Annotated in this window: 48 protein-coding genes and 2 tRNA genes (1 of these 50 only partly in view); 27 read left to right on the forward strand and 23 right to left on the reverse strand. The window is 65.1% G+C overall.

Going from position 1 to position 57,405, the window contains the following annotated elements; translation table 11 throughout:
- Positions 1-138 precede the first annotated feature (138 nt).
- The 4 genes from NX782_RS23590 to ispB all read right to left on the reverse strand — a co-directional run bounded on the left by NX782_RS23590 (position 139) and on the right by ispB (position 2,747).
- Positions 139-1,179 carry an IS110 family RNA-guided transposase gene (locus tag NX782_RS23590; RefSeq protein ID WP_258847944.1) on the reverse strand — a complete coding sequence of 347 codons (1,041 nt, stop codon included), beginning with the start codon at positions 1,177-1,179 and terminating at the stop codon, positions 139-141.
- Between the two features lie 339 nt (positions 1,180-1,518).
- A tRNA-Pro gene (locus NX782_RS23595) sits at positions 1,519-1,595 on the reverse strand.
- 34 nt (positions 1,596-1,629) lie between these two features.
- A tRNA-Pro gene (locus NX782_RS23600) sits at positions 1,630-1,706 on the reverse strand.
- Positions 1,707-1,757: 51 nt separating this feature from the next.
- On the reverse strand, positions 1,758-2,747 hold the full coding sequence (ispB, locus tag NX782_RS23605) for an octaprenyl diphosphate synthase (RefSeq protein WP_258847946.1): 990 nt from the start codon (positions 2,745-2,747) through the stop codon (positions 1,758-1,760).
- A 211-nt stretch (positions 2,748-2,958) separates the two neighbouring features.
- On the opposite strand from ispB, the gene rplU reads away from it, so the two are divergent.
- The 5 genes from rplU (at position 2,959) to proB (ending at position 6,399) form a co-directional block, all read left to right on the forward strand.
- Entirely contained in the window at positions 2,959-3,270 is a 312-nt protein-coding gene (gene rplU / locus NX782_RS23610) for a 50S ribosomal protein L21 (RefSeq protein WP_036230184.1), read from the forward strand.
- A 40-nt stretch (positions 3,271-3,310) separates the two neighbouring features.
- On the forward strand, positions 3,311-3,583 hold the full coding sequence (gene rpmA / locus NX782_RS23615) for a 50S ribosomal protein L27 (protein WP_258847947.1): 273 nt from the start codon (positions 3,311-3,313) through the stop codon (positions 3,581-3,583).
- A 173-nt stretch (positions 3,584-3,756) separates the two neighbouring features.
- Complete coding sequence (gene cgtA / locus NX782_RS23620) at positions 3,757-4,869, forward strand: Obg family GTPase CgtA (protein ID WP_258847948.1); 1,113 nt, start codon at positions 3,757-3,759, stop codon at positions 4,867-4,869.
- Position 4,870: 1 nt separating this feature from the next.
- The gene (locus NX782_RS23625; RefSeq protein WP_258847949.1) at positions 4,871-5,281 is read left to right on the forward strand and encodes a hypothetical protein; all 411 of its coding nucleotides are present in this window, start codon (positions 4,871-4,873) and stop codon (positions 5,279-5,281) included.
- Entirely contained in the window at positions 5,278-6,399 is a 1,122-nt protein-coding gene (gene proB / locus NX782_RS23630; protein WP_258847950.1) for a glutamate 5-kinase, read from the forward strand. Before NX782_RS23625 ends, proB begins: the two co-directional genes overlap by 4 nt.
- A 26-nt stretch (positions 6,400-6,425) precedes the next feature.
- Here the strand turns inward: proB and NX782_RS23635 are convergent, their stop codons facing one another.
- Complete coding sequence (locus tag NX782_RS23635; RefSeq protein WP_258847951.1) at positions 6,426-6,905, reverse strand: hypothetical protein; 480 nt, start codon at positions 6,903-6,905, stop codon at positions 6,426-6,428.
- 198 nt (positions 6,906-7,103) lie between these two features.
- Between NX782_RS23635 and NX782_RS23640 the strand changes: the two genes are divergently transcribed.
- Genes NX782_RS23640 through NX782_RS23655 form a run of 4 tightly spaced genes read left to right on the forward strand, consistent with a single transcriptional unit; the run spans position 7,104 to position 10,010 of the window.
- The gene (locus tag NX782_RS23640) at positions 7,104-7,787 is read left to right on the forward strand and encodes a MotA/TolQ/ExbB proton channel family protein (protein WP_258847952.1); all 684 of its coding nucleotides are present in this window, start codon (positions 7,104-7,106) and stop codon (positions 7,785-7,787) included.
- Positions 7,777-8,202 carry an ExbD/TolR family protein gene (locus NX782_RS23645; RefSeq protein WP_258847953.1) on the forward strand — a complete coding sequence of 142 codons (426 nt, stop codon included), beginning with the start codon at positions 7,777-7,779 and terminating at the stop codon, positions 8,200-8,202. The genes NX782_RS23640 and NX782_RS23645 overlap by 11 nt, the downstream gene beginning before the upstream one ends.
- Positions 8,202-9,623 carry a hypothetical protein gene (locus tag NX782_RS23650; protein WP_258847954.1) on the forward strand — a complete coding sequence of 474 codons (1,422 nt, stop codon included), beginning with the start codon at positions 8,202-8,204 and terminating at the stop codon, positions 9,621-9,623. The genes NX782_RS23645 and NX782_RS23650 overlap by 1 nt, the downstream gene beginning before the upstream one ends.
- A gap of 9 nt (positions 9,624-9,632) precedes the next feature.
- Complete coding sequence (locus NX782_RS23655; RefSeq protein ID WP_258847955.1) at positions 9,633-10,010, forward strand: nuclear transport factor 2 family protein; 378 nt, start codon at positions 9,633-9,635, stop codon at positions 10,008-10,010.
- Here NX782_RS23655 and nth read toward each other — a convergent pair.
- Together nth and rsxB are read right to left on the reverse strand one after the other, a co-directional pair.
- Entirely contained in the window at positions 9,991-10,668 is a 678-nt protein-coding gene (gene nth, locus NX782_RS23660; RefSeq protein WP_258847956.1) for an endonuclease III, read from the reverse strand. The genes NX782_RS23655 and nth overlap by 20 nt on opposite strands.
- Positions 10,665-11,348, reverse strand: a complete 684-nt coding sequence (gene rsxB / locus NX782_RS23665; protein WP_258847957.1) for an electron transport complex subunit RsxB — start codon at positions 11,346-11,348, stop codon at positions 10,665-10,667. The genes nth and rsxB overlap by 4 nt, the downstream gene beginning before the upstream one ends.
- Positions 11,349-11,541: 193 nt before the next feature.
- On the opposite strand from rsxB, the gene NX782_RS23670 reads away from it, so the two are divergent.
- Complete coding sequence (locus NX782_RS23670) at positions 11,542-11,982, forward strand: RcnB family protein (RefSeq protein WP_258847958.1); 441 nt, start codon at positions 11,542-11,544, stop codon at positions 11,980-11,982.
- Between the two features lie 245 nt (positions 11,983-12,227).
- On the opposite strand, the gene NX782_RS23675 is transcribed toward NX782_RS23670, so the two are convergent.
- The 4 genes from NX782_RS23675 to NX782_RS23690 all read right to left on the reverse strand — a co-directional run bounded on the left by NX782_RS23675 (position 12,228) and on the right by NX782_RS23690 (position 17,072).
- On the reverse strand, positions 12,228-13,463 hold the full coding sequence (locus NX782_RS23675) for a polyhydroxyalkanoate depolymerase (protein WP_258847959.1): 1,236 nt from the start codon (positions 13,461-13,463) through the stop codon (positions 12,228-12,230).
- Between the two features lie 230 nt (positions 13,464-13,693).
- On the reverse strand, positions 13,694-14,785 hold the full coding sequence (locus NX782_RS23680; RefSeq protein ID WP_258847960.1) for an NAD(P)/FAD-dependent oxidoreductase: 1,092 nt from the start codon (positions 14,783-14,785) through the stop codon (positions 13,694-13,696).
- Positions 14,786-14,928: 143 nt separating this feature from the next.
- Positions 14,929-15,252 carry a ferredoxin FdxA gene (gene fdxA, locus NX782_RS23685; RefSeq protein ID WP_258847961.1) on the reverse strand — a complete coding sequence of 108 codons (324 nt, stop codon included), beginning with the start codon at positions 15,250-15,252 and terminating at the stop codon, positions 14,929-14,931.
- A 257-nt stretch (positions 15,253-15,509) separates the two neighbouring features.
- Positions 15,510-17,072, reverse strand: a complete 1,563-nt coding sequence (locus tag NX782_RS23690) for a gluzincin family metallopeptidase (RefSeq protein ID WP_258847962.1) — start codon at positions 17,070-17,072, stop codon at positions 15,510-15,512.
- A 172-nt stretch (positions 17,073-17,244) separates the two neighbouring features.
- Here NX782_RS23690 and NX782_RS23695 point away from each other — a divergent pair, with 172 nt between their 5' ends.
- Positions 17,245-17,520, forward strand: coding sequence for a polyhydroxyalkanoic acid system family protein (locus tag NX782_RS23695; RefSeq protein WP_258847964.1), 276 nt, complete (start codon positions 17,245-17,247; stop codon positions 17,518-17,520).
- Between the two features lie 3 nt (positions 17,521-17,523).
- Here NX782_RS23695 and NX782_RS23700 read toward each other — a convergent pair whose 3' ends face one another.
- Positions 17,524-17,781 (reverse strand): acyl-CoA-binding protein, encoded by a 258-nt coding sequence (locus tag NX782_RS23700; protein ID WP_258847965.1) that lies wholly within the window; start codon positions 17,779-17,781, stop codon positions 17,524-17,526.
- A 155-nt stretch (positions 17,782-17,936) separates the two neighbouring features.
- Complete coding sequence (locus NX782_RS23705) at positions 17,937-18,293, reverse strand: FKBP-type peptidyl-prolyl cis-trans isomerase (protein WP_258847966.1); 357 nt, start codon at positions 18,291-18,293, stop codon at positions 17,937-17,939.
- A 199-nt stretch (positions 18,294-18,492) separates the two neighbouring features.
- Here NX782_RS23705 and NX782_RS23710 point away from each other — a divergent pair, with 199 nt between their 5' ends.
- Genes NX782_RS23710 through NX782_RS23725 form a run of 4 tightly spaced genes read left to right on the forward strand, consistent with a single transcriptional unit; the run spans position 18,493 to position 22,089 of the window.
- Positions 18,493-19,464, forward strand: a complete 972-nt coding sequence (locus tag NX782_RS23710; protein WP_258847967.1) for a YncE family protein — start codon at positions 18,493-18,495, stop codon at positions 19,462-19,464.
- On the forward strand, positions 19,464-20,267 hold the full coding sequence (locus NX782_RS23715) for a polysaccharide deacetylase family protein (protein ID WP_258847968.1): 804 nt from the start codon (positions 19,464-19,466) through the stop codon (positions 20,265-20,267). Before NX782_RS23710 ends, NX782_RS23715 begins: the two co-directional genes overlap by 1 nt.
- Complete coding sequence (locus tag NX782_RS23720) at positions 20,264-21,265, forward strand: sterol desaturase family protein (protein ID WP_258847969.1); 1,002 nt, start codon at positions 20,264-20,266, stop codon at positions 21,263-21,265. The genes NX782_RS23715 and NX782_RS23720 overlap by 4 nt, the downstream gene beginning before the upstream one ends.
- Complete coding sequence (locus tag NX782_RS23725) at positions 21,265-22,089, forward strand: EI24 domain-containing protein (protein WP_258847970.1); 825 nt, start codon at positions 21,265-21,267, stop codon at positions 22,087-22,089. The genes NX782_RS23720 and NX782_RS23725 overlap by 1 nt, the downstream gene beginning before the upstream one ends.
- On the opposite strand, the gene NX782_RS23730 is transcribed toward NX782_RS23725, so the two are convergent.
- A complete protein-coding gene (locus NX782_RS23730) occupies positions 22,073-23,269 on the reverse strand; it encodes a WD40/YVTN/BNR-like repeat-containing protein (RefSeq protein WP_258847971.1) in 1,197 nt (398 codons plus the stop codon). The genes NX782_RS23725 and NX782_RS23730 overlap by 17 nt on opposite strands.
- 178 nt (positions 23,270-23,447) lie before the next feature.
- Between NX782_RS23730 and NX782_RS23735 the strand changes: the two genes are divergently transcribed.
- From NX782_RS23735 to NX782_RS23745, 3 genes are all read left to right on the forward strand, one after another.
- Complete coding sequence (locus NX782_RS23735; protein ID WP_258847972.1) at positions 23,448-24,254, forward strand: competence/damage-inducible protein A; 807 nt, start codon at positions 23,448-23,450, stop codon at positions 24,252-24,254.
- A gap of 450 nt (positions 24,255-24,704) precedes the next feature.
- The gene (locus tag NX782_RS23740) at positions 24,705-28,187 is read left to right on the forward strand and encodes a transglycosylase domain-containing protein (protein WP_258847989.1); all 3,483 of its coding nucleotides are present in this window, start codon (positions 24,705-24,707) and stop codon (positions 28,185-28,187) included.
- 28 nt (positions 28,188-28,215) lie between these two features.
- Positions 28,216-29,562, forward strand: coding sequence for a TAXI family TRAP transporter solute-binding subunit (locus tag NX782_RS23745; RefSeq protein WP_258847973.1), 1,347 nt, complete (start codon positions 28,216-28,218; stop codon positions 29,560-29,562).
- A 91-nt stretch (positions 29,563-29,653) separates the two neighbouring features.
- On the opposite strand, the gene NX782_RS23750 is transcribed toward NX782_RS23745, so the two are convergent.
- From NX782_RS23750 to NX782_RS23765, 4 genes are all read right to left on the reverse strand, one after another.
- On the reverse strand, positions 29,654-30,733 hold the full coding sequence (locus tag NX782_RS23750) for an NHL repeat-containing protein (protein WP_258847974.1): 1,080 nt from the start codon (positions 30,731-30,733) through the stop codon (positions 29,654-29,656).
- A gap of 55 nt (positions 30,734-30,788) precedes the next feature.
- Positions 30,789-31,946: an NHL repeat-containing protein gene (locus NX782_RS23755; RefSeq protein WP_258847975.1), complete on the reverse strand. Its 1,158-nt coding sequence runs from the start codon at positions 31,944-31,946 to the stop codon at positions 30,789-30,791.
- Between the two features lie 76 nt (positions 31,947-32,022).
- On the reverse strand, positions 32,023-33,057 hold the full coding sequence (locus NX782_RS23760) for an NHL repeat-containing protein (RefSeq protein ID WP_258847976.1): 1,035 nt from the start codon (positions 33,055-33,057) through the stop codon (positions 32,023-32,025).
- A 4-nt stretch (positions 33,058-33,061) separates the two neighbouring features.
- Positions 33,062-33,520 (reverse strand): rhodanese-like domain-containing protein, encoded by a 459-nt coding sequence (locus tag NX782_RS23765; protein WP_258847977.1) that lies wholly within the window; start codon positions 33,518-33,520, stop codon positions 33,062-33,064.
- Between the two features lie 265 nt (positions 33,521-33,785).
- Here NX782_RS23765 and glnA point away from each other — a divergent pair, with 265 nt between their 5' ends.
- The 5 genes from glnA (at position 33,786) to corA (ending at position 39,659) form a co-directional block, all read left to right on the forward strand.
- Positions 33,786-35,201, forward strand: coding sequence for a type I glutamate--ammonia ligase (glnA, locus tag NX782_RS23770; protein WP_258847978.1), 1,416 nt, complete (start codon positions 33,786-33,788; stop codon positions 35,199-35,201).
- Positions 35,202-35,337: 136 nt separating this feature from the next.
- Positions 35,338-35,856: a DUF4124 domain-containing protein gene (locus tag NX782_RS23775; protein ID WP_258847979.1), complete on the forward strand. Its 519-nt coding sequence runs from the start codon at positions 35,338-35,340 to the stop codon at positions 35,854-35,856.
- A gap of 19 nt (positions 35,857-35,875) precedes the next feature.
- Positions 35,876-36,958, forward strand: coding sequence for a nitrogen regulation protein NR(II) (glnL, locus tag NX782_RS23780; protein ID WP_258847990.1), 1,083 nt, complete (start codon positions 35,876-35,878; stop codon positions 36,956-36,958).
- A 63-nt stretch (positions 36,959-37,021) separates the two neighbouring features.
- Entirely contained in the window at positions 37,022-38,539 is a 1,518-nt protein-coding gene (ntrC, locus tag NX782_RS23785) for a nitrogen regulation protein NR(I) (protein ID WP_308633103.1), read from the forward strand.
- Between the two features lie 154 nt (positions 38,540-38,693).
- Positions 38,694-39,659 carry a magnesium/cobalt transporter CorA gene (corA, locus tag NX782_RS23790; RefSeq protein ID WP_258847980.1) on the forward strand — a complete coding sequence of 322 codons (966 nt, stop codon included), beginning with the start codon at positions 38,694-38,696 and terminating at the stop codon, positions 39,657-39,659.
- A 26-nt stretch (positions 39,660-39,685) separates the two neighbouring features.
- Here the strand turns inward: corA and NX782_RS23795 are convergent, their stop codons facing one another.
- The 4 genes from NX782_RS23795 to NX782_RS23810 all read right to left on the reverse strand — a co-directional run bounded on the left by NX782_RS23795 (position 39,686) and on the right by NX782_RS23810 (position 46,163).
- Positions 39,686-40,693, reverse strand: a complete 1,008-nt coding sequence (locus tag NX782_RS23795) for an acetamidase/formamidase family protein (RefSeq protein ID WP_258847981.1) — start codon at positions 40,691-40,693, stop codon at positions 39,686-39,688.
- Positions 40,694-40,801: 108 nt separating this feature from the next.
- Entirely contained in the window at positions 40,802-43,489 is a 2,688-nt protein-coding gene (locus NX782_RS23800; RefSeq protein WP_258847982.1) for a TonB-dependent receptor, read from the reverse strand.
- Positions 43,490-43,685: 196 nt separating this feature from the next.
- Entirely contained in the window at positions 43,686-44,543 is an 858-nt protein-coding gene (locus NX782_RS23805; protein WP_258847983.1) for an EamA family transporter, read from the reverse strand.
- A 3-nt stretch (positions 44,544-44,546) separates the two neighbouring features.
- A complete protein-coding gene (locus NX782_RS23810; protein ID WP_258847984.1) occupies positions 44,547-46,163 on the reverse strand; it encodes an NAD(P)/FAD-dependent oxidoreductase in 1,617 nt (538 codons plus the stop codon).
- Positions 46,164-46,737: 574 nt separating this feature from the next.
- On the opposite strand from NX782_RS23810, the gene NX782_RS23815 reads away from it, so the two are divergent.
- The gene (locus NX782_RS23815; RefSeq protein ID WP_258847985.1) at positions 46,738-49,794 is read left to right on the forward strand and encodes a TonB-dependent receptor; all 3,057 of its coding nucleotides are present in this window, start codon (positions 46,738-46,740) and stop codon (positions 49,792-49,794) included.
- 622 nt (positions 49,795-50,416) lie between these two features.
- A complete protein-coding gene (locus NX782_RS23820; protein WP_258847986.1) occupies positions 50,417-53,566 on the forward strand; it encodes a TonB-dependent receptor in 3,150 nt (1,049 codons plus the stop codon).
- Positions 53,567-53,641: 75 nt separating this feature from the next.
- On the opposite strand, the gene NX782_RS23825 is transcribed toward NX782_RS23820, so the two are convergent.
- Positions 53,642-54,385, reverse strand: coding sequence for a 16S rRNA (uracil(1498)-N(3))-methyltransferase (locus NX782_RS23825; protein WP_258847987.1), 744 nt, complete (start codon positions 54,383-54,385; stop codon positions 53,642-53,644).
- Between the two features lie 135 nt (positions 54,386-54,520).
- Between NX782_RS23825 and tkt the strand changes: the two genes are divergently transcribed.
- Both tkt and gap read left to right on the forward strand, forming a co-directional pair.
- Positions 54,521-56,518, forward strand: a complete 1,998-nt coding sequence (gene tkt, locus NX782_RS23830; protein ID WP_370661834.1) for a transketolase — start codon at positions 54,521-54,523, stop codon at positions 56,516-56,518.
- A gap of 41 nt (positions 56,519-56,559) precedes the next feature.
- Positions 56,560-57,405, forward strand: the 5' portion of a protein-coding gene (gap, locus tag NX782_RS23835; RefSeq protein ID WP_258847988.1) for a type I glyceraldehyde-3-phosphate dehydrogenase. 168 nt of this gene lie beyond the right edge of the window; only the first 846 of its 1,014 coding nucleotides appear in the window; it begins with the start codon at positions 56,560-56,562; the stop codon falls past the right edge of the window.

Raw genomic sequence — 57,405 nt, forward strand, 5'->3', positions numbered from 1 at the left:
TGCTCCTTGTTGCACGCAGGGTTTGCCGGTCACGGTCTGACCTGTCTTGCCATCACATCTTGATCGCCTGAGCAATCGTTGGAAGGATGCTTGCCAATCCTCCTTGAAGTCGGTTGAGAAGTAACTTGGCCGTGCGGATTACGTGCCTGCCCCAGCGGAGACGTAATCCGCACGGAACCGTCTTTCGTCATGCATGAGAAGTGCCCATACCCGGCGCGCGTTCTTGTTGGCCAGCGCAACAGCCGCGATATTCTTGTGTCGCCGCGACAGCAAGTGCCCGAGCCAACTGGTGGCAGTTTCGACCTTGTGTTCGGCGTGTCGAAGCACAGCACGCGCACCATGGATCAGCAGCGCGCGCAGGTAACCGTCGCCTCGTTTGCTGATGCCCAGTAAAACCTGCTTGCCACCGCTGGAGTGCTGCCTGGGCACCAATCCTATCCACGCAGCCAACTGCCGGCCATTCTTGAAGCAGCGCGCATCGCCAATCGAAGCGACCAGTGCGCTTGCGGTAATCGGACCAATTCCTGGTATCTCGGCCAGTCGGCGGCTGGCTTCATTTTGCGCGTGCCAGAGTTGGATTTCTTTCTCCAAATCCTGAACCTGGCGGTCCAACTCCTTCAGATTCTCGGCAAGCCGCTGCAGCAGACTACAGAAACTGCCGGGTAACTGTCCGGCCGACTCATCAGACAGCGATGCCAACCTGGGACCGAGATTGCAAAGTCCCTTTGGAATGACGATCCCGAATTCAGCCAGCAGGCCACGGATCTGATTGGCCTGGGCGGTCCTCGCCTTGACGAATCCCTGTCGTGCGCGGTGGATCGCCAGCAATGCCTGCTGGTGCTCTGTCTTGATCGCCACGAAACGCATATTGGGCCGGGTGACCGCTTCACAGATGGCTTCGGCGTCGGCCGCGTCGTTCTTGTTTGTCTTCACGTAGGGCTTCACGAACTGCGGCGCCATCAGCTTCACGGTATGTCCCATTTCGCTTAGCTTGCGCGCCCAGTAATGGGCGCTTCCGCAGGCTTCCATGCCAATCAGGCAGGGCTCGAGGTTCACGAAAAACGTCAGCAGCTCCGCACGCCTGAGCTGCCTGCGCAGGCAGGGCTTGCCATGAAGATCGACGCCATGTACCTGAAACACCGCCTTTGCCAGATCAATGCCGCATGCACTCAGCTTCATCTCGGACGCTCCTTTCTAGTCGTGGACAACTTACACATCCACTTTGGCACCTAAATGCCGTGTTAGGAAGGATGCGTCCATTCCATTAAAGCCCCCTCGACTCGAAAAAGCTGTTCAGCTTCGCGGCGGGCACTCGTCAAGTGCTTTGACTATCCCTGTACGACCGTAATGGCGCTGCAAGACCAATAGGGATTTTGCGGTGAATCGAATACCGGCTACCGCGTTTGATGAGGTGGCGACACACAGCATGCTCCTCAGCTGGTGCAACACTGACGCGCGAGATTGGTGCTGTAGATCTTTGATGTCAAAGGGGGATCGTTGAGAATCAACGAGAGGAGTTGGTCGGGGTGAGAGGATTCGAACCTCCGGCCTCTACGTCCCGAACGTAGCGCTCTACCGGGCTAAGCTACACCCCGACTGGTATTGATAACTGCTGAGGGAGAAAACTGATGGTCGGGGTGAGAGGATTCGAACCTCCGGCCTCTACGTCCCGAACGTAGCGCTCTACCGGGCTAAGCTACACCCCGACTGGTTTGAGACCCGTTGCCGAATCTCGGGAAGGCATTACTATAGTTGCCTCAATGGTTCCTGTCAACTGCGAAGCTGCACAGCTGCAGCAGGCTTTGCTTGTATTCGCTCTCGGGCAGGTCGGCGATCGCATCGGCGGCGCGCTGGGCGGCGGCTTCGGCTTCGCGGCGCGTATAGTCGAGCGCGCCGCTGGTGGTGACGGCCGACAGCACGGCGTCGAAATGGGTTTCGTCGCCCTGTTCGATGCAGGTGCGGATCAGTTCGCGCTGTTCGGCGCTGCCGTTTTCCATCACGTAGATCAGGGGCAGGGTAGGCTTGCCTTCGCGCAGGTCGTCGCCGACATTCTTGCCGATCTCGCTGGCGTCGCCGGCGTAGTCGAGCACGTCGTCGATCAGCTGGAATGCGGTGCCCAGCGAACGGCCGTATTCGCCGGCCGCTTCGATCTGGGCGTCGTTGGCGCCGGCTACCAGCGCGCCGAGCTGGGCGGCGGCTTCGAACAGTTTGGCGGTCTTCGAGCGGATCACGGTCAGGTAGCTTTCCTGGGTGACGTCCGGATCGTGCATGTTCAGCAGCTGCAGGACTTCGCCCTCGGCGATGACGGTGGTGGCGCGCGACAGGATTTCCATCACGCGCATTTCGTCCAGGCTGGTCATCATCTCGAAGGCGCGCGAGTACAGGTAGTCGCCGACCAGCACCGAGGCGGCGTTGCCGAACATCGCGTTGGCGGTCTGGCGGCCGCGGCGCATCGAGGATTCGTCGACCACATCGTCGTGCAGCAGGGTGGCGGTGTGGATGAATTCGACGACGGCGGCCAGTTCGTGGTGGCCGGCGCCCTTGTAGCCGTAGGCGTTCGCCAGCAGCAGCACCAGCACCGGACGGATCCGCTTGCCGCCGGCGCTGATGATGTATTCGGCGATCTGGTTCACCAGCGCGACGTCGGATTGCAGCCGCTGTCGGATCACGCCGTTGACGGCCTCCATGTCGGCGGCGATCGTACGGGTGATGGGGTTCTGTTGTGCGGTGTTGGTGGCGGCGGACAAGGCGGACCTGCTGACGTTGAGTGCGATGTGGATGTGTTAAGTGGCGCGATTATACGATAAGCAAGCAAAGCCCGCGCTTTTTCACAACAGCCGCGCCAGCGCTTTGACGCCCTGCGCCAAATTATGTATAATCCTCTGTTCCCTGAATCCAGAGCACGCAGTACGCCGGGTTCGAGCGGAATTTTCTTAACAATCAATGAGGTTTCAAATCATGTACGCGGTCATAAAAACCGGTGGCAAGCAATACAAAGTTGTCGCTGGCGAAAAACTCAAAGTAGAACAGATACCGGCAGACATTGGTTCCGAACTCACTATCGATCAGGTTCTCGCCGTTGGCGAGGGCGAGAGCATCAAGTTTGGTGCTCCGCTGGTGGAAGGTGCTTCGGTTCGCGTGACTGTTGTTTCGCACGGTCGTCACGACAAAGTGCGTATCTTCAAGATGCGTCGTCGTAAGCACTACCAGAAGCGTCAGGGCCATCGCCAGAACTACACCGAAATCCAAGTGGTTGCGATCAACGGCTAATCGCCGCGCGTCCATTCTTTAGTCAGCAAGGAGCATCTAAATGGCACACAAAAAAGGCGGCGGTACTACCCGCAACGGCCGTGACTCAGAAAGCAAACGCCTTGGCGTGAAAGTCTACGGCGGCCAGTCGATCAACGCAGGCGGCATCATCGTGCGTCAGCGCGGCACCACCGTGCGTCCGGGCACCAACGTCGGCATGGGCAAGGATCACACCCTGTTCGCGCTGGTCGACGGTTCGGTCAAGTTCGTCAAGCAAGGCGTCGGTTCGAAGCAGTACGTGACCGTCGTTGCTGCTGAAGCAGTCGCTGCTTAATTATCTGCAGTGCAGTGGAACCTCGCCTGGGTGAGGTTCTGCGAATCGATAGGCTCTGCCCACCGGTAGAGCCTTTTTAATTTCCGGCGCTGTCACCGTTAAGTGCGTATCCATGGGCCCATCTTGTGGCACATTTAACAGTGACATAGCCTAAAGTATTTGGTGGGTTCATCATGAAGTTTATCGACGAAGCAAGAATCGAAGTCATCGCCGGCGACGGCGGCAACGGCTGCGCCTCGTTCCGCCGCGAGAAATTCCGCCCCTTCGGCGGTCCGGACGGCGGCGACGGCGGCCGCGGCGGCTCGATCTGGGTCGTGGCCGACCGCAACATCAACACGCTGGTCGACTTCCGCTTCTCCAAAGTGCACACCGCGAAGAACGGCGAACCGGGCCGCGGCTCGGACTGCTACGGCAAGGGCGCCGATGACGTGACCCTGCGTATGCCGGTCGGCACCATCATCATCGATGACAACAACGGCGAAATCATCGCCGACCTGACCGAACACGGCCAGACCGAACTGCTGGCACGCGGCGGCGAAGGCGGCTGGGGCAACATCCACTTCAAGACCTCGACCAACCGCGCGCCGCGCCAGAAAACCGAGGGCAAGGAAGGCGAGCGCCGCGCGCTGCGCCTCGAGCTGAAGGTGCTGGCCGACGTCGGCCTGCTGGGCATGCCGAACGCCGGCAAGTCGACTTTTGTGACCGCCATCTCGAACGCGCGTCCGAAAGTCGCCGACTATCCGTTCACGACCCTGCACCCGAACCTGGGCGTGGTCCGCGTCTCGCACGAGAAGAGCTTCGTGATCGCCGACATCCCGGGCCTGATCGAAGGCGCGGCCGAAGGCGCCGGCCTGGGCCACCAGTTCCTGCGTCACCTGAGCCGCACCGGCCTGCTGCTGCACATCGTCGACATCGCGCCGATGGACGGCAAGACCGACCCGGTCAAGGAAGCCAAGGCCCTGGTCAAGGAACTCGAAAAGTACGACGAAGAACTGCTCAACAAGCCGCGCTGGCTGGTGCTGAACAAGCTCGACGTCGTGCCGGAAGACGAGCGCAAGAAGCTGGTCAAGGACTTCGTCAAGAAGATGGCCTGGAAGGGCCCGGTCTTCGAGATTTCGGCGCTGAACCGCGAAGGCTGCGAAGACCTGGTCCACGCGATCTACCGCTACCTGGAAGAGAAGCGCCACAGCGACCAGCGTTCGGAAGAAAAGCAGATGACCGAGGAAGCGCGCGGCATCTCTTCCATAGATCCGGACGATCCGCGCTTCAAGATCCTCGAAGACTGATTTGGTTTTATCCGCATCGCACCGCCTCCGCCTGCGCACGCAGCTGCTGCGGGTGATCGCCACGGCCAGTTCGCTGGCCGCGCTGTCGGCCATGCTCGATCCCGACCGCACGGCGGAAGCGTTCGGCGTGTTTCTTGTCGGCGTAAACGGTTACAGCCAGTTCTACGCCATCTATGTCGGAGTGCGCCTCGCCACCGCGGGGCTGGCTCTGTTGGCGGCCAGGCAGGGCGACCAGCCCATCCTCGGCGACCTCACAGCATTATTCCTCCTGGCGCAGCCGCTCGGCCGCCTTGTCGCGGCCTTCGCGATCGGCCTGCCCCAGGGCTTATTGTTTGTCGTTAGCGGGATCGAACTGCTGGCCGGCCTGGCGCTGCTGCTGCTTCGTCCGCAGGGAAAGCCACTGTCGCCATGAATACTTCCGTCATCCAGCAATCCAGCCGCATCATCGTCAAGGTCGGCTCCTCCCTCGTCACCAACGAAGGCCGCGGCCTCGATAACGCCGCCATCGCGCGCTGGGCCGCGCAGATCGCCTCGCTGCGCACGCTCGGCAAGGAAGTCGTGCTGGTGTCTTCCGGCGCGATCGCCGAAGGCATGCTGCGCCTCGGTTTCACGGCGCGTCCGACCGACATCCACGAACTGCAGGCCTGCGCCGCCTGCGGCCAGATGGGCCTGGCCCAGATCTACGAAACCAGCTTCGCCACCCACGGCGTGAAGACCGCCCAGGTGTTGCTGACCCACGCCGACCTGGCCGACCGCGAACGCTACCTGAACGCGCGCTCGACGCTTACCACGCTGTTGCGCCTGGGCGTGGTCCCGATCATCAACGAGAACGACACCGTGGTCACCGACGAGATCAAGTTCGGCGACAACGACACCCTCGGCGCGCTGGTCGCCAACCTGATCGAAGCCGATGCCCTGGTGATCCTGACCGACCAGAAGGGCCTGTACTCGGCCGATCCGCGCAAGGACCCGTCCGCGCGCCTGATCGCCGAAGCCCAGGCCGGCGATACCTCGCTCGAGGCGATGGCCGGCGGCGCCGGCAGCAGCATCGGCAGCGGCGGCATGCTGACCAAGGTGCTGGCCGCCAAGCGCGCGGCGCGCTCCGGCGCCCACACCGCGATCGCCTGGGGGCGCGAGGACAATGTGCTGGTGCGCCTGGCCGGCGGCGAAGCGATCGGCACCCAGTTGCTGGCGCCGACCGCGCGCCTGACCGCGCGCCGCCAGTGGATGGTCGACCATCTGCACACGGCCGGCGAACTGGTGCTCGATGCGGGCGCGGTGCAGAAGCTGGCGAAAGAGGGCAAGTCGCTGCTGCCGATCGGCGTCTCAGGCGTGCGCGGCGAGTTCGGGCGCGGCGCGCTGGTGTCTTGCGTGAGCGAAGACGGCATTGAAATCGCGCGCGGCCTGACCAACTACACGGCGTCGGAAGTGAAGCGCATCATGCGCCATGCTTCGGGCGAGATCGAGGCCATTCTTGGTTATGTCGAGGCGCCCGAACTGGTGCACCGCGATAACCTGGTGCTGCTGTAAAACCCGGCGGCGCAGCAGCGCCGCTTTCATTGTGCGGGCGTGTACTTCCGCAGGAAGGCCACCACCGTCTTGTCGAGCACTTCCTTCACCTGCGCCTCGTCGGGCGTGTCCATGTGGGCCACGTTCAGGTGCTGCAGCATCCCTTCCTCGCCCAGCATCCCGCGCAGTATTTCCGGCATCTCCTCGCCGCGCCTGACATAGGAAAGCCCCAGTACGGCTGCCTCCACGTTCGACACATGCGCGATCGCGATCGATACGCCGTCCGGATTCTTGCGGTCGCCGCTGTCGCGGTTCGCGTAGACGAACAGCTTCGCGGTCGGGAATTTGTCGCTGATATCGAACCCGGCCGCGGCCAGGCGCGTCTCGATCCCTTTTTGCAGCACTTGCGCAAGCGCGGGGTCGTTGCAGATCACGCTGAACGCGAAGCGCGGGCGCTCCGCCGCGCCGGCGGCGGCAGCGAGGCAGAACAGGATTGCGGCCAGCAGGCCGCCGAGTATCGTACGCATGGTTTTATCCCGGCAAGGAAAGCTGGTCAGCGTAGCAGGATTTAACTGGCGAATATGCGCGCATTATTGCGTGGCCTGTGCACTTGGTTTACCTCTCCAGGCATATATATTGCGAACTGCTAGCAAAATAATTGCTATTCAATTTCCTTTGCATGCTACATTAACTGGAAATTAAGAACAGCCAAGGAAAGGACCGTCATGCAGGAACTCAACCTCGCCTCCCAGCTGCTGGAAGGCGGCACCGGCATCTTCGTGACCGGCGCGCTGTCCGTGCTGGCGCTGGCCGTGGCGCTCGAACGGCTTGCGAACTTCCGTGCGGTCAAGGTGGCGCCGCAGGCCCTGGCCGACGAAGCACTGAGCCTATGGCAGGCCGGCGATTACCGCGCACTTGCGGCGCGCGCCGGCCAGGACCGCAGCAGCCTGGCGCGCGTACTCGAATTCCTGGCCGCGCATCCGCGCCTGCCGATCGATACGCTGTCGGCACGCGCGGCCGAGATCGCATCGACGGAGCTGCGCCTGCAGCAGCAGAAGGCCTATGCGCTGAACGTGGTCGCCACCATCGCGCCCATCGTCGGCCTGCTCGGCACCGTGATCGGCATGATCGAATCCTTCCACGTGATCGCCTTCAACGGCATGGGCGATCCAACCCTGCTGGCGGGCGGCATCTCGAAGGCGCTGGTGAACACCGCGGCCGGGCTCTCGGTGGCGCTGCCCTCGCTGGCCATGCACCACTTCTTCCGCAACCGCATGGTCAATATCGGCATCCTGCTCGAACGCCAGCTGGGCCGGCTGCTGGATGCGAGCCGCGCGCGGGAACACGAGCGGCAACATGAGCAGAAACACGAGCAGAAACATGAGCAGGAGCGCAGCCATGCGTATTGAGCTCGGCGACGAGGAGCAGCCCGAGATCGGCCTGATTGCGCTGATCGACTGCATCTTCTTCCTGCTGATGTTCTTCATGGTCGCGACCTCGTTCAAGCAGAAGGAGACGCAGCAGAAGGACAAGGCCATCCCGATCACGCTGCCGCGCTCCGCCGCCACGCTCAAGCTGCAGGACGCCGCGCCCGATCCGCTGGTGATCCAGGTCGATCGCGCGGGCCAGGTGGCGATCGGCGACGAAAAGCTGTCGCTCGAGGCCCTGCACGAACGCCTGCGCGACGAAGCCCAGCGGCAGCCGGGCCGGCCGGTGCGCATCGAAGGCGATGGCAATGCCTCCTACCAGTCCATCGTCCACGTGCTCGACCTGTGCCAGTTCGAAGGCCTGGCGAATATCGCAATGCGTGCGCGGCGAGAGTGATGCCATACGAGACTTCCCGACTGGATGGTTCGAGCGTGGCCGTGTTGTGGCGGCGTTATCCCTGGCTGGCCGCGTCCGTGCTGACGCACGTGCTGCTGGGCCTTGCGCTGTACACCAGCGGTCCGGTGCGCGTGGAGCTCAAACGCGACGACAAGCTGCGCACGCAGGTGAACCACGCGCTGCAGCAGACCTCGCGCCGCGAGATGCAGCGCCAGCTGCGTACCATGGAAGAGATCAAGGAGGCGCTCGAACAGAGCGCAGGCGCCGCGCCGGCACGGCAGGAGCGCAAGCCGGCCGCCGATGCGGCGGCGCGCAAGGAGAGCCGCGACCCGGCCGAACAGGCGCGCCGGCTGGCGGCCGCGATCGAGACCGTGCAGCAGAAGATCCGCGCGGCGGAGATGGCGCGTGTGTTGCGCATCCCCGAGCAGGAAGCCCTGAAACGCGTGCGGGCCGAGGAAGCCAGGCGTCCCAAACCGCCGGTGCCGAAGAACCGTCCGCCGGAAGCGGTCGTCGCGCAACTGGCGGCGCAAGCCAAGGCCGCACTGGCCCAGCGCCGCGCGCAGCTGCTGGCGCAGCAGCAGGGCGTGAAGCTGAACATGGGGCGCGGTGGTGGTGGCGGGGAAGGGCGGCACGGTGGCGGTCCGCCCGGCAATGCGCATCACGCGGCCAAGAATGGCGGCGGCATCAGTGGCGGCGCGGCCCAGGATTCGGCGGCCCTGGGCGGCAGGCTGAATGCGCTCAGCAGCGATCTGGGGCTGGGCAATCCGCTTGCGCTGAGCGGCAGCACGCTCGATATGTCGAGCGCGGGCTTCAGCGACCAGCGCAGCTACGGCAGCTTCCTGGCGCCGCCGCCGGTCGACCAAGCCACGCTGCGCACCGGCGCCGGCCGTACGCTGGGCGCCGGCGGGCCCTACGCCAACCGTATCTTCCTCGACACCTGGTACGTGATCGGTCCTTTCGGCGCGCATGGCCGCGGCAGCATCGACGAGGTTTATCCGCCCGAGCGCGGGCTCGACCTGGACGCGGTTTATTACGGCATGAACGACCAGCTGGTGCGCTGGAACTGGCAGCAGGAGTTGCACTATCCTTTCGTGCCGCGCCCGCGCGCCGAGAACGCGGTGTATTACGCCTACACCGAAGTCACGCTCGAGCGCGACATGGACATGTGGGTGGCGATCGGCGCCGACGACGACTCGAAAATGTGGTTCAACGAGCGCCTGGTCTGGATCAGCGGCATGGACAACGACAAGCCCTGGTACCGCAGGCCCTTCTACAGCATGCACGCCGAACTGGCCCAGCGCAACCTGACCGAAGGCCAGCGCAAGCTCCATTTCCACAAGGGCCGCAATACCATCCTGTTCAAGCTCTACAACGGCATGAATCTCATGTTCTTTTCGGTGGTGCTGTCGCCGGCGGATTAGAATACGGCCATGGAAAAAATCTCATCCCTCGCCGTCGTCCAGGCCCAATTGGACGCCTTCAATGCCAAGGACATCGATGCCTTGACCCGCGCCTACGCGCCGGACGCCGAGCAGTTCGCGCTGCATGGCGAACGCCTGGCCCAGGGGCAGGAAGCGATCCGCGCGCGTTACGTGGCGCGCTTCGCGGAGCCGGATCTGCATGCGCGCCTGCTGTCGCGCACCGTGATGGGCAATTTCGTGACCGACCTCGAGCTCATCACCCGCAACTTCCCGGAAGGCGTGGGCACGCTGGAGATGCTGTGCATTTATGAAGTGATCGACGGCCGCATCCGGCGCGCTTCGTTCGCGCCGGGCGCCACCACCATGCTCAATCGACCGACAGCGTAACGGCGGGCGGCAGGACCTTGGCGGGCGCCGGGGTCTTGTCCTTGTATTCGCACAAATCGTTGATGATGCAGTTCCAGCACTTGGGCGTGCGCGCCACGCAGGTGTAGCGTCCGTGCAGGATCAGCCAGTGGTGGGCGTCCTGCAGGAACTCCTTCGGCACGAACTTCAGCAGCTTCTGCTCGACGATATCGACGTTCTTGCCGGGTGCGATCCTGGTGCGGTTCGAGACCCGGAAAATGTGGGTGTCGACGGCCATCGCCGGCTCGCCGAAGGCCGTGTTGAGCACCACGTTGGCGGTCTTGCGGCCCACGCCCGGCAGGGATTCCAGCGCCTCGCGCTCGCGCGGCACTTCGCCGCCGTACTGGTTCACCAGGATCTCGCAGGTGGCGATGACGTTCTTGGCCTTGTTGTTGTACAGGCCGATGGTCGAGATATAGGTCTTCAGCTCGTCCAGGCCGAGGTCGAGGATGGCCTGCGGCGTGTTCGCCACCGGGTACAGCTTGCGCGTGGCCTTGTTGACGCCGACGTCGGTCGACTGCGCCGACAGCAGCACGGCAATCAAGAGTTCGAACGGCGTGCTGTATTCGAGTTCGGTGGTCGGATGCGGATTCGCTTCACGGAAGCGGCGGAAGATTTCGTAGCGTTTTGTCGGGTTCATTCGGGCTTCCCCGAGGCCTTCTGGCGCGCGCGCTCGATGGCGGCGGCGATGATCGCGCGCTTGCGTTCTTTTTCCGCCAGCTCTTCGGCGGTATTGGTTTCCTCGGCCGTGACGGCGCGCATCTTTTCCAGCGCCTTGGCGGCCAGGCGCGCATCGTTCTCTTCCTTCTCGCGCTTGAGGCGCTCGGTGCGGAAATCGTGGCGCGCGCGCGCGGCGTCGGCTTGTTCCTGCGACCAGGCATCCCAGCCGGTGCGCTCGCCGTTCGGATCGTCGCGGTTCGGGATCATCGCGATGCAGTCGACCGGGCAGGGCGCCACGCACAGGTCGCAGCCGGTGCACAGGCTCGGCAGGATCGTGTGCATCTGCTTGGGGGCGCCGAGGATGGCGTCGACCGGGCAGGCCTGGATGCACAGGGTGCAGCCGATGCACAGGTTCTCGTCGATGAAGGCGACCGGGCGCGGACGCTCCAGGCCGTTGGCGGGATTGATCGGGATGACGGGGCGGCCGGTTACCTTCGACAAGCGCGCGACACCTTCCATGCCGCCCGGCGGGCAGCGGTTGATGTCGGCCTCGCCGCTGGCGATCGCTTCCGCGTACGGACGGCAGGCGGGGTAGCCGCACTTCGTACACTGGGTTTGCGGCAACTGGTCTTCGATCAGGTCGGCGAGCGTCTTGGTCACGATGAGTCAAGCATTTGCTAAACCGCCATTATCCGATAAATCGCCGGTGGCGTCGAAGCGGGCGGCCGGAAGTAGCCGCTGAGCTGGCAAAAACACTGCTTTTTGTCCTACACCCTTACGTGCAGCAACGTACGGAGTGCCGGACCCGGCTGGTGGTCTACTGGAAGCAAGCGATCAACGACAGGAGGGTCTTATGGAAAAGAAGCACCTCATCATTTCCGCGCTGACGGCAGCACTGCTGAGCGCAAGTGCCGCGAGTTTTGCCCAGGACCGCTACCATGGCGACCGTGACCGCGGCGACCGCGGCGACCGTTACAGCCAGCGCGACCACGACCGGAACGACAACCGCCGCGACGATCGCCGCGACGGCTATCGCGCCCAGGGCGGCGGCCGTGCCGGCAACGAAAGCTGGGGCGAGGAACGCCGCTGGAACGGCGCCGGTCCGGACCACAGCTTCCGCCGCGGCGACCGTCTGCCGAGCCGCTACCGCAATCACCAGTACGTGGTCGACAACTATCGGCAGCACAACCTGCGACCGCCGCCGCGGGGTTACCACTGGGTGCAGACAGGCAGCGACTACGTGCTGGCGGCGATTGCCACCGGCGTGATCGCCGACCTGATCATCAATCACTGACACCGTGGGCCGGCTGCTGGCCGGCCCCGGCAGGTGACCAGAAACGCGTCGTCCCCGCGCAGGCGGGGACCCAAGTTCTGCCTACGCTAACGCAAGGCTTGCAAGCTTGGGTCCCCGCCTTCGCGGGGACGACGTTTTTGCGCGGGGACGACGTTTTTGCGCGGAGACGACGTTTTTGAGCGGGGACGACGTTTTTGCGCGGAGACGAAGCCTAGCGCGCCGGCGACGCCTGGCGCGCTAGGGAATCAGGCATTCTTGCGAATGAACTCGCCGATCATCGGGCAGATGATCTCGCGCCAGCGGCGGCCCGAGAAGATGCCGTAGTGGCCGCATTTCGGTGCCGTGAAGTGCTGGTGCTTCTCCGGCGGGATGCCGGTGCACAGCTCGTGCGCGGCCTGGGTCTGGCCGGCGCCGGAGATGTCGTCCAGCTCGCCTTCGATGGTGAACAGCGCCACGCTCTCGATGTCCTGCGGACGCACCAGTTGGCCGCCGACTTCCCAGGTGCCTTTCGGCAGGGCGAAGTCCTGGAACACGGTCTTGATGGTTTCCAGGTAGTACTCGGCCGGCATGTCCAGCACGGCGTTGTACTCGTCGTAGAACTTGCGGTGCGCTTCCGCCGAGTCGTCGTCGCCGCGCACCAGGTGCTGGTAGAACTCGCGGTGGCTCTGGGCGTGGCGGCCCGGGTTCATGGCGATGAAGCCGGCGTGCTGCAGGAAGCCCGGATAGACCTTGCGGCCGAAGCCCGGGTAATTGCCCGGCACCGCGTAGATCACGGTGTTCTCGAACCACGAGAAAGGCTTCTCGGTGGCCAGATCGTTGACGGCGGTCGGCGATTTGCGCGGGTCGATCGGACCGCCCATCATGACCATCGATTTCGGCAGCTTCGGATCCTTGTTGGTCGCCATCAGCGAGATGGCGGCCAGCACCGGCACGGTCGGCTGGCAGACCGAGATCACGTGCACGTCCGGGCCGAGGTGGCGGATGAAGTCCTGCACGTAATAGATATAGTCGTGCAGGTGGAACTCGCCCTCGGCCATCGGCACCATGCGGGCATCGACCCAGTCGGTGATGTAGACGTCCTGGTTCGGCAGCAGGGCGCGGACGGTATCGCGCAGCAGCGTGGCGTGGTGCCCCGACAATGGGGCGACCACCAGCACGGTGGGCTGCTTGAGCTCCGCGAATTGCGCGTCCGGCATGTCTTTTTTGAAATGCAACAGCTTGCAGAAGGGCTTGCTGACCGCCGTGCGCTCCATGATGCCGACGGTCTGGCCGTCGATCGTGGTCGAGTTCAGGTCGAAGGCCGGCTTCTCGTAATCCTTGCCCAGACGGTACATCAGTTCGTAGCCGGCGGCGATACGCTGGGAGAACGGGGTGTGGGCGAAAGGCGAGACAGGATTCGAGAACAGCTTTGCAGAGGCATCGGCCCACTGCATCAGCGGGTTCAAGAAGGAGCGTTGCATCTCGTGCAGTTGGTAAAGCATATTATTTCCTTCACATTGCTCTGCTTTGACAAGGTTTTTGTTCGGCAGATCAATCAATTATAGGCCAATTGGCTTGGCCTGGGGCAACATGAGATGATGTTCACCATTGAAAAAATAGTGCAATGCACCATTAGTATCACAGTTCCCATAGGGCCTTCGGTTAGGTGCCCTACATAAGAAAAAAGCCCCGCGGCTGGCGGGGCTTTTCGTCGTATCCAAGTAACGGAACTTTAGTCGAAGACCGGGGTTTCGACGCCGAGGATCTTGTGCAGCTTCGGCGAGGTGGTGGTGTACTGCATGTGGATCTTCTTGTCCGGGAAGATGTACGGTGCGGCACCGAAGGCGGCCAGCGCGGCTTCGTGGAAGCCCGACAGGATCAGCTTCTTCTTGCCCGGGTAGGTGTTGATGTCACCCACGGCAAAGATGCCCGGCACGTTGGTTTCGAACTTCTCGGTGTCCATGACCTTGAGCTGCTTGCGCTCGATGTCCAGGCCCCACTCGGCGATCGGGCCCAGCTTCGGCGACAGGCCGAAGAAGACCATCAGCATGTCCAGCGGCACGCGGCGGGTCACGCCGTCGGCACCGGTGACTTTCACTTCGGACAGCTGGCCGTCCTTTTCGTCGAAGCCGGTGACCTGGCCGGTGATCAGCTGCATCTCGTACTCTTCGCACAGCTGCTTCATCTTGGCGACCGAAGCCGGGGCGGCGCGGAAGTCTTCGCGACGGTGCACCAGCACGACGGATTCGGCCTTGCCGACGAAGTTCAGGGCCCAGTCCAGCGCGGAGTCGCCGCCGCCGCAGATGACCAGGTTCTTGCCTTCGAACAGGCTCGGATCCTTGACGCGGTAGTGCAGCTGGGTGCCTTCGAACTTCTCGATGCCGTCGACCTTGATCGTGCGCGCCTGGAACGAACCGACGCCGGCAGCGATGAAGATGGTCTTGGTGATGAAGCGGGTACCGGTCGAGGTCTCGACGTTGAAGCGGTGGTCTTCACGACGCTGGACGGTGGTCACTTCCTGGCCCAGGTGGAAGGTCGGGTCGAACGGCTCGATCTGCTTGAGCAGGTTGTCGGTCAGTTCCTGGCCGGTGCAGACGGGCACGGCCGGGATGTCGTAGATCGGCTTGTCCGGGTACAGTTCGACGCACTGGCCGCCAACGGCCGGCAGCGAATCGATGACGTGCGCTTTGATCTCCAGCAGGCCCAGCTCGAACACCTGGAACAGGCCGACCGGGCCCGCGCCGATGATCACGGCATCGGCTTCGATGGCGCCGGCAAAGGAGCTGTTGGGAGCGATGGAGCCCGTCTCAGGGGTGGTAGTCATGCTTAAATCCTGTTGATGTGTATTGGGGTAGGCGAGGGCCGATAGTGTGCCACGATCGTCGCACTTCTGCTGGGCGCGGTGCCGGATCGCTGATGCGGCCCGCGAAAGGCGGCCGGCGGCAAGGCGCCGGCGCCGGGGAAGTCTTAGCGGGCCAGCTGGTCCAGCTTGTCCTTGACGTCCTTCCACTCTTCCGCATCGGGCAGGGCAGGCTTGGTCTTGGTGATCGACGGCCAGTGGCGCGCCAGGTCGGCATTCAGTTTGATGAATTGCTGCTGGTCCGACGGCACGTCCTCTTCCGCATAGATCGCGTTGACCGGGCACTCTGCCACGCACACGGCGCAGTCGATGCACTCGTCCGGGTCAATGGCGAGGAAGTTCGGGCCTTCCCGGAAACAATCTACCGGGCATACATCGACGCAGTCGGTATAGCGACAACGGATGCACGATTCGGTGACAACGTGGGTCATAACAGTCCTTAATCAGTGGAGGCGGCGGCGTATCGGGTACAGGGAAGCCCGCCGGACGCGGCAAAGCACTGTATTTTAGGGCAATTCGGCCTTTACGACAAATCAGGCTTATACACAATACACATAAGCAAATGTTCTTCCCGGTTGTGCTTCCGGGACGCCCCATGACCGAATTTTTAATGGCTTGCGCGCAGGTGTTCGAGCAGCGCCTGCCAGCCGCCGCCGGCGCGGGCCGTGATCTTCATCCCGGCCTCGCCTCAGGCGGCCGGCAGTGCGACTTTTGCCGTCGCGACCGTGGCGGTCACGCCATCGGCGTCGACCTTGACTGCCGCCACCGTCGCCTCGGCTTCGCCGGCCGCCTGTTCCTCGCCGGCCGGTCCGAAGCGGCCGTGCTCGGCACACCAGCGCGCCAGCGCCTGCGCTTCGGCATCGAGGATGCGCTCGACCTGGTAGTACTCGGCCAGGTTCATGGTGCCGCAGCAGGCGCGCCGGTCCTGCTTCGCCCCCGGCGCATCCTGCACCAGCGGCGCCAGGCGCAGCCCGGCCGGATGCGGACCGGCGAGGGTGGCCGGCACTTCGACCACTTCGCGCTGGGCGAAGCGGTTGCGGATGAAGGTCGTGTAGTCGGCCGGTTTGCCGTCTTCCAGGGTCAGGCGCAGCATCTCGTTGGCGACGTCGGCGTAGGTGGCGGCAAAGTCGGGCGCGGCGATCAGGGCGCGCAGCAGCAGGCCGCGCAGCCAGGCCGCCACGCGATGCAGCACGCTGGCGCAATCTTCCAGTTCGGGATTGCGCTCGAAGGCGAAGATGTCGGCCAGGATGTCGTACAGCGCGCCGGTGAATACCTGGGAGATCGCGTGGACTTCGGTGCCGGCCTGGCTCAGGGTCAGGTCGTTGTCGGCATTGCGCAGGCCGTTGGTGCTGCCCAGCGCCAGGCCGAACTGCTCGGCGATGTCGGCCAGGAAGGTTTTATCGTGCAGGTGGGCCTTGGTCTGGGCCACCACCGCCTCGCACTGGTCGAGCTGGGACAGGGCCAGGAAGATCGCGGTGAGGTCGCCGAAGGCTTCGTGCAGGCCGCCGGTCTGCGGCGGGTTGTCCGCCATCAGCCATTGCGGCTTGAGGCCGTCCAGCACCGCATGGCCGGTCTCGTGCGAGACGATGTCGAAGGAGCGGCAGGTGTAGACGCGGGCGCTCTCGCCGGGCGGGATGAAATCGCCGAACTTCAGGCAGGCCTGGGTCCGGCTGTAATAGGCGTTCATCACGTTCGGCAGGCCGTAGGGGTGGACCTGCAGCGGCGAGGTGTCGACGCTGCTGTTCCATTGCCAGGGCAGGGGCATGGCGCTGCCGGCGGTGGACAGGGCGCGCTGGTACATGGTGAGGGTCTGGCGCACCACCGCATAGGTGTGGACGGCATCGAACTGCGGCGTGTCCGGCATGGTGACGAAGTCGCCGAAGGCGTTCGGCTCGACCGCGGCGGCGTCGGCGGCGTTGGCGATCGCGATCCGCGCATCGCGCGGGCCGGCCAGCACCACGCCCGGCAGGAACACCTTGCGGGTGCCGATCTCGGCCACCGACGGGTCCTGCTTCCACATCAGCACCCGCGCCCCGAAGGCGTAGGGCAGCGGGACGTCCTGCTGGCCGCCTTCTTCATTGCTGCCGGCACGGTCCGGCGCTCCGGGTCCGGGACCGGCAGGCAGGCGCGGACGGCCCGGCTGGTCGAGCAGCTGCGCGGCCTTGCGGTGCTGGCGGTAGGGAGCGGCCGGCATCGGCACGTAGCCGATCGGGGGCTGGGCGGGATCGGGCTGGCTGGCTTCTGACGTCATGATCGCTTTCTCCGGTGAGGCAGGCTGCAATGGACGGGCTGCAAGGCGCAGACTGCACGGGAAATGGTCGCCGGCTATTCGAAGTGGACATTGATTTAAGTCAACTAGCCAATGCGGAGCCTAGCTGGCATCATGGCGGGCTCTGTTGTTTTCGATCAGGAAGGATAGCCAGATGGCGGATATCAGCATCACCCAGCAGCACCAGCTCAGCCCGGTCGCGGCACGCGCGGCGGCCCAGAAAGTGGCGGACAAGCTGGCCGGGGAATATGGCCTGCAATGCAAGTGGGAAGGGGACGTGCTGCGTTTCGAGCGCAGCGGTGTGGAAGGCACGCTCGCGCTGGGCGAGCGTCAGGCCGATTTGCGCATCAGGCTGGGCATGCTGATGGGCGCTTTCCGCTCGACCATCGAAACGAAGGTGGCGGAAAGCATGCGCAAGGTGTTCGCGTAAGAATTACGCGTTCTTGAGGTCTTCGATCAGGTCGACGTACTGCTGCATCGCGTCGTCCTGCGAAGTGCCCTTCAGGGCAGCCCAGGCGTCGAACTTGGCGCGGCCGACCATGTCGGTGAAGCCGGGGCGTTCGCCGGTGGCGTCGCCGCTCGAACCCTGCTTGTACAGGGCGTAGATCTTCAGCAGGGTCATGTTGTCCGGACGCTCGGGCAGGTTCTTCGAATCGGCCTGGGCCTGGGCGAACTGTTCTTGCAAACTCATGGTGACTCCTTGGGTAAAATGGCAATACTTCGGCCATCTTAGCGCATCGTGCGCAGAAGCACTGTTGATCTCAGGCGATTTTAGAGGAATTGCTCAGGTAGGGTGGGCACGCAATTCAGGCCACTGGCCTGAATTGCCCCACCCTACGGTACAGATTACAGACCCAGCAGCTCGACGTCGAAGATCAGGGTCGCGTTCGGCGGAATCACGCCGCCGGCACCGCGGGCGCCGTAGCCCAGGGCTGCCGGGATGATCAGGCGGCGCGCACCGCCGACCTTCATGCCCTGCACGCCTTCGTCCCAGCCCTTGATCACGTGGCCGGCGCCCAGCGGGAACTGGAACGGGTCGTTGCGGTCTTTGCTGGAGTCGAACTTGGCGCCCTGGCTGCCGTCGTCGTTCTGCAGCCAGCCGGTGTAGTGCACGGTCACGTACTGGCCGGCCTTGGCTTCCGGACCGTCGCCGACGACGGTGTCTTCGTATTGCAGGCCGGAATTCGTGGTGTTGATGGGCATGGTGTTGTCCTCTTGTTCAGGGTGAAATCGCGATTGTAGTGCATGTCGCTGTCAAGCTGCCATCGCGCTTCTGTTGACGCCTTTTCCACTGTGTTGCGGCGGCGCGCCGAAATCTCACGAAAGCTGTCAACCGTCCTCTGATACCGAACGTTTCCCCGTAGAATAAGAACTTCTTCCACCTCCGGGCTTTCGTCCTCCCATGCTGCGTCGTTTCCGTAAGCTTTTCGTTTCTGGTCTGTGTCTGTTGAGTGCCATGCAAGCAGCCCAGGCCAACGTCGTCGTCGTTCTGAATTCGCGTGACGCGACGGTCCAGCTCCTCGACCAGAAAACCGGTGCAGACAACGGCACCTTTGCCGTGGGCAAGGAGCCGCACCACCTGATGGCCACGCCGGACAACAAGTCCGTGATCGTCGCCAGCTCGGTCGGCAACGAACTGATCTTCCTGGACCCCATCACCGGCAAGATCCAGCAGCGCCTGACCGACGTGCTCGACCCGTACCAGATCGGCTTCTCGCCGGACCAGAAATGGTTCGTCTCGACCGCGCTGCGCCTGGACCGCGTCGACATCTACCAGTACGTGAACGGCAAGCTGATCCTGAGCCGCCGCGTGCCGATGCCGCGCATGCCCAGCCACATCGCCTTCGATGCCGCCAGCACCACCGCCTTCATCACCCGCCAGGGCAGCGACCAGGTCAGCGCGCTCGACCTGAAGACCGGCGTCATCAAGTGGACCCTCCCGGTCGGCAAGCTCCCGGCCGGCATCACCATGACCCCGGACGACAAATACCTGCTGGTCGGGATCATGGGCAGCGACTACGTCGAAGTGATCGACTGGCGCACCGCCAAGTCCGTCAAGCGCATCAAGACCGGCAACGGCGCGCACAACTTCCGTGCCGTCGGCGACAAGCGTCACGTGTTCGTCTCGAACCGCGTGCAGAATTCGATCAACATCATCGACCAGGTCACGCTGGAAAACGTCGGCATGATCCCGGTGCCGGGCGGCCCGGACTGCATGGAGCTCTCCGCCGACGGCAAGACCCTGTGGGTGACCCAGCGCTGGATCAAGAAGGTGGCCGTGGTCGACGTCGCCAGCCGCAAGGTGATCAAGCAGATCCCGGTCGGCCGCTCGCCGCACGGCGTGTTCTTCGCCAATTCGGCGCCGAGGATGTGATGCGTCCGCGGCCAAGGTCGGGAGCGACCCGGGCCGCGGCGGCGCTGCTGCTGGCGGCTTCCGTATGTCCCGCTTTGCAAGCCTCCGCCGCGGACGCTTGCAAGGGCACGATCTACCTCACGTTCGACACCGGCAGCCAGTCGCAGGCCGAGCTGATCGCGAACACCCTGCGCAAGCACCAGGTCAAGGCCACTTTCTTCCTCGCCAACGAGAAGACGGTGCGCGGCGACTGGTCGCTGGACCCAAGCTGGGCCGCTTACTGGAAGGCGCGGGTGGCGGAAGGGCATGCCTTCGGCAGCCACACCTTCGACCACGTCTACTGGAAGCGCGACGAAGCCGGCGGGAAGATCGCGGTGAAGCCCCAGTTCGGCGCCCACGCCGGCAAGCAGGCAACCTGGACCGCGCAGCAGTATTGCGACGAGCTGCGCCGCGTCGACAGCCGTTTCCGCGAGCTGACCGGGCGTGGCCTGGATCCGCTGTTCCGCGCACCCGGCGGGCATACCTCGCGCAACGTCCTGGCCGCCGCGGAGCAGTGCGGTTACCGCCACGTCGGCTGGGCCAAGGCCGGCTTCTCGGGCGACGAGACCGCCAGCGAGGTGTATCCGAACGCCATGCTGCTCAAGCGCGCCCTGGATAATCTGAAGGACGGCGACATCTTCATGGCCCACATGGGCATCTGGTCGAGAAAAGACCCGTGGGCGCCGGCCAACCTGGAACCCCTGATCGCGGGTCTTCAGCAGAAAGGCTTCTGTTTCGCTACACTGCGAGAGCATCCGGACTACGCTTCTCACTTCAAAAAATGATTCAGCATTTCCTCGATTGGTTCGCATTCCTCCAGGGTTGGTTGTTCGAATCCGTGGTCGAGCCCTTCCTGTTCTACACCGGCATGGGCGAATACGCCGAGGACGCCTTCGAGGGCGTCGAGTGGTTCCTGGCCGGCGCCTGCGAGGTGGCGGCCCTGTTCCTGGTATTGCGCCCGCTCGAAGCGCTCATCCCCGCGCAACAGATGAGCGACCGCGCCGCGCGCTGGAACGACTTCGTCTATACCCTGATCCACCGCCTGGGCTTTTTCACGATGGCGGTGTTCTTCACGCTCGACCCGATCATGGACCACGTGGCCGGCGCGCTGAGGATGGAAGGCATGCATCCGTTTAACCTGGAGTCGCTGGTGACCGGCATGAGCCCGCTGGCCAGCTTCCTGGTCTACCTGGTGGTGCTCGACTTCTTCGATTACTGGTTCCACCGCGGCCAGCACAAATTCCGCTGGTGGTGGGCGCTGCACAGCCTGCACCACAGCCAGCGCAACATGAACCTGTGGAGCGACGACCGCAACCACTTGCTGGACGATTTGCTGCGCGACGTCTACCTGGCCGTGATCGCGCTGGCAATCGGCGTGGCGCCTTCGCAGTACGTGCTGCTGGTGTCGGTCTCGCGCGCGCTGCAATCGCTGCAGCATGCGAACGTGCGCATCCACTTCGGCCGGATCGGCGAACGCCTGCTGGTGTCGCCGCGCTTCCACCGTACCCACCATGCGGTCGGCATCGGCCACGAGTCGAAGGGCAGGGAGCTGGGCGGCTGCAATTTCGGCGTGCTGCTGCCGGTCTGGGACCAGCTGTTCGGCACCGCCAACTTCGCGACCGGCTTCCACGGCACCGGCGTGCGCGACCAGTTCGAACGCGTGGCCGCCGACGGCAGCGTGCGTCCTGCGCGCGACTATGGCCGCGGCTTCTGGCGCCAGCAGTGGCTGGGCCTGGTGCGCCTGTTCGAATCGATTTCGCGCCGCCCCCGAGGCACGGCCTGATGCTGCGCCCGATCGCGATCGCCTACGGCCGCGCGCTGCGTTCGCAGTTCTCGAGCCGCATGCTGCTGTTGTCGGTGGTGCCGCTGCTGCTGTCGCTGGCGCTGTGGGGCAGCCTGCTGTACGCCGGCATGCAGCCGCTGTACGACTGGCTGCAGGCCACCTTCAGCGAATACGGCCTGTTCGAGACCAGCAGCAGCATCCTGGCCACCCTGGGCCTGGGCTTCCTCAAGACGCTGGTGGTGCCGCTGGTGGCGATGCTGGCCCTGCTGCCGCTGATGATCATCACCTCGCTGCTGTTCATCGGCGTGGGGGCGATGCCGGCCATCGCGCGCCATGTCAGCCGCGTGCAGTTTCCGCAGCTCGAGCGCAAGGAGGGCGGCAGCTTCCTCGGCAGCCTGGGGGTGAACCTGTCCGGCATCGTCGTGTTCGCGCTGCTGTGGATCGTGACCCTGCCGCTGTATGCGCTGGCGCCGGTGGCGCTGCTGGTGCAGGCCGTGCTGTGGGGCTGGCTGACGGCGCGCGTGATGAGCTACGACGCGCTGTCCATCCACGCCAGCCTGGAAGAGCGCCGCATCATCGTCGCCACGCGACGGCGCCAGCTGCTCCTCATCGGCACCATCTCCGGCCTGCTCGGCGCCTTGCCGGGCGTGGCCTGGATCGGCGGCGCGCTGCTGTCGGTGGTGCTGTTCCCGGTGCTGGCGGTGCTGTCGATCTGGCTCTACCTGATCATCTTCATCTTCACCGGCCTGTGGTTCCAGTACTACTGCCTGCAGGCGCTGCTCGAGCTGCGCGCCGCCCAGGACCCGCTCAAGGCACCAGAGTAAGCCGCAGCACGCGGCCTTCGCTGCCATCCTTCAGGTTGACGGTCACGATCACCTGGCCCTGCGGATCCTGGCTCAGCGAGCTCACTTCCGCAAAGCTGCTGTCGCCCGCGCTGCGCGCATGGCCCGGCAGCAGCGACGAGATGTCGGTCCACTTGTTGCCGCCGTCGGCCGACCAGGCCAGATAGGGCAGGGCGTTGGCCTTGTCGAAGCCGCCCACGACGAGGGTGTCGGGCTTGCCGGCCAGGGCCAGGAAGGCGCGGATGTAGGGATACGCCTTGGCCCCTTCCACCGGCTGCTGGATCACGAACTTGAACGACTGTCCGCCATCTTCGCTGCGCAGCAGGCCGCCTTCGACGCCGGCGAACACGCGCTGGGTATTCGCGACCTGTTCGATGAACTGCACGTTGCGGTTTTCCAGCGCCGGCAGGGTTACCGGCAGCGGGGTGTTCGATGCCAGGCCGCCATTCGCGCCGAGGCGGTAGGCGCGCACATAGGCGACATCGAGCGGGCATTCGCCGCCCACCAGCAGGCGGTCGCCGACCACCTGGAAGGCCTGGTGCGTGCAGACCATCGAGTCGAACTGGCCCAGCACCACGCGCCAGCTGGCCGCCGCGTCATCCGAGACGAACAGGTTCTGGCCGGCGCCGGCATTCGTGTAGAGACGGTTCCCCACCAGCTTCATCTCCTTCATCGTCAGCGGCGCACACCAGTCGCCGAGGCAGTTCTGCAGCGGCTGGTCGCGCGGCGCGAAGCCGCCATTGCTCGCGAGCGCGCACAGGCTGTGCTCACCGGCCTTGCCGCGCTCGGTTTCGTGCGCCGGCTGGAACAGCCACAGGTTGGCGTCGAGCGCGCGCAGCGTCGGCGTGCGCGCCATGCCAGATTCGCTCTCCTTCGGCAGCGCGCAATCGCCGAGCGGCACGTCGGTCCAGCGCGACGTCGCCTGCAGCGGCAGCGCGGTCTTCATCACGCCGGTGCCGGCGCTGGCGGTGTTCGACAGCGTCGCCCAGGCGGCGCCGTCCTTGTACACGATATTGCCGATGCCGCGCGATGCGGTCGCCAGCACCTCGACTTTGGTGACCGCCGGCGCGGCGGGCGTGGTGTTGTCGGAACCGCCGCCGCAACCGGCGATCAGGAGCGCTGCCGCGGCAGCGAGAGTCTGGCGTGGATAGTGTTGGATCATGGTCGTCCCTTGAATGTACACGGCGCAAATTCTAGGACGGGGCCGGATGAGGGTCTTGCGTGCCTTTGTCGGCAGATTGTCGGGAATTGTAGCGTTGCGCGGGCTGGCAGCGCGGCTACGTCAAATCTGCGCGCGTGGCACACTGAAGCCCTTCTCACACCACCTGGAGCGGCATACGATGGCATTCGGCCTCATCATCGTCGGCGACGAAATCCTGTCCGGCAAGCGCAGCGACAAGCACCTGTCCAAGGTCATCGAACTGCTGGGAGAGCGCGGACTGCGCCTGGCCTGGGCCGAGATCGTCGGCGACGACCCGGCGCGCATCACCGCGCTGCTGCAGCGGACCTTCGACGGCGGCGACACCGTGTTCTCCTGCGGCGGCATCGGCGCGACGCCGGACGATCACACCCGCCAGTGCGCGGCGGCGGCGCTCGGCGTACCGCTGGCGCTGCACCCGGAAGGCAAGCTGCTGCTGCAGGAACGGATCCGCGACAGCGCGCGCGAAGCGGGCACCGAGCCCGATCTCGACGCGCCCGAGAACCTGCAGCGCCTCAAGCTGGTCGAATTCCCTGCCGGCGCGGCACTCATCCCGAACCCCTACAACCGCGTCCCCGGTTTCAGCGTCGCGCGCCATGCAGGGGCGCCGCATCACTTCGTGCCCGGCTTTCCCGTCATGGCATGGCCGATGATCGCCTGGGTACTCGATACCCATTATTCCGAACTGTTCCACCGCGAACCCCACCGTGAGCGCGCGCTGCTGGTGTACGAGCAGGCCGAGGCGGTGCTGACGCCGCTCATGGAGCGCCTGGAGTCTGTCTACCCCGATGTCAACGTGTTCAGCCTGCCCAGCGTTGGAGACGATAAGACCCGCCGCCACATCGAGCTGGGTGTGAAAGGCAGGCCGGCGCAGGTCGATGCCGCCTTCGATGACATGTGCGCGGAACTGACACGCATGAATGCTGAATACCAGCTGTTACAGGACTAGTTGCGGCGCTGGTACGGTCGTGCAAACTGAGCCGTTGTTTTTTTGCGAAAATACTCGGGCCATGTCAAAAATCTGCGGAAGCGGTTCCTGATTGTCACATTGATGTGGTGGAATGATGTCTGTAGGCAGTGCGATCTGGAGTGAGGTCGCGCCTGAATTGTGAACTTCTTGACGACCTGGATCACTCGCACCGACCAGCAGTATTGGCGCGCCGGTTGACGGGAATAGGCAGGACATTAGAACCGGTTGAACCATATGCAACGTACCATCTCCGCCCGCATGCTGCGCCGCATCCGCAAGCTCGTGCTGCCGGGTCAGGCCGCCATCGCCGGCGTGCCCGCCATGGCCGCCGTGCAGGACATCCCCCTGCGCGAATCGCCTTCGCGCCTCGAACCCGTACTCGAATCCACGGCGATCCCCGTACCGGCCAGCACCGAATCCGGCGCCGGCATGGAACCGCCGCCGCCGGCGCCCAAGCGCCGCTGGCGCATGGTCAAGCGGGCCTTCCTGGTGCTGCTGCTGATCGCGGTGGCCGGCGGCTCGGCCTTCGCGGTCTACGAAAGCCGCACTTCGCACATGCAGGCGAAATTCTTTGCCGATCTGGCCAGGAAGATCAGCTACCGCATGGAGAAGGGCCCGAGCGATGCGATCCGCTTCCCGTCCGCCAGTCCCTACGACGAACGCCTCGGCTACTCGAACCTGCCGAACTACCTGGCCAAGCTGAAGACGCGCGACTACGTGGTCGAGGCACAGGCGCGCATGTCGCCGAAGATGGTCGAGCTGGCCGACATGGGCCTGTTCGCGACCTATCACGAGAAGACCCGCGCCGGCCTCGATATCCTCGACCACAGCGGCCAGCCGCTGTTCTCGGCGCGCTTCCCGGAACGCCTGTACGACAAGTTCGATGCCGCACCTTCGCTGCTGGTGCAAAGCCTGCTGTTCATCGAGAACCGCGAGCTGCTCGACACCACCTACCCGAAGCGCAATCCGGCGGTGGAGTGGGACCGCTTCTCGAAGGCGGTGTTCGACAAGTCGCTGCACGCGGTGGGCCTGGGCAGCGGCGGGCGCGTCGCCGGCGGCTCCACGCTCGCGACCCAGATCGAAAAGTACCGCCATTCGCCGGAGGGCCGCACCGCCTCGCTGGGCGACAAGCTGCGCCAGATGGCGTCGGCCATGCTGCGCTCCTACCAGGACGGCGAAGACACCAGCGCCACGCGGCGCCGCATCGTGCTCGAATACCTGAACACCGTGCCGCTGTCGGCCAAGCTGGGCTACGGCGAAGTGAACGGCATCGGCGACGGCATGTGGGTCTGGTACGGCCGCGACTTCGCCGAAGTCAACCGCATCCTGTCCAGCAATGCCGTCACCCCCGAATTCGCGCTGGTCTACAAGGAAGCGCTGTCGCTGATGATCGCGCAGCGCCGCCCGGCCTATTACCTGGGCGCCGGCGAGAAGGATCTCGAGGCGCTCACCAACAGCCACCTGCGCGTGCTGGCGCAGGCCGGCGTGATCTCGCCGCAGCTGCGCGACGCCGCCATCGCCACGGTCCTGCACCCGGCGCTCGGCTCCGGCGTGGCGCCGCCGCCGGCCAACACCTTCGTCACCCGCAAGGCGGCCAACGCGGTGCGCAACCACCTGGCCAACCTGCTGGGCGATTCGCGCATGTACAACCTCGACCGCCTCGACCTGTCGGTGGTGACCACCCTCGATTCGGAAGCGCAGAAGGCCGTCACCGCGGCGCTGCGCCGCCTGACCGACAACGACGCCGCGGCGGCCGCCGGCCTGACCGGCAAGGGCATGCTCGGCAACGGCGACCCGTCCAAGGTCGTGTACAGCTTCACGCTGATGGAGCGCGGCGACAAGGTCAACTACCTGCGCGTCCAGACCGACAATTACGACCAGCCGCTGGACATCAACGAAGGCGCGAAGCTGGACCTGGGTTCGACCGCCAAGCTGCGCACCCTGGTCACCTACATGGACATCGTCGACCAGCTGCACCAGCGCTACGAGCCGATGTCGAAGGCCGAACTGGAAAAGGTCAGGATCGATCCGAAGGACCGCCTGAGCCAGTGGGGCGTCGAGTACTTCCTGACGCTGCCGGCCGGCGCCGACCGCGGCCTGCAGCCGATGCTGGCGGCAGCGATGGAACGCAAGTATTCGGGCAACCCGGGCGAAGCCTTCTTCACCGGTGGCGGCCTGCACACCTTCGGCAACTTCAGCAAGCTGGACGACAGCCGCATCCTCACCGTCCAGCAGGCGCTGCAGAACTCCACCAACCTGGTGTTCGTGCGCCTGATGCGCGACGTGGTGCGCTACTACATGTTCCAGCTGCCGGGTTCCTCGGCCCAGCTGCTGGCCGACGCCGACGATCCGCGCCGCGCCGAGTACCTGTCGCGCTTTGCCGACCGCGAAGGCAAGGACTTCCTGGCGCGCTTCTGGAACAAGTACCGCGGCATGCAATGGGCCGAGGTCGAATCGACGCTGATGCAGGGCGTACGCCCGGCCGCCTCGAAGCTGGCGGCGGTCCACCGCACCATCATGCCGGATGCCTCGCTGGCCGAATTCGGCAAGTTCATCCACACCCATCTGCCGGACGACCGCGAAGTCGACCAGGAGCGCATCGTCAAGATGTACGACCAGTATTCGGTCGCGAACATGTCGCTGGCCGACCGCGGCTACGTCGCTTCGGTCCACCCGCTCGAGCTGTGGCTGGCCGGCTACCTGCGCACCCATCCGAAGGCGGGCTGGGACGAGGTCACCAAGGCTTCGGTGAAGGAGCGCCAGGAAGTCTATTCCTGGCTGTTCAAGACCCACCGCAAGCACGCCCAGGACAAGCGCATCGCCGGCCTGATCGAGGTCGAGGCCTTCCTCAAGATCCACGCGCAGTGGAAGAAGATGGGCTACCCGTTCGACTCGCTGGTGCCGTCGTATGCGACCACGCTGGGCGCCTCGGCCGACCGTCCGATCGCGCTGGCCGAACTGATGGGCATCATCGTCAACGGCGGCGTGCGCAAACCGACCCAGCGCATCGACTCGCTGCACTTCGCCAAGGACACGCCCTACGAGACCCTGGTCAAGCGCAGCCAGGAAGTCAAGGGCGAGCAGGTGCTGAACCCGCTGGTGGCGCGCGCAGTCGCCAACGCCATCCACGGTGTCGCGATGGAAGGCACCGCCAAGCGCGTCAAGCAGGCCTTCTACAAGCAGGACGGCAGCGTGATTGCGATGGGCGGCAAGACCGGCACAGGCGACCAGCGCTTCGACGTCTACGGCGCCGGCCACCGCCTGATCGAGTCGCGCTACGTGAACCGCTCGGCGACCTTCGTCTTCAACATCGGCGAACGCTTCTTCGGCAGCATGACGGCCTATGTGCACGGTCCGGAATCGGCCCACTACGACTTCACCAGCGCGCTGCCGGTGCAGCTGCTGGTGACCCTGGCGCCGAGCCTGATGCCGATGGTCGAGAAGACCGACACGGTGCTGGTGCCGGGCCTGCACGTGGTAACGCCGGCCGAGAAAGCCGCCGCCGCGGCAGCTGCCGCCGGCCCGGTCAACGATGATGTCGCCACCGTGAAGCCGGCGCCGGACAGCGCGCAGGCGGAAGAGGTGGAAGCGCTGGCGCCCGCCAAGCCGGTAGCGGCCAAGCCCGCAGCGGCAGCGGAAGCCGCGCCTGCAAAACCAGCCAAGCCGGCCAAGGAAGCCAAGGAAGCGAAGGAAGAAGCGCCGCATCGCAAGCCGGCTGCGAAGCCTGCCGACACGCCGCATCCGAAACCCGCGGCTGAGGCAGCGCGCGCCAAAGCGGCAGCCGAGGGCAGCCACCCGAAAGCGGCCGATGCCCCGCGCGCCAAGCCTGCGGCCAAGGAAGCCAAAGAAGCCAAAGACAAGGCCGAGCCGTCGCGACAGAAGCCGCCCGCAGTGGAGGAAGTGCTGCATTGAGCGGTAGGCCTGAGACCACGGAGGCCGTATGAAGCGGCCCAGGCTCGCGAAGTTCAGCCTGGTGTCGCTGCGCGATCTGCTGGTCGCCTCGCTGCCCACCATCCTGCTGGTGCTGGCCGCCTGCGTGGTGGCCTATGTCGTGGTCGATCCGGCCCCGCCGCGTCATCTCGTCCTCGCCACCGGCCAGGAAAACAGCGCCTACGAGGAATTCGGCCGCAAGTACGCGGCGCAGCTGGCGCGCGACGGCATCAAGGTCCAGCTGCAGCGCTCCCTCGGTTCCGAAGACAACCTGCAGCGCCTCCTCGACGGCAAGGCCGACATCGCCTTCGTGCAGAGCGGCTCGACCAGCGAAGACCAGGCCGAACGCAGCGAGCTGATGTCGCTGGGCAGCCTGTTCACCGAGCCGGTCTGGCTGTTCCTGCGCGAAGGAGACAAGCGCCACAAGCTCGAGGTGCGCAGCCTGACCCAGTTGAAGGGCCTGCGCATCAACCTCGGTCCGGAAGGCACGGGCGTGCCGAAGCTGTTCCGCCAGATCCTGGCCGTGAATGGCGTCGAGCCGGGCCAGCTGCGCATCTCCACGCTGGAAAATACCCCGGCCACGGTCGAGCTGCTGGCCGGCCGCATCGACGGCATCGTGTTCAGCTCCGCGCCCGAGGCGCCGCTGATCCAGATGCTGCTGCAGACCCCGGGCATCCGGCTGTTCGACTTCCGCCAGGCCGAAGCCTATACGCGGCGCCTGCCTTTCCTGACCCATGTGGTGCTGCCGCGCGGGATCGTCGACCTCGGGAAGGATATCCCGGCGCAGGACTTCCACCTGATCGCACCGACCGCGACCCTGGTCGCGCGCGAAGGCCTGCATCCGGCCCTGGTCGACGAGTTCGTGAAAGCCGCCACCGAGATCCACGGCGGCGCCGGCTGGTTCCAGCAGCAGGGCCAGTTCCCGTCGCCGAAGTACACCGAGATCCCGGTCTCGCGCGAAGCCGCCAAGTACTACCGCGACGGCCCGCCCTTCCTGCAGCGCTACCTGTCGTTCTGGCTGGCGAACCTGTTCGATCGCCTGTGGGTTGTGGTGGTGGCGCTGGCGGCGCTGGTGATTCCGCTGTCGAAGATCGTGCCGCCGCTGTACGTGTGGCGCATCCGTTCGCGTGTCTACCGCTGGTACGGCCAGCTGCGGGCGGTCGAGCAGGCGCTGGAGAATGCCGATCCCGCGCAGTGCGAGGAGGTGCGCGCCGACCTGCTGCGCCGCCTCGACGACATCGAAGCGCGCGTGAACCACATCTCGATCCCGCTCGCCTATGCCGACGCCTTGTACGGCCTGCGCAGTCACATCAACTTCGTGCGCCAGCGTGTGCGCGGCAATATCAAGCCCGTCTGAGAACGCCCTCAGGGTAAGGCGCATCGGCGAAGACAGTACTTTAGTACGGCGAGCCGAATGCAACGCCGCCATGAGGGCGTTATCAGACGGGCTACGGCAGGCTGATCTTCACGACGGCGTTCCCCGAAATCGCATACAGGGTGTTTTTACCGTCGCCCGTCAGACCGGCCAGCGCGGGCAGGGCACCCGGCCCGTTGCCGAGCTGGAGCGAGGTGGCGCCGATGGTGCCGGCCACCGTCGAGACGGCGCGCTCCGGCGTGATCTTGCGGATCAGGTTATTCCCGGCGTCGGCGGCGTACAGGTTGCCGGCGGCGTCCAGGGTCAGCGCGATGACGCGGTCGAAGCGGGCCGCGCCGGCCACGCCATCGGCGAAGCCGGGACCGCCGGACAGGCCGGCCAGCGCCATCCTGGTGCCGGCCGGGTCGATGCGGCTGACCGTGCTGGCGAAGTCGCCCACGTAGACCGTGCCGTCCTTGGCGGCGGCCAGGCCGCGCTGCTGGAAGTTGCGGCTGCCCACGACGCTGGCGATGTTGTCCAGTCGCGCCATGCCGTCGATCATGCTGATGGTGCCGGTGGGTGAAATCTTGCGGATGCCGATGGCATTCGCCACGACCACGTTCGCGAAGCCGTCGACGGCGATCCCGCTGGCGTAGAAATAGGGGATGTCGCCGGCGCCCAGGATGGTCGCGGTATCGAGGGTGGCAATGGTGCGCACGGTGCCGGCCGGGTCGATCTCGCGCACGGCCAGGCCGTCGGCGGCATACAGGCGGCCGTCGGGCGAGGCGGCGATCGCGTTCAGGCTGGCAAAGCCCGCCGCGCCGGCCGCGCCGTCCACGCTCTGGCAGCGCTGGGGCGAGCCGGCGAGGGTGGACACGGCGCCCGCCGCGCTGATTTTACGGATGCTGCAATTGCCCTGGTCGGCCACGAACAGGTTGCCGGCCGTGTCGGCGGCGATGCCGACCGGGCGGCCGAAGCGCGCCGCGCTACCGCCGGCGTCCACGTTGCCGGTATCAAGGGCGCTGCCGGCCACCAGCGTCAGCGTGGTCACGTTGGCCCCCAATGCCGGCGCACCGGCGCCGGTCGTGCCGCTGTCGCCGCCGCCGCCGCCGCAGGCCGTGCACAGCGCGGCCAGCAAACTAGTTGCGAACGATCGTGCTATTTTTGCGTCCATGCCAGTCTCCGTTGTTGTGTTTTCGGCATCCTAGCATGGTAAAGCGGCGTGCACTTCAGGGCAGCACGATCTTGACGATGGCATTGCCCGAGGTCGCGTACAGGTTGCCCTTGCCGTCGAGCGCGATGCCGCCCAGCGGCGCCAGGCCGCCGGGCAGGGCGCCGGTTTTCAACTCGCTGACACCGGGCGTGCCGGCGATCGTCGTCACCACCCCGGCCGGCGTGATCTTACGAATGAGTTCGTTGAACGGCGGCTGGCTCTGCCATGTGGCGCTGGACGAATCCGCCGCGTACAGGTTGCCCTTGCTGTCCACGGCCAGCGCAATAATGTGGCTGAAGCGGGCTTCGGCGCCGGTACCATCCTTGGTGCCGCCGCCCGGGCCGCCGGCCAATACCGTCTTCTTGCCGTCCGTATCGATGCGCAGGAGCGTGTTGTCGTTGGTAGCAAGGTAGACCGTACCGGCGGCGTCGACGGCCAGGCCGCGGCGCGCCGGAATAAAGGTATTGGAACCGATGCCGGCGGTCGTGCTGGCTATGCCGTCCAGCATGGTATAGCTGCCGGAAGGGGCGATCCTGCGGACGCCGATCCAGTTGCTGACGACCAGGTCGCCCGCCGCGCCGGCAGCGATGCCGTCGCCATACGCGATCGCCGCGCCGCGCCCGCCGCCTGCGGCTTCCTCCAGGGCGGCGACCTTGCGCGCAGCGCCTGCCTGACTGACTTCGAAGATGCCCAGGCCGTAGGTGGTCATGACCAGCCTGCCGTCCGCCGCGCTCGCCAGGGTAAATGCCGAGGGAAAGCTCTCTAGCGTGCCGGGCGCGCAATAGGCGCCTGCAAACAGCGAGACCGCACCGGCGGGGGTGATCTTGCGGATGGCGCAGTTGGCGCCCGCGTACAGGTTGCCGGCGCTATCGATCGCTAGGGCCGTGGGGCCGTTCAAACGTACGTCCGCGCCGCTGCCGTCGACGGTGCCGGCTTCGGCAGGATTGCCGGCCAGGACGGACAGCGCGGGCGCACTCACCGGCGGCGTCGTGCTCACGGGCGGCGTCGTGCTCACGGGCGGCGTCGTGCTCACCGGCGGCGCCGGGTTCACGGGCCCGGCACTGCTCACGGACGGCGTGATGGCAGCGGTGCTGCCGGACCCGCCACCGCCGCAGGCTACACAAAGGGTCATCAACACGCTGGCGCCCAGCGATTTCGGAACGGTCGTTTGCATACCGGAACTCCGCAGTGGACATCCGGTCAGCCTAGCATGTTAAATATGCAAGAAATCTCTTCGATTCTCACCAGCCTCAGGGCAGCGCGATCCGCACAATCGCATTGCCCGAACTGGCGTACAGGATGCCCTTGCCGTCGAAGACCAGGCCGCCCAGCGGCGCCAGGCCGCCGGGCAGGGCGCCCGGCTGCAGCGTCGCGACACCGGGCTTGCCGGCCACGGTGCTTACCACGCCGGTCGGCGTGATCTTGCGGATCAACTGGCTGTCGGCGCCGGCATCGGCGGCGTACAGGGTGCCCTGGCCGTCCAGCGCCAGTGCCACGAGCTTGCTGAAGCGCGCCGTCGCGCCGCTGCCATCGGCGCTGCCCGCGCTGCCGGGCGTGCCGGCCAGGACGGTCCGGTTGCCGGCGCTGTCGATGCGCAGGATGGTGTTGTCGAGGGCTGCCAGGTAGACCGTGCCGGCGGCGTCGACCGCCACGCCGCGCCGCGCGTTGCCGGACACGCCCTCCGCGCTGGCCACGCCTTCCAGCAGGGTGCTGGCGCCGGACGGCGCGATGCGGCGGGTGCCGATGCCGGTGGCGACGATCAGGTTCCCGGCGGCGTCGACGGCAATGCCGCCGCCCAGGTTGCCCGGTTCGAGTACCGCCAGCGTGCGCGTGGCGCCTGCCGGGCTGACTTCGATGACATTGCGGCCGCTGGTGATGAAGAGCCGGCCGTCGGCGGCGGCCGCGATCCCGCTTGCCGATGGAAAGGCCGACCCGTCCAGGCTGCCGCAGTTGGTGTACGAACCGGCAAACAGCGAGGCCGCGCCGGCTGGCGTCACCTTGCGGATCGCGCAGGTGGCGGCCAGGTAGAGGTTGCCGCCGGCGTCGATGGTCATGGCCGCCGGGCCGACGAAGCGCGCGGCTTCGCCGCTGCCGTCGACGATGCCGCCATCGACCGGGTTACCGGCAAACAGGCCCAGCGAGCCGGTGGCCGCGGGGGGAGTCGGCGAGCCGGAACCGCCGCCGGGGGTGACGCTGCCGGCGGCGACAGGCGTGGTGGAGCCGCCGCAGGCTGCGCACAAGACCAGCACCAGGCTGGCGCTCAGGATGGCCGCTGTGATCCGCATCGGCTCAGGCCCCGATCCACGGCAGGCCGGCCTTGCACCAGCCGCCCACCGTCTTGCGGTGTCCTTCGCCATCGCGGTCGCCTTCGAAGCCTTCCAGGATGTCGAAGGCATCCGTATAGCCGAGTTCAGTGGCGACGCGCGCCGCGTGGCGCGAGCGCACGCCCGAGCGGCACAGGAACAGCACCACATCTTCCTTGTCGGCGGTTTGCTGCAGCTGGGTGGCGAAGTCCGGGTTCGGCGCGCCGCCCGGGTACAGGCTCCATTGCACCGCACCGTGCTGGGCTTCGGGAATGGCCGGGCGGCCGATCCAGTCGCGCTCCGCATTCGTGCGCACGTCGACCAGCTTGACGCGTGGGTCGGACTGCAACAGGGCAAAGGCTTCCTGGGGCGTGACCGCGCCGGCATAGGGCTGGCCGGGGGCGCGCTCGCGGGCCTTGTTCAGGATCTCGTCGGTGCTGCTCATGCTGTTCTCCTTAATAGTGCAACCTGCCTCAAGTTGGTGCATACTGCGCCACTTGCACCACTCTGGTGCGTATGGATGAGGTCGCATCAAAACCGTGCGCCCAAACGCGCCATTGATTTTAAGGGCCAAACGGCGGACGTTCCAAGGCTATATTGCTCATTTGCTCATAGACAAGTGCTGGCACGCTTAGTGCTTATAACAGGATGCGTCTGTCGCACGCCCCGTTGGCGTCGCCGACACCCCTTTTTCAATCAGGAGAATACGAATGGCAAGGACCGCCGCAGATGTAATGCAGATGCTGAAGGATAACGAAGTCAAGTTCGTCGATTTGCGTTTCGCCGATACCCGCGGCAAAGAGCAGCACGTGACCGTTCCCATCTCGCACTTTGACGAAGACAAGTTCGAATCCGGCCACGCCTTCGACGGCTCCTCGATCGCCGGCTGGAAAGGCATCGAAGCATCGGACATGCTGCTGATCCCGGACCCGAACACCGCGAACATCGACCCGTTCATGGAAGAGACCACCGTGTTCATGCAGTGCGACGTGATCGAACCGTCGGACGGCAAGGGCTACGACCGCGACCCGCGTTCGATCGCCAAGCGCGCCGAAGCCTTCCTGAAATCCTCGGGCATCGGCGACACCGCCTTCTTCGGCCCGGAGCCGGAATTCTTCATCTTCGACTCGGTCCACTGGAAAATCGACATGTCGGGCTCGATGGTCAAGATCAGCTCGGAAGAAGCATCCTGGTCGACCGACAAGGAATTCGAAGGCGGCAACAGCGGCCACCGTCCGACCGTCAAGGGCGGCTACTTCCCGGTCCCGCCGGTCGACAGCTTCCAGGACATGCGTTCGGAAATGTGCCTGATCCTCGAATCGCTGGGCATCCCGGTCGAAGTGCACCACCACGAAGTAGCCGGCGCCGGCCAGAACGAGATCGGCACCCGCTTCTCGACCCTGGTCGAGCGCGCCGACTGGACCCAGAACATGAAGTACGTGATCTGGAACGTCGCCCACAGCTACGGCAAGACCGCGACCTTCATGCCGAAGCCGATGAACGGCGATAACGGCTCGGGCATGCACGTGCACCAGTCGATCTGGAAGGACGGCAAGAACCTGTTCGCCGGCGACGGCTATGCCGGCCTGTCGGAAACCGCCCTGTACTACATCGGCGGCATCATCAAGCACGCCAAGGCGCTGAACGCGATCACCAACCCGGGCACCAACTCGTACAAGCGCCTGGTGCCGGGCTACGAAGCGCCGGTCAAGCTGGCCTACTCGGCACGCAACCGCTCGGCTTCGATCCGCATCCCGCACGTGGCGAACCCGAAGGGCCGCCGCATCGAGGTGCGCTTCCCGGACCCGCTGGCCAACGTCTACCTGTGCTTCGCCGCACTGCTGATGGCCGGCCTGGACGGCATCCAGAACAAGATCCACCCGGGCGAAGCCGCGACCAAGGACCTGTACCACCTGCCGCCGGAAGAAGACAAGCTGATCCCGACCGTGTGCGCCTCGCTGGAAGAAGCCCTGGAAGCGCTCGACAAGGATCGCGAGTTCCTGACCCGCGGCGGCGTGTTCAGCGACGCCATGATCGACGCCTACATCGAGCTGAAGATGCAGGAAGTGCAGCGTCTGCGCATGACCCCGCACCCGGCCGAATTCGACATGTACTACTCGTCGTAATTCAGTTTGTAGCCGTACGGTAACAAAAACGCGGGAAAGCCGGCTGGCCGACCCGCGTTTTTTTTCATCCGGATGGGGATGCGGTATAGTCGGAAGATTCCCAACCAGGCACATCGTGCCGACTGACCTGATGCGAATGACAAGCTTGTTCGTGAAGCACCCGGCCGGGATTCTTCTGGCGCTCGCGCTGGCCGCGCCCGCGTCCGCCCAATCCGTCGTCTACCGCTGCGTGGACAAGGAAGGCCGCGTGCTCTACACCGATACGAATGCCGGCAACTGCAAGGTGGTGGACGCCATCGTTTCCGGCGCCATCTCGGCCCCGCCGGCTTCGAGCCGCCCGCCGGCCGCCGTCAACATGCGCCAGGGCGCCGCGCGTCCGGCGCCGGCCACCCCGGCCAACTTCCCGCGCGTCGACAGCGCCGCCCAGCGCGCGCGCGACGACGACCGCCGCGCCATCCTCGACGAGGAACTGCGCGCCGAAGAGAAGAAGCTGGCCGACCTGCGCCGCGACTTCAACAACGGCGAACCCGAACGCCAGGGCAACGAGCGGAACTACGCCAAGTACCAGCAGCGCGTGGCCCAGATGCGCGAGGACATCGGCCGCGCCGAGAAGAACGTCGAAGCCATCAAGCGTGAAATCGCCAATATCCGTTGATGCCGACATGCGCGCCGCCATGACCGAACCGGAACGCCCACCGAAGGACTCGCCGTACGCCCGGTTCGCCGGCCTCGACCTGCTGGCCACCAGCGTGCTGGTGGTCGATGCCGCCGGCAGCGTGCGCTACGCGAACCCGGCCGCCGAGCACCTGCTCGAAGTCTCGGTCAAGTCGCTGTCGCGCCAGAAGCTGGCCGGCCTGTTCCTCAACGGCGAGGAGCTCGATGCGCTGGTGCGCCAGGCGCTGGCGCACAAGTACGCCGACCTGCGCCAGGACCTGGCCCTGCAGCGCAGTGGGCGCGAGCCGCTGCACGTGCACAGCATCGTCAGCGCCGCCGGCGACGAGGAAGTGGTGGTCGAGCTGCGCGAGAACGTCCAGCAGCTCAAGCTCGACCGCGAAGAACGCATCCTCGACCAGAGCCAGGCCAACAAGGAACTGATCCGCAACCTGGCCCACGAGATCAAGAACCCGCTCGGCGGCGTGCGCGGCGCGGCGCAGCTGCTGGAACTCGAGCTGCCGGACGCTTCCTTGCGCGAGTACACCCAGGTCATCATCAAGGAAGCCGACCGCCTGCAGACCCTGGTCGACCGCCTGCTGGCGCCGCATCGCCGTCCGCACATCGTCGGCGACGTCAACATCCACGAAGTCTGCGAGCGCGTGCGCAGCCTGGTGCTGGCCGAATTCCCGGCCGGCCTGAGTATCAAACGCGACTACGATGCCTCGATTCCCGAGTTCCGCGGCGACAAGGAACAGCTGATCCAGGCCGTGCTGAACATCGTCCATAACGCCGCCCAGGCCCTGCGCGCGCGCATCGCGCAAGGAGATGCCGAGATCGTGCTGCGCACCCGCGTCGCGCGCCAGGTCACGCTGGCCAAGGTCCGTTACGGGCTGGCATTAGACTTGCATATCATCGACAATGGACCGGGCATCGCCCCCGATATCCGCGACCGCATCTTCTATCCGCTCGTTTCCGGGCGCGACGGCGGCAGCGGTCTCGGGCTGACGCTGGCGCAGACCTTCGTGCAGCAGCACCTGGGGCTGATCGAGTGCGAAAGCCGGCCTGGACTGACGGATTTCCGTATCCTGATCCCCTTGCCATAAGCGTCGGGACGGTGCGGCCGCGGTCCAACGATGGATGTCTTTAAGCGGGAAGCACTGAACTACATGAAACCAATCTGGATTGTCGACGACGATGCATCGATCCGCTGGGTGCTGGAAAAAGCCCTGGCGCGCGAAAACCTCGCCACTCGGAGCTTTGCCAGCGGACGCGAGGCGCTGGCCGCGTTCGAGAGCGACAGCCCGCAGGTGCTGGTCTCGGACATCCGCATGCCGGGCGAGTCCGGCCTCGACCTGCTGGCGGCCGTCAAGGAAAAGCATCCCGGCCTGCCGGTCATCGTCATCACCGCCTTTTCCGACCTCGATTCGGCGGTCGCGTCCTTCCAGGGCGGCGCCTTCGAATACCTGGCCAAGCCCTTCGACATCGACAAGGCCGTCGCGCTGATCCGGCGCGCGCTGGAGGAGAGTCTGCGCGAGGCCAGCGTCGAGATCGCGCCCACCGAGACGCCCGAGATCCTGGGCCAGGCGCCGGCCATGCAGGAAGTCTTCCGCGCCATCGGCCGCCTGTCGCAGTCGAACGTGACGGTCCTGATCACCGGGGAGTCCGGCACCGGCAAGGAACTGGTGGCGCGCGCCCTGCACAAGCACAGCCCGCGCGCGCAACAGCCTTTCATCGCGCTGAACACGGCGGCGATCCCGAAGGACTTGCTGGAATCCGAACTGTTCGGCCACGAGCGCGGCGCGTTCACCGGCGCCCAGGCGATGCGGCGCGGCCGCTTCGAGCAGGCCGAGAACGGCACGCTGTTCCTCGACGAGATCGGCGACATGCCCTTCGATCTGCAGACAAGGCTGCTGCGGGTGCTGTCCGACGGCCACTTCTACCGCGTCGGCGGGCACCAGCCGGTCAAGGCGAACGTGCGCGTGATCGCCGCCACCCACCAGAACCTGGAACAGCGCGTGCGCGACGGCCTGTTCCGCGAAGACCTGTATCACCGCCTGAACGTGATCCGGCTGCGCCTGCCGTCCCTGCGCGAGCGGCGCGACGACATCCCCATCCTGGTGCGCCACTTCCTGGTGCAGAGCGCACGCCAATTGGGCGTCGAACCGAAACGCCTGAGCGAGGAGGCGAACCGCTGCATCGCCAGCCTCGAGCTGCCGGGCAATGTGCGCCAGCTGGAAAACCTGTGCAACTGGATCACCGTGATGGCGCCAGGCCAGACCGTCGAGGTCAAGGACCTGCCGCGCGACCTGACCCAGGGCCAGGCCGGCGCCATGTCCGCCGCCACTGCGGCGTCCGCCGTGGTGGCGATGCCGGCGCCCTCGGCCGGCCCGCTGCACGGCGCGCTCGATGGTGCCGCCAGCCTGCCGTCGATGTCGGTGCCGGCCCCGGTCGGTGCCGACGGCTGGATCGGCCTGCTCGAACTGCAGGCCGCGCGCATGCTGTCCGAGGGCCAGATCGAGGTGATGGATGTGCTGGGCCGGCAGTTCGAATCGGCCCTGATCCGCACCGCGCTCAAGCATACGCACGGGCGCAAGAACGACGCGGCGATCCGGCTGGGGATCGGGCGCAATACGATCACCCGCAAGATTGCCGAGCTGGGGATCGACGGCGCGAAGGACGAATAAATCTGCCGTCGTTCCCGCGCAGGCGGGAACCCAAGTTTGCACGCGCTGTGGAAACGCACGCGGAACTTGGGTCCCCGCCTTCGCGGGGACGACGTGGCGCGCTCGGGGACGACGTGAGGCGTGTGCGGGGATGGCCTTGGTGTAGACTCTTGCCATGCTGATCAACTGCGTCGCCTACCAGGAAGGTAAAAAACTCTCCGATATTCCAGTCGAGGACATCAGTGACTACCTCGAACGTCCCGGCTGCTTCGTCTGGGTTGCGCTGCGCGACGCCAGCGAGGACGAGATGCGCCAGATGCAGGAAGAATTCAACCTGCACGAACTGGCGGTCGAGGATGCCGCGCGCGGCCACCAGCGGCCGAAGATCGAGGAATACGGCGACTGCCTGTTCACCATCGTGCACACGGTCGACCTCGAAGGCGATGCCCTGGCCACCGGGGAGCTCGCCATCTTCGCCGGTCCCAATTACGTGCTGTCGATACGGCGCGATGCCGCCAAGGGCTTCCTCGGCGTGCGCGCCCGCGCCGAGCGCGAGCCGCATCTGCTAAGCATGGGCTCGTCCTTCGTCATGTACGCGCTGATGGACGCGGTGGTCGACCGCTATTTCCCCATCGTCGACATGCTCGAGTCCGAGCTGGAGACCATCGAAGACCGCATCTTCACCCACGGCGCCCAGCGCCAGAACGTCGAGCGCCTGTACCAGCTCAAGCGCAAGGGCCTGGACCTGCGCCATGCCGTGGTGCCGCTGATGGATGCCGTCGGCCGCCTGCTGGGCACGCGCGGGCCGACCATGGCAAGCGGCGTCCAGGATTACTTCCGCGACGTGCACGACCACCTGATCCGCATCGCCGGCCGTCTCGACACCGTGCGCGACACGATTGCCACCGCGATCCAGGTGAACCTGTCGATGGTCTCGATCGACGAGAGCGAAGTGAACAAGCGCCTGGCCGCCTGGGCCGCGATCTTCGCCGTGTTCACCGCCTTTGCCGGCGTGTGGGGCATGAATTTCAAATACATGCCCGAGCTGGAATGGAAGTGGGGCTATCCGATGGCGCTGGCGGCGATGGTGGGGGTGTGCCTGTATTTGTACCGGAAGTTCCGCAAGGCCGGGTGGTTATAAAACGTGGGCACGGGGGTGTGCCCACCCTACCGTGTGAAGATCTTCTTCGGGCACATCGCGTGCACGCCGACGTTGCCGTCCACCAGCTGGGTGATTTCCATGTCGACGGCGGCGCTGGCCAGCATGTAGGCGTCGTCGCGGTTCAGGCCCTTTTCTTCGACCAGGAAGGCGATCATGTCGCGCAGCGCCATCTCGGTCGCCTGTTTCAGATCCTTCGAAAAGCCCATCGAGATGTAGTGCGTGGGCGTCTCCGCGCGCGGCCACACCAGCTTGCGGTTCTTGTGTACCACGAAGCGGAAGGTGCCGGACAGGTAGGTCTCGAGCGCCGTGATGTCGACTTCGCCGTTGCCCTGGGCCGCGTGGCCGTCGCCGGCCTGGAACAGCGCGCCCTTGGCCGCCACCGGGATGTAGAGGGTGCTGCCGGCCACCAGCTCCTTGAGGTCGAGGTTGCCGGCGTGGACGAAGGGCGGGGCGCTGTCGATCTTGCCGCCGGCCGGCGCCACGCCCATGCTGCCGAAGAAGGGGCGTAGCGGGATCTCGATGCCCGGCGCGAAGCGGCCGACCATCTTCTGGCGGTCCAGCGGCACCACCTTGTAGCGGCCGTACGGGTATTCCATCGGCAGGAAGCCGGAGCCGACACCGAACACGTTGCAGGCGAAGTTGGCGTCGATGTCGACCTTCAGGATCTGCACCTCCAGCACGTCGCCCGGCTCGGCTTCCACAATCGCCACCGGCCCGGTCAGGATATGGCCGCCGGGCCCTTTGTCCTGCACTTCCTTGTAGATCGCCTCGGTGTAGGGCGGGATGTCTTCCGGCTTCACGCCGCGCGCGATCATGCGCTCGGGCGAGCCGCAGGTCGACAGGGTCTGCATGCGCACCGTGTCGCCCGAATGCACGCTCAGCACCGGCTTCGACAGGCCGGAGTAGTAACCCCAGGCGACGGTCTGCGGCGTGGCCGGCAGCGTGTAGTCGGCGCCGAGGGCGGGCGCGCTTGCGGCAAGGGCGAGGCAGAGCGGAAGGAGGAGGCGGCGCATGACGGACCCGTTATGTCGATGAGAAGGTCCCAGTCTAGCAAATGAAAAGCGCCCGGTGCGGACACCGGGCGCTTCGCTACTGCCAGCCTGCTTCGGGCGCTGAAACGCTTAGAAGCTGTACGAGCCGCGCACGTAGAAGGTGCGGCCCAGCGGGTCGGTGTAGCGCGGGTCGAAACCGGACTGGAACTGCGAGTCCTGGTAGGACAGCGGCGGATTGCGGTCGGCCAGGTTGCGCACGCCCACGGTCACGCCGAGACCCTTCTTCTGGGTCCACGAGAAGTAGGTGTCGAAGGTCGTGTACGAAGCGACGCGGTTGGTCGGATCCTGGTCCACGTAGCCGCTCTTGTAGTGGGCGGTCAGGCCTGCCGCCAGTTCACCCTTGTTCCAACCGAGGTTGGTGGTGTTCTGCCAGCGGAACACCGGGCCGGCGCCCGAGTACACGCCGACGTTGCGGTGCCATGCGCCGCCTTCGTCGTTCTGGTAGTCATACTTGTGGACCCAGGTCGAATTGGTGCCGAGGGTGAAGTTGCCGTAGGCCTTGGTACGCAGGCGGTAGGTGGCCGACAGGTCGATACCGTTGGTCTTCAGGCCGCCCAGGTTCTGGGTGCGCAGGTCGACGTAGCCGCAGTTGGCCGGGGTGGCGCACTGCGCGCCGTCGACCGACAAATCGCCCGCCGGATTACGATGGTACACGCCGGCGTACAGGGCCGGATCGGCGAACACGTCGTCGCTGGCGAGCACACCGATCATGTGCTCCAGTTCGATGGCCCACAGGTCCACGCCCACGGTCAGGTTGTTGACCGGTTCGAACATCAGGCCCAGGGTCGCGTTCTTCGACTTCTCTGGCTGCAGGTCCTTGTTGCCGCCGTAGAGCACCTGGAACTGGGTGTTGCAGGTCGCGGCAGGCGACTTGCCCGGCAGCGCCTTGCCGCCCGGGCAGTTGACCGGGTCGTCGTAGTTGCCGGCGCTGTTCGAGAAGGTCTGCGCGGAGTTGACGTCGTACAGCGACGGTGCGCGGAAGCCGGTCGAGTAGGAGCCGCGCAGCATCACGCTGCGGGTCGGCTTCCAGGTGAAGCCGAGTTTCGGGTTGGTGGTGCCGCCGAAGTCGCTGTAGTGGTCGTAACGCACCGAGGCGGTGACGTCGAGCGACTTCAGGATCGGGACGTTCAGTTCGGCGTAGGCGGCGTAGACATTGCGCGAACCCTGGTTGAAGGAGTTCGGGTCGATGCCGGTGGAGGCGACGACCTTTTCCGCGAACTCGGTGTTGGCGGCGCTGCTGAACTGCTCGTGGCTGCCCTGGCCGCCCAGCGCCAGTGCGGCGTTGCCGGCGCCCAGCCAGTTGCCGAACTCGCGGCTGGCGTGGAAGTCGAGGCCGGTGGTCTGGCCGCGCGCATGCTGCACGGTGCCCGACAGCAGGGCCGAATCCAGCAGCGCGGTGCCGGCGGCGCTCTGTTCGCCCATGGTGTTGATGACGCCGTTCAGCACGCCCTGGCTGATGATGCCGCCGTCGCTGTAGCCGTACAGCTCCTGACGGGCGCGGTTTTCGTTCCAGGTCAGGGCGCCGTTGTAGTCCCAGGTGCCCAGCTTGCCTTCCAGCGAAGCGACGAAGCGCTGCTGCTGGTTGACGTTACGGTCCATACGCGAGCCGTTCGGCATGTCGCGCCACATCGCGTGCGCGAAGCCCGGCAGGACGCCGGCCGGGGTACCGTCTTCGGTATAGGCCGGGTCGAAGCCGGCGCCGGTCGGGAAGTAGGGGTTGGCGCTGCCGTCCGGGCGCAGGCGGTTGACGTACAGCCCGCTGTACGGGACCGGTGCGATGGTGCCGCCGACCACGCTCTCGCTGGTCAGGTATTCCAGACCCAGCTCGTGGTCCTTGTTCAGCTTGAAGGTGCCGCGCAGCAGGGCCGAATCGCGGCGGTTCTTCGGGATGTAGTCGACGAAGGGCGAGGTCTCCATGTAGCAGCCGGTGCCGCCGTCGGAGATCAGGTTCGGCGCATTGCAGCCGGCAGCGGCGGCCGGGTTGAAGCTGTCGCCGTTCTGGTAGTAGTTAGCCGGGTAGGTCGAGCTCGACAGGCCGCCCGGGAAGCGCTTGTTGAACGGACGGTCGCCGCCGGCCAGCGCCTTCTGCTCCTGATGGTCGACCACGATCGAGAAGTTGTAGCCGTTCTCGTCGAGATCGCCGAAGCCGTAGGCGAAGTTGGCGTTGAGCGACTTGCCGCCCTTGTGCTGGGGCTGGTCTTCGCCGAAGGTGGCGACGCCGCCCTGGAAGTCCTTCTTGGTGATGAAGTTGATCACGCCGCCGACCGCGTCGGAGCCGTACAGCGAGGAGGCGCCGTCGCGCAGCACCTCGACGCGCTCGAGCGCCGCGAACGGGATCATGTTCAGGTCGGGTGCCGAGCTGTCGAAGGCATTATTCGCCAGGCGGCGCCCGTTCAGCAGCACCAGGGTCTTGTTGGCGCCGATGCCGCGCAGGTCGGCGAACGAGGCGCCGCCGGAGCCGGAGCCGACCGACTGGCTGGTACCGGTCTGCGATTGCGACACGCTCAGGTTGCTGAGCACTTGCTCGATGGTGGTGATGCCTTCCTTCTTCAGGTCTTCGGCCTTCAGGACCGTGACCGGAACGGCGGTTTCAGCGTCGATGCGCTTGATCGCGGAACCGGTGATTTCGACACGTGCGACAGGGGCTTGCGGCGCTTCCTGCGCCATGGCCTGGCCGGCAAAGCCGAGGCCTGCGGCGAGGGCGCTGCCGGAGAACACCAGGCGCAGCGACCTTGCCAATACTTTTTCCGTAAACATCTACATCCTGTGATTGGGTTTCATGAACTGCAGGCCGGCACCGAATATGACAATTCAGTGACGTTTGCCATGCAGATATATCACCAAAACTCACGCGCACAAAATTTTTTTATAGTAATTACGGTGGGAAGCAACAATACTTGCTGCTAATTGAACGAAAGACGAAGAAAGTTACGTAGCTCTACGTATTGACGATTCAACTGCGGTCGGCGCCGGCCGCGGTCGCGCCGCAGGCCAGGATGACCAGCGCGATCCCCAGCCATTGAACGCCCGACAGCCGCTCGCCCAGCACCACGAAGCCGGCCAGCGCCGCCACCGCCGGCGAGGCGCTGACCAGGATGCCGAACACGCGCCGCGGCAGCCGGCGCAGCGCGGCCATCTCCAGCGTGTAGGGCGCGGCCGAGGACAGCACCGCCACCGCCAGGCCGGCCGCCAGCACGACCGGCGACAGCAGGGCGCTGCCCGCATGGGCCGCGCCGACCGGCACGATGAAGAGGCTGGCCGCCAGCATGCCCCAGGCGACCGTGCCGTTTCCTGCCGCTTGCGAGGCACGCTTGCCGAACACGATGTACAGCGCCCAGCAGACCGCGGCGCCGGCCGCGCAGGCCACGCCCACCGGGTCGAGTGCCCCGGTGCCATCCTTCAATGGCAGCAGCAGCCACAAACCGAAGGCGGCGCAGGCCACCCACACGAAGTCGCGCAGGCGGCGCGAGGACAGCAGCACCAGGGCGAGCGGACCCATGACCTCGATCGAGACCGCGATGCCGATCGGGATGCGCGCAAAGGCCTGGTAGATGAGCAGGTTCATGCAGCCCAGCGCCAGGCCGTAGAGCAGCAGGCTGGGGATGTCGGCGCGCGCGGGGAGGGCGCGCCAGGGGCGGGTGAAGGCGGCCAGCAGGATCGCCGAGAGGCCGACGCGCAGTCCGACCACGCCTTCGGCCCCGACCAGCGCAAACAGGTGCTTGGCGAAGGCGGCGCCGGCATAGGTCGAGACCATCGCCGCGCCGATCGCCAGCAGCGGCAGGGCCGCGTTCTCCTTCGCCGGCGCCGTCACGCGTCAGCCGACCAGCGACAGCGCGACCGCCTCGGCCACCTTGATGCCGTCGATCGCCGCCGACATGATGCCGCCTGCATAGCCGGCGCCTTCACCGGCCGGGTACAGGCCGCGGGTGTTCAGGCTTTGCAGGTTGTCGTCGTGGCGCTTGATGCGGATCGGCGAGGAGGTACGGGTCTCGACCCCGGTCAGCACCGCGTCTTCCTTGTAGTAGCCCTTGATTTGCTTGTCGAAGGCGACGAAGGCTTCGCGCAGGGCGACGGTGGCGTAGTCGGGCAGGGCGGTGGCCAGATCGGTCAGGTGCACGGCCGGCTTGAAGGACGGCACCACCGAGCCGAATTCTTTGGACGCCACGCCGCGCACGAAGTCGCCCATCAGCTGGCCCGGCGCATCGTAATTCGAACCGCCGAGGACGAAGGCGCGCGACTCCAGTTCGCGCTGGAAGGCGATGCCGGCCAGCGGGTGCCCCGGGTAGTCGTCCGGCGTGATGCCGACCACGATCGCGCTGTTGGCGTTGCGCTCGGCGCGCGAGTACTGGCTCATGCCGTTGGTGACGACGCGGCCTTCTTCGCTCGACGCCGCGACCACGGTGCCGCCGGGGCACATGCAGAAGCTGTAGACGCTGCGGCCGTTCGAGGCGTGGTGCACGATCTTGTAGTCGGCGGCGCCGAGGATCTTGTTGCCGGCATTCGGGCCGAAGCGGCAGACGTCGATCAGCGATTGCGGGTGCTCGACGCGGAAGCCGATCGAGAACGGCTTGGCTTCGATATAGACGCCGCGGTCGTACAGCATCTGGAAGGTATCGCGCGCGCTGTGGCCGATCGCCATCACCAGGTGGCGGGTCGGGATTTCCTCGCCCGAGGCCAGGCGCACGCCGACCACCTGGCGCGCATCGCCTTCGCCCTCGATCAGCACGTCTTCCAGGCGGGTCTCGAAACGGATCTCGCCGCCCAGCGACAGGATCTCGGCGCGCATCTGCTCGACCATTTTGACCAGGCGGAAGGTGCCGATGTGCGGTTTGCTGACGTACAGGATCTCTTCCGGCGCGCCCGACTTCACGAACTCGGACAGCACCTTGCGGCCGTAATGCTTCGGGTCCTTGACCTGGCTGTACAGCTTGCCGTCCGAGAAGGTGCCGGCGCCGCCTTCGCCGAACTGCACGTTCGACTCGGTGTTCAGCTTGCGCTTGCGCCAGAAGCCGAAGGTGTCGACGGTGCGCTCGCGCACCACCTTGCCGCGTTCGAGCACGATGGGATTCAGGCCCATCTGCGCCAGGATCAGGGCGACGAACAGGCCGCACGGCCCCATGCCGACCACGACCGGGCGCGGGGTGCCGGGCGCTGGTTTGGCGCTGGTGACGAATTTGTAGGCGGTGTCGGGCGAGGGCGCGATCTGGCGGTCGTCGCGCAGTCGTTTCAACACCTGTTCCTCGTTCTTTACCTGCACGTCCAGCGCATAGATCAGCACGATGGCGCTGCGCTTGCGCGCGTCGTAGCTGCGCTTGAACACGGTGAAGTCGATCAGCTCGTCTTCACCGATGCCGAGGCGGGTCAGCACCGCCTGGCGCAGCGCGGGTTCGGGATGGTCGAGGGGAAGTTTTAATTCGGCAATTCTCAGCATGGTAGGGGCGTCGCTAGCAAACGCTTGGTCGGTTCAACCTCGTATTGTAACCCGGCACCCCGGCGACAGCGGGATGGCGCCGCCTTTCCAGGTCGTTGCAGCGATCCAACATCCGACAATTTGATGACAAATTCTTGTATGCACCATGGGCGTGCATTTTTCTGCCTATTTGCATAGGACGTATATACATATGATGCGGCGCAATAAACCCAGTGTGCATACAACCCTTGCTGGCGTGTATGTACTTGCCTGATTTCATTGGAATTTGTCGTTTTGGCCGTGTCTTTGGATCGTTCCCAAACGGTTCTCTTGCTGCGCCACATCATTGTGCGTGCCGTCACGCCCCGTCATGGTGCGTGAATTTCCACTTCTTTTTCGCTGCTTCCATGCAATTGACACTTGCAGAATCGATATGTTTTTATGTCCGTACATATCTTTGTTGAAACAAGGATACGGCTTCGCCTATTGGTGAAAAAAAGAGAGAGAAGTGAGTGGTCTGGCAACAAGAAGTGATTCAACACGCAGTTATGGGGCCGTTCGGAAGAACGGCTGAAATACCAAAATAGGAAATCACATGCTCAAGAAAACCGTTTTAGTACACGCATTGACGCTGGCCTTCTCCGGCGCCGTGCTGTCGGTTGCTACGATGACCCCCGCGATGGCGCAATCGAACGCCACCGGCAGCATCTACGGTACCGTCGCTCCTGGTTCCGATGTCCAGGTCGTCATCGAGAACGAGGCAACCGGCCTGCGCCGCGCGATCAATCCCGACGCGCAGGGCCGCTTCCGCGCTACCGCACTGCCGCCTGGCACCTACAAGGTGACCCAGATGCGCGGCCAGGCCGCAGCCGGCTCGATGACGGTCGACGTCAGCATCAGCCAGTCGGCCGCAGCCGAGTTCGTTGCGGCGCCGGGCGTGCAAACGGTCCAGGTGACCGGCACGCGCCGCACCATCGACGTGACCAGCACCAACAGTGGTGCAACCTTCAATTCGCGTCAGCTGGCGGCACTGCCGATCGCTCGTAACGTCGACGCGATCATCCAGCTCGCGCCGAACACCACCCGCGCCGACTCGCGCTTCAGCGGCGGCGCTTCGATCGGCGGCGGCGCAGCGTCCGAAAACTCGTACTACATCAACGGTTTCCCGGTCACCAACCCGCTGACCGGCCTGGGCGCTGCCCAGCTGCCCTTCGGCGCGATCGCCGAAGCGCAGATCCTGACCGGCGGTTTCGGCGCCGAATTCGGCCGTTCGATCGGTGGCGTGGTCAACATCATCACCAAGAGCGGTACCAACACCTGGGAAGCCGGTGGCCTCGTGACCTACGAGCCGAAGCAATGGCGCTCGAAGTTCCGCGACATTTATTACGCCAATACCGGCGCCAATCCGGCCACCGACAATACCCTGCGCCTGGCCCGTGCCCAGAACGAGCGCGAGCAGAAGAGCTACAGCCTGTACGCGGGCGGTCCGATCATCCAGGACAAGCTGTTCTTCTTCGCCGCCGCGGAGCTGACCGACCGTGAAGACGGCTACGTCAACGGCAGCCGCGTGGCTTCGGTGGCATCGAACACGGCCTTTGGCTGGCGCGACCGCCAGGTCAAGACCCAGCGCTACATGGGCAAGATCGACTGGAACATCACCGAAGACCACCGTCTCGAGTTCACCGCCCTGGGCGACACGCCGAAGATCGACATCGCCGACAGCGGCTTCAGCTACGCCGACCGCAGCCGCAACGGCATCGTCACCGCGCGCGCGCACTACGAGAACGTGGAATCCCAAGGCTTCGTCGGCGGCAAGAGCAACATGCTGAAGTACACGGGCAACCTGACCCAGGACTTCACTCTGACTGCGCTGTACGGTAGATCGGAAATCAAGCGCGTCAATACCTTCCAGGGCTACGATCCGAACGAGTTCTCGAAGGTCTTCTCGCCGGACGTGCAGGTGCCGGGCCTGAGCTATACCAACCCGCAGCCGATCACGGGCACCGTCCTGGCCGACGGCTCGAAGGACGTGGTCAAGTCGGGCCGTCTGGACCTAGAATACCGCCTCGGCGCCCACACGCTGCGCGGTGGTCTGGACCAGACCAAGCTGCAGTCGATCGCCGCGGGTGAATTCCGTGGCGGTGGCGGCCGCTGGACCTTCTACAAGGGTAATCCGAACGAGTCGATCGACACCATCGGCGGCTTCGAGATCCCGTCGCCGGCCAGCGGCGGCGGCTACGGCACCCAGGGCTACTACGTCACCAGGGACCTGTTCAATACGGTGACCGACTCCTACGCCGAACAGAGCGCCTACTACCTGGAAGACAAGTGGCAGGTCCACAAGGACGTCCTGCTGACCCTGGGCGTGCGTAGCGAATCCTTCAAGAACCAGAACGGCCTCAAGCAGACCTTCCTGGAGATGAAGAACCAGATCCAGCCGCGTCTTGCCGCAGCCTGGGACGTGAACGGCGACGCCAGCCTGAAAGTCTTCGGTACCGCCGGCCGCTACTCGGTGCCGATCCCGACCCACATCTCGGTGCGCGGCGCCGGCCGTTCGACCTTCACCGCCCAGTACTACACGTACACCGGCCTCGATGCGAAGGGCAACCCGACCGGTCTGGTCCAGCTGAGCCCGCCGCTCTCGACCAACAACGAGTACGGCCAGGACAAGGTCATCGCGACCCTGGCTGCGCTGGACATGAAGCCGGCCTACCAGGATGAGATCTCGCTGGGCTTCGAGCGCGCCTGGTCGCCGACCCTGAACTTCGGCGGCAAGGTCACCTACCGCAAGCTGCAGCAGACCATCGACGACTTCTGCGACGTGCGTCCGTTCGAGCGTTACGCGGCAGCGAACAACATCACCATCACCAACGTGGGCTGGGGCGCATCCTGCCAGACGTTCAACCCGGGCAAAGACAACACCTTCATGGTGGACTTCTACGGCGACCCGAACCGCCTGACCAAGGTGCACCTGACCGCCGCCGACCAGGGCTTCGACGAGCCGAGCCGTACCTATGCGGCACTGGACCTGTTCGCCGAGCACCCGTTCCGCAATGGCTGGTACGGCAAGCTCTTCTATACCCTGTCGCGCAGCAAGGGTAATACCGAAGGCCAGGTCAAGTCCGACAATGCCCAGACCGACGTCTCCGCGACCTCGACCTGGGACTATCCGGAAGCGATGCGCGGCGCCTATGGCCGCCTGCCGAACGACCGCAAGCACCAGATCAAGGCCTTCGGCTACTACGAAGTGACCAAGGAAGTCATGCTGGGCGGTAACGTGCTGCTGGCATCGGGCCGTCCGCGCAGCTGCATCGGCAGCCTGCCGGTGCCGGGCGATTCGCCGAACTACTCGAACCAGAACTTCTACTGCGGCGGTGCGACCCGTGCGCAGAACGTTCTGACCCCGCGCGGTACCGTCGGCGAGCTGCCATGGGACAAGCGTCTGGACCTGAACGTTGCCTATCGTCCGGACATGGTGCCGGGTCTGCAGGCACGCGTCGACGTGTTCAACGTGTTCAATTCCCAGACCCTGGAAACCATCACGGAAGCCTACAACAACGGCAGCGCGAAGAGCTCGACCTACGAACTGCCGATCAGCTACACGCCGCCGCGTTCGGTCCGTCTGTCGGTCTCGTACGACAGGAAGTTCTGATCGAACTGGTCCGGGACCGCGCGCCGGTCCCGTCCAACGAAAAGCCCCGGTTCGCCGGGGCTTTTTTTTGTTCTCGATCTGTTGTGTCGATCCGACATGTCATCTCATGATTTTGTATATGCAAACTGCATACGCATGCAGTGCATTGCGTCTACGCCGGTGCAGGCGACGCACCGGATTGTTGCGCGCTGCAACGTAGGGAAGGTGTGGGTTGTTCGGCAATCTTTTCCGCGATGCCGGTGAAAGTTTGCCAAAAATACCAAGCGAGCAATTATTTTATGAAATCACGGTATTTCGCTGCTGCGCCGCAGCATGTGAGTAGCGCGGAGCTGCACCATATTGGTGCGCAAAAACATTGTCCGCTGCGACGATTTTGATACACGAACTAAATTGACACTGAAAGAAAGCGTATGTTTTGATCACAAGACATTACTTTTGCGCATCAAAGGTATGGGCATCCAATTTTGAAGGACATAAATACAGTCGTCAATACGAAATGGGTGAGATGGTGATTTAAAAAAGGACAGTCTACAAAACTGTCGAAATTGAAAATAAGGGAATCACAATGTTGAGAAAATCAGTCTTGGTACACGCACTTGCGCTGGCTTTTGGAGGAGTTGCATTGACCGTTGGTGTGGTCAATCCCGCCATGGCGCAGTCGAACGCCGCAGGTTCGGTGTTCGGTAAAGTTGCCGCAGGTAGCGGCGACACCGTCGTACTGAAGAACACCGGCACCAACGCGACCCGTTCCACCGGCGTCGATGCGAGCGGCAACTTCCGTGCCACCAATCTGCCGATCGGCACCTATACCGCCACCCTGATGAAGGGCGGCAGCGCCGTCGGCACGACCCAGATCGATGTCGTCGCGGGCCAGGGCGTCGAAGCGGCATTCCAGAGCGCGGGCGTGCAGCAGGTGCAGGTGACCGCCCGCCGTACCCGTATCGACGTGTCGAACGCAACCAACGGCCAAGTCTTCACCGCGCGTGAACTGGCCAAACTGCCGGTCCAGCAGAACCTGTCGCAGATCGTCCTGCTGGCGCCGAACACCACCGCCGGCGACCAGGCCTTCGGCAAGAACGTCGCCACCATCGGCGGCGGCGCAGCGTCCGAAAACTCGTACTACCTGAACGGTTTCCCGATCACCAACCCGCTGAGCCAGCTGGGCTCGATGGAACTGCCGTTTGGCGCGATCCAGCAGGCATCGGTGCTGACCGGCGGCTTCGGCGCCGAGTTCGGCCGTTCGATCGGCGGCGTGCTGAACGTGACGTCGAAGAGCGGCACCAACAACTGGGAAGCCGGCGCGACCTACATGCTGACCCCGGACAGCCTGCGCGCCAAGCGCAAGAACATCTACTTCCCGAATACCGGCGACGAGAACAATGCCGCCACCGACGGCAAGCTGGCTTACCGCCAGGACAACCGCCAGACCACCAGCCGCCAGTACGGCGCCTACGTCGGCGGTCCGCTCGTCAAGGACAAGCTGTTCATGTTCGTCGCCGCCGACCGCACGGTCACCGACGACAACCAGGTCGGTCCGTCGGCCATCAGCAACGCGGCCACCATCGGCCAGCAGGGCTGGTATGCGAACCGCGAAGGCGAGAACCGCTGGCTGGGCAAGATCGACTGGAACATCAACGACAACCACCGCCTGGAATTCACCAGCGCCGGCGACGACTACAAGAAGCGCTATGACCGCTACGGCTATACGCTGAACCCGAACAACCCGAATGCTGCCGGCCTGCTGGACGGCCAGCCGAACGGCCAGCTGTACTCCTCGGCGACCGCGCACAACCTGGGCCCGACCGACCCGTCCTATCCGGGCACCCCGGGCGCCAAGCTCAACAGCCTGCGCTACATCGGCCAGATCAACGACGACCTGACCGTCACCGCCCTGTACGGCGAAATGAAGACCGAGCGCGGCACCGTCTACAACGCACTGGGTGCGAACGCCGGCGCCGGCGGTTCGACCCTGCCGCCGACCATCACCACCACGCTGCCGCAGAACCAGTGGTCGGCGATCCCGTCCTCGCTGTACCGCAACTACAACTTCTTCTCGGGCTATCGCAGCACGCCGGGTGAGGACACCGTCAAGTCGGGCCGCCTCGACCTCGAGTACAAGCTGGGCGACCACACCCTGCGCGCCGGTCTCGACCAGTCCAAGCTGGACAGCAGCACCGCCGGCCAGCAGATCAGCGGCGGCACCCAGTGGTCCTACCGCTACGTCGGCGCCGGCAATGCCAACGTCGAGTCGCCGCTGTCGAACAGCCGTCCGGGCATCGTCGCCAACTTCGGCGGTTCAGGTACCGCCGGCTACTACGCCCGCGCCCTGATCTTCAACTCGGTCACGTCCGCCTCGTCCAAGCAATCGGCGCAGTACATCGAAGACCGCTGGCAGGCAACCAAGAACCTGCTGCTGACCATCGGCCTGCGCAACGACTCGTACAGCAACATGAACGGCGACGGCGAGAAGTTCATCGACATGAAGAACCAGATCGCCCCGCGTCTGGCAGCATCGTGGGACGTGAACGGCGACGCTTCGTTCAAGGTCTACGGTAGCCTCGGCCGTTACTACCTGCAACTGCCGACCCAGGTGGCGGCGCGCGCGGCCTCGCGTTCGACCTACACCCAGCAGGACTTCACCTATACCGGCATCGATCCGACCACCGGCGCACCGCTGGGCCTGGTTGCGATCAATACCCCGAACTCGGCCAACGGCGAATACGGCCAGGCCAAGGACATCCGCTCGGTGGTCGACCAGGACCTGAAGCCGAACTACCAGGATGAATTCACCCTGGGCTTCGAGCGCGCCTGGAGCCCGAACCTGAACTTCGGCGGCCGCTTCACCTACCGCAAGCTGGGCGCCGGTATCGACGACACCTGCGATGCGCGTCTGCTGGCCGCTTTCGCGGACCAGAACGGCATCCCGGTGGGGAACGCCAGCGCGCTGGGTTGCCAGATCTTCAACCCGGGCCGCGGCATGACCGTGTACGTCAATGGCAACGACGAAAACGGCAACATCGTCCCGGGCTCCGGCAAGTGGGCACACTTCTCGGCCGAGCAGATGGGTTACCCGAAAGCCGACCGCAAGTACGCAGCGCTGGACCTGTTCCTCGAGCACCCGATGCGTGACGGCTGGTATGGCCGCATCAACTACACCCTGTCGCGCAGCAAGGGCAACATGGAAGGCCAGACCCGTTCGGACAGCGGCCAGACCGACGTCGGTACCTCGGCGGGCTGGGACTTCCCTGAGTTCATGGTGGGCAGCAACGGCCTGCTGCCGAACGACCGCCTGCACGCTTTGAAGGCCTTCGGCTTCTACCAGCTGACGCCGGAATTCACCGTTGGCGCCAACCTGCTGGTGCAGTCGGGCCGTCCGCGCATGTGCTACGGTAACAACAACGACGTCGATGCCGGCGAACCGGGTGCAGGCGAAGCATGGCTGCCGGGCTACCAGTACTACTCGTACGGCGGTCCTGGCTATAGCTCGGAGTACTATTTCTGCAACGGCAAGGTGACCGAGCGTGGTTCGCAGGGCCGCATGCCGTGGGAAAAGCGCCTGGACCTGAACCTGACCTACACGCCGAACCTGATCAAGGGCCTGGCGCTGAAGATGGACGTGTTCAACGCGCTGAACTCGCAGTCCGCGCTGGCCGAGTACTCGGAATATTCCGCAGGCGACCAGAACATCATCGCCTCGGACTATCGTCAGGTGCGTTACTACCAGACGCCGCGTTCGATGCGTTTCACCGTGGAGTACAACCACAAGTTCTGATGCGCCAGCTGGTGTGAAGAACAAAAAAACCGCAGCCCTGGCTGCGGTTTTTTTTCGTCTTCATCTAGATAACGGTTAGATGCCGCTCCAGTGCGCTGCCAGCACCGCCAGCCCCGCCAGGCCGGCGGTCTCGGTGCGCAGCACGCGCGGGCCCATCGACAGGGCAAGGGCGCCGGCAGCGATGGCAGCGTCTTCTTCGGCCGCGCTGAAGCCGCCTTCGGGCCCGACCAGCAGGGTCACGGCTTGCGGCGGGGTGGCGCGCGTCCAGCCGGCCAGCGATTGCGTGGCGCGCGGCGACAGCAGGATACGCCGGCCGTCGCCACCCGGCCCGTCCGCCGGCTGCGCGATATAGCGGTTGAAGTCCTGCAGCGGCGACAGGACCGCCAGCCGGTTGCGCCCGCTCTGCTCGGACGCCGCCACGATCACGCCTTCCCAGTGCGCCTGGCGTTTTTCCGCCCGTTCGCCCGACAGCTTCACCACCGAACGCGCCGCCGCCAGCGGCTGGATCCTGCTCACGCCCAGTTCGACCGCCTTCTCGACGATCCAGTCCATCTTGCTGCTGCCCTCGGGCAGGCCCTGGGCCAGGGTCACGGCATAGGGCAGTTCGACCTCGACCGCCTCGATCGCCACCACCTCGGCGCTGGCCCGGCGCTTGCCGATCTCGACCAGCCGCGCGCGCACCTGGCCGCCTTCGCCATTGAACAGCACCACCTCGTCGCCAGGTTGCTGGCGCACGACGTGCAAGTGGTGGGCGACGGTTTCCGGCAGGTCGACGATGGCGCCCTGGAGGAGGGGCTGGGGGCAGTAGAAACGTGGCATGAACGGCAGGCTGTCTATATGGAGAAGACGGCATTTTAAGGCTTGGGCCGCATGCTCTGGTAAAATACCCGGTTAAGGCCAGCAGTAATTGCCGCACAGCGCCACCGCTTTCCAATCCTCAGACTTACCACATCCATGAAACCTGTTCAAACCACCACCCTGATGGCCAACGCGATCCGTGCGCTGGCGATGGACGCCGTCCAGAAAGCCAATTCCGGCCACCCAGGCATGCCGATGGGCATGGCCGAGATCGCCGTCGCGCTGTGGGACCGCCACTATCGCCACAACCCGGCCAATCCGGGCTGGATGAACCGCGACCGCTTCCTGCTCTCGAACGGCCATGGTTCGATGCTTCATTACGCGCTGCTGCACCTGTCGGGCTACGACCTGACGATGGACGACCTGCGCAACTTCCGCCAGCTGCACAGCAAGACCCCGGGTCACCCGGAAGTGCACATCACGCCGGGCGTGGAAACCACCACCGGCCCGCTGGGCCAGGGCATTGCGAACTCGGTCGGCATGGCGCTGGCTGAATGGCTGCTGGGCAAGGAATTCAACCGTCCGGGCTTCGACATCGTCGACCACCACACTTACGCTTTCGTCGGCGACGGCTGCCTCATGGAAGGCATCTCGCACGAAGTCGCTTCGCTGGCCGGCACCCTGCGCCTGAACAAGCTGATCTGGCTGTACGACGACAACGGCATCTCGATCGACGGTAAGGTCGAAGGCTGGTTCACCGACAACACCCCGCAGCGCTTCGCCGCCTACGGCTGGAACGTGATCCCGGACGTCGACGGCCACAGCGTCGAGGCGGTCGATGCCGCGATCGCCCAGGCCAAGACCTCGGACCGTCCGACCCTGATCTGCTGCAAGACCATCATCGGCAAGGGCTCGCCGAACCTGCAGGGCGGCGACAAGGTGCACGGCGCCGCGCTCGGCGACAAGGAAGTCGCGGCAGTGCGCGAGCACCTGCTGTGGGACGCGATCCCGTTCGACATCCCGGCCCCGATCTACGAAGCCTGGGACCAGAAGCAGAAGGGCGCCGCCGTGGAAGCCGAGTGGAACACCCTGTTCGACGGCTACCGCGCGCAATTCCCGGAACTGGCCGCCGAATTCGAGCGCCGCATGAAGGGCGAACTGCCGGGCAAATTCGAAGAGACCCTGGCCGCCGCCATCGCCGCGACGGTCGAAAAGAAAGAAACCATCGCCACTCGCAAGGCCAGCCAGAACGCCATCCAGGCGCTGGCTTCGACCCTGCCGGAATTCCTGGGCGGCTCGGCCGACCTGACCGGCTCGAACCTGACCAACTGGAAAGAGTCGATCGCGGTCCGTTCCGGTACCCCGGGCAACCACATCAACTACGGCGTGCGCGAATTCGGCATGGCCGCCATGATGAACGGCATCGCCCTGCACGGCGGCTACATCCCGTTCGGCGCGACCTTCCTGACCTTCTCGGACTACAGCCGCAACGCGCTGCGCATGGCCGCGCTGATGAAGATCCGCTCGCTGTTCGTGTTCACCCACGACTCGATCGGCCTGGGCGAAGACGGCCCGACCCACCAGTCGGTCGAACACGTCTCCTCGCTGCGCCTGATCCCGAACCTGGACAACTGGCGTCCGTGCGACACCACCGAATCGATGGTCGCCTGGGGCGAAGCCATCAAGCGCGCCGACGGTCCGGCCACCCTGATCTTCTCGCGCCAGAACCTGCCGTACATGGAGCGTGACACCGCCACCGTCGCCAACATCGCCAAGGGCGGCTACGTGCTGCGCGACGCCGCCGACGCCAAGGTGGTCCTGATCGCCACCGGTTCCGAAGTCGAACTGGCGATGAAATCCGCCGATGCGCTGGCAGCCGAAGGCATTGCCGCACGCGTGGTCTCGATGCCGTCGACCGACGTGTTCGAGCGCCAGGACGCCGCCTACAAGGCAGCTGTGCTGGGCAAAGGCATTCCGCGCGTGGCCATCGAAGCCGGCGTCACCGACTTCTGGTACAAGTACGTCGGCCTGGAAGGCGCCGTGGTCGGCATCGACACCTTCGGCGAATCGGCCCCGGCGCCGGTGCTGTTCAAGCACTTCGGCTTCACGGTGGAGAATGTCGTCGCCAAGGCCAAATCGGTCATCAACGTTTAAGTATCGCTGTAACCCTTTTCTATAACAATCAGGAGTACACAATGACGATCAAGGTAGCAATCAACGGCTACGGCCGCATCGGCCGCAACGTGCTGCGCGCTTTCTATGAAGGCGGCAAGAAGCAGGACATCGAAATCGTGGCGATCAACGACCTGGGCAACGCGAATTCGAACGCCCACCTGACCCGCCACGACACGGCCCACGGCCGCTTCCCGGGCACCGTCGAGGTGGACGGCGATTACATGATCGTCAACGGCGACCGCATCCGCGTGTTCGCACAGCGCAACCCGGCGGAGATTCCGTGGGGTGAGCTGGGCGTGGACGTGGTGCTGGAGTGCACCGGCTTCTTCACCACCAAGGAAAAGGCTTCGGCCCACCTGAAGGGCGGCGCCAAGAAGGTCATCATCTCGGCACCGGGCGGCAAGGACGTCGACGCCACCATCGTCTACGGCGTCAACCAGGACGTGCTGAAGGCCACCGACACCGTGATCTCGAACGCTTCCTGCACCACCAACTGCCTGGCCCCGCTGGTCAAGCCGCTGAACGATGCGATCGGCCTGGAAACCGGCTTGATGACCACCGTGCACGCTTACACCAACGACCAGGTGCTGACCGACGTGATGCACGAAGACCTGCGCCGCGCCCGTTCGGCCACGCACTCGATGATCCCGACCAAGACGGGCGCCGCCGCCGCGGTCGGCCTGGTGCTGCCCGAGCTGAACGGCAAGCTGGACGGCTTCGCGATCCGCGTGCCGACCATCAACGTCTCGATCGTCGACCTGACCTTCATCGCCAAGCGCGACACCACCGTCGACGAAGTCAACCAGATCATGAAGGCCGCCGCCGAATCGGGCGCCCTGAACGGCATCCTGACCTACCAGACCGAG

The sequence above is a fragment of the Massilia norwichensis genome (genome assembly GCF_024753245.1).
Classification (GTDB): domain Bacteria; phylum Pseudomonadota; class Gammaproteobacteria; order Burkholderiales; family Burkholderiaceae_D; genus Telluria; species Telluria norwichensis.

Bases quoted from the DNA above. Each gene is read 5' to 3' on its own strand.
- NX782_RS23590 (WP_258847944.1), bottom strand. From the start codon at position 1,179: ATGAAGCTGAGTGCATGCGGCATTGATCTGGCAAAGGCGGTGTTTCAG.
- rplU (WP_036230184.1), top strand. From the start codon at position 2,959: ATGTACGCGGTCATAAAAACCGGTGGCAAGCAATACAAAGTTGTCGCT.
- rpmA (WP_258847947.1), top strand. From the start codon at position 3,311: ATGGCACACAAAAAAGGCGGCGGTACTACCCGCAACGGCCGTGACTCA.
- cgtA (WP_258847948.1), top strand. From the start codon at position 3,757: ATGAAGTTTATCGACGAAGCAAGAATCGAAGTCATCGCCGGCGACGGC.
- proB (WP_258847950.1), top strand. From the start codon at position 5,278: ATGAATACTTCCGTCATCCAGCAATCCAGCCGCATCATCGTCAAGGTC.
- NX782_RS23635 (WP_258847951.1), bottom strand. From the start codon at position 6,905: ATGCGTACGATACTCGGCGGCCTGCTGGCCGCAATCCTGTTCTGCCTC.
- NX782_RS23640 (WP_258847952.1), top strand. From the start codon at position 7,104: ATGCAGGAACTCAACCTCGCCTCCCAGCTGCTGGAAGGCGGCACCGGC.
- NX782_RS23645 (WP_258847953.1), top strand. From the start codon at position 7,777: ATGCGTATTGAGCTCGGCGACGAGGAGCAGCCCGAGATCGGCCTGATT.
- NX782_RS23650 (WP_258847954.1), top strand. From the start codon at position 8,202: ATGCCATACGAGACTTCCCGACTGGATGGTTCGAGCGTGGCCGTGTTG.
- NX782_RS23655 (WP_258847955.1), top strand. From the start codon at position 9,633: ATGGAAAAAATCTCATCCCTCGCCGTCGTCCAGGCCCAATTGGACGCC.
- nth (WP_258847956.1), bottom strand. From the start codon at position 10,668: ATGAACCCGACAAAACGCTACGAAATCTTCCGCCGCTTCCGTGAAGCG.
- NX782_RS23670 (WP_258847958.1), top strand. From the start codon at position 11,542: ATGGAAAAGAAGCACCTCATCATTTCCGCGCTGACGGCAGCACTGCTG.
- NX782_RS23675 (WP_258847959.1), bottom strand. From the start codon at position 13,463: ATGCTTTACCAACTGCACGAGATGCAACGCTCCTTCTTGAACCCGCTG.
- NX782_RS23680 (WP_258847960.1), bottom strand. From the start codon at position 14,785: ATGACTACCACCCCTGAGACGGGCTCCATCGCTCCCAACAGCTCCTTT.
- fdxA (WP_258847961.1), bottom strand. From the start codon at position 15,252: ATGACCCACGTTGTCACCGAATCGTGCATCCGTTGTCGCTATACCGAC.
- NX782_RS23690 (WP_258847962.1), bottom strand. From the start codon at position 17,072: ATGACGTCAGAAGCCAGCCAGCCCGATCCCGCCCAGCCCCCGATCGGC.
- NX782_RS23695 (WP_258847964.1), top strand. From the start codon at position 17,245: ATGGCGGATATCAGCATCACCCAGCAGCACCAGCTCAGCCCGGTCGCG.
- NX782_RS23700 (WP_258847965.1), bottom strand. From the start codon at position 17,781: ATGAGTTTGCAAGAACAGTTCGCCCAGGCCCAGGCCGATTCGAAGAAC.
- NX782_RS23705 (WP_258847966.1), bottom strand. From the start codon at position 18,293: ATGCCCATCAACACCACGAATTCCGGCCTGCAATACGAAGACACCGTC.
- NX782_RS23710 (WP_258847967.1), top strand. From the start codon at position 18,493: ATGCTGCGTCGTTTCCGTAAGCTTTTCGTTTCTGGTCTGTGTCTGTTG.
- NX782_RS23715 (WP_258847968.1), top strand. From the start codon at position 19,464: ATGCGTCCGCGGCCAAGGTCGGGAGCGACCCGGGCCGCGGCGGCGCTG.
- NX782_RS23720 (WP_258847969.1), top strand. From the start codon at position 20,264: ATGATTCAGCATTTCCTCGATTGGTTCGCATTCCTCCAGGGTTGGTTG.
- NX782_RS23725 (WP_258847970.1), top strand. From the start codon at position 21,265: ATGCTGCGCCCGATCGCGATCGCCTACGGCCGCGCGCTGCGTTCGCAG.
- NX782_RS23730 (WP_258847971.1), bottom strand. From the start codon at position 23,269: ATGATCCAACACTATCCACGCCAGACTCTCGCTGCCGCGGCAGCGCTC.
- NX782_RS23735 (WP_258847972.1), top strand. From the start codon at position 23,448: ATGGCATTCGGCCTCATCATCGTCGGCGACGAAATCCTGTCCGGCAAG.
- NX782_RS23740 (WP_258847989.1), top strand. From the start codon at position 24,705: ATGGAACCGCCGCCGCCGGCGCCCAAGCGCCGCTGGCGCATGGTCAAG.
- NX782_RS23745 (WP_258847973.1), top strand. From the start codon at position 28,216: ATGAAGCGGCCCAGGCTCGCGAAGTTCAGCCTGGTGTCGCTGCGCGAT.
- NX782_RS23750 (WP_258847974.1), bottom strand. From the start codon at position 30,733: ATGGACGCAAAAATAGCACGATCGTTCGCAACTAGTTTGCTGGCCGCG.
- NX782_RS23755 (WP_258847975.1), bottom strand. From the start codon at position 31,946: ATGCAAACGACCGTTCCGAAATCGCTGGGCGCCAGCGTGTTGATGACC.
- NX782_RS23760 (WP_258847976.1), bottom strand. From the start codon at position 33,057: ATGCGGATCACAGCGGCCATCCTGAGCGCCAGCCTGGTGCTGGTCTTG.
- NX782_RS23765 (WP_258847977.1), bottom strand. From the start codon at position 33,520: ATGAGCAGCACCGACGAGATCCTGAACAAGGCCCGCGAGCGCGCCCCC.
- glnA (WP_258847978.1), top strand. From the start codon at position 33,786: ATGGCAAGGACCGCCGCAGATGTAATGCAGATGCTGAAGGATAACGAA.
- NX782_RS23775 (WP_258847979.1), top strand. From the start codon at position 35,338: ATGACAAGCTTGTTCGTGAAGCACCCGGCCGGGATTCTTCTGGCGCTC.
- glnL (WP_258847990.1), top strand. From the start codon at position 35,876: ATGACCGAACCGGAACGCCCACCGAAGGACTCGCCGTACGCCCGGTTC.
- ntrC (WP_308633103.1), top strand. From the start codon at position 37,022: ATGAAACCAATCTGGATTGTCGACGACGATGCATCGATCCGCTGGGTG.
- corA (WP_258847980.1), top strand. From the start codon at position 38,694: ATGCTGATCAACTGCGTCGCCTACCAGGAAGGTAAAAAACTCTCCGAT.
- NX782_RS23795 (WP_258847981.1), bottom strand. From the start codon at position 40,693: ATGCGCCGCCTCCTCCTTCCGCTCTGCCTCGCCCTTGCCGCAAGCGCG.
- NX782_RS23800 (WP_258847982.1), bottom strand. From the start codon at position 43,489: ATGTTTACGGAAAAAGTATTGGCAAGGTCGCTGCGCCTGGTGTTCTCC.
- NX782_RS23810 (WP_258847984.1), bottom strand. From the start codon at position 46,163: ATGCTGAGAATTGCCGAATTAAAACTTCCCCTCGACCATCCCGAACCC.
- NX782_RS23815 (WP_258847985.1), top strand. From the start codon at position 46,738: ATGCTCAAGAAAACCGTTTTAGTACACGCATTGACGCTGGCCTTCTCC.
- NX782_RS23825 (WP_258847987.1), bottom strand. From the start codon at position 54,385: ATGCCACGTTTCTACTGCCCCCAGCCCCTCCTCCAGGGCGCCATCGTC.
- tkt (WP_370661834.1), top strand. From the start codon at position 54,521: ATGAAACCTGTTCAAACCACCACCCTGATGGCCAACGCGATCCGTGCG.